General features: G+C 71.2%; 35 protein-coding genes and 1 pseudogene (1 of these 36 running past the window's edge). 16 read left to right on the forward strand and 20 right to left on the reverse strand.

Annotated features, from left to right (window positions below):
* On the forward strand, nucleotides 1-430 hold the 3' portion of the coding sequence (locus ACFWV8_RS05850) for an NADPH-dependent F420 reductase (protein WP_384198323.1). The gene continues 239 nt to the left of window position 1, outside the view; the window shows 430 of its 669 coding nt (coding positions 240-669); its start codon lies off the left edge, out of view; its stop codon occupies nucleotides 428-430.
* 23 nt (nucleotides 431-453) lie between these two features.
* Here ACFWV8_RS05850 and ACFWV8_RS05855 read toward each other — a convergent pair whose 3' ends face one another.
* On the reverse strand, nucleotides 454-1,791 hold the full coding sequence (locus ACFWV8_RS05855) for an aspartate aminotransferase family protein (RefSeq protein ID WP_384198325.1): 1,338 nt from the start codon (nucleotides 1,789-1,791) through the stop codon (nucleotides 454-456).
* A gap of 89 nt (nucleotides 1,792-1,880) precedes the next feature.
* On the opposite strand from ACFWV8_RS05855, the gene ACFWV8_RS05860 reads away from it, so the two are divergent.
* A complete protein-coding gene (locus ACFWV8_RS05860; RefSeq protein WP_384198327.1) occupies nucleotides 1,881-2,807 on the forward strand; it encodes a LysR substrate-binding domain-containing protein in 927 nt (308 codons plus the stop codon).
* 74 nt (nucleotides 2,808-2,881) lie between these two features.
* Here the strand turns inward: ACFWV8_RS05860 and ACFWV8_RS05865 are convergent, their stop codons facing one another.
* From ACFWV8_RS05865 to ACFWV8_RS05910, 10 genes and pseudogenes are all read right to left on the reverse strand, one after another.
* Complete coding sequence (locus tag ACFWV8_RS05865) at nucleotides 2,882-3,853, reverse strand: hypothetical protein (protein WP_384198328.1); 972 nt, start codon at nucleotides 3,851-3,853, stop codon at nucleotides 2,882-2,884.
* 361 nt (nucleotides 3,854-4,214) lie between these two features.
* A pseudogene (locus ACFWV8_RS05870) lies at nucleotides 4,215-4,651 on the reverse strand (SDR family NAD(P)-dependent oxidoreductase); the annotation flags it as partial.
* A gap of 86 nt (nucleotides 4,652-4,737) precedes the next feature.
* The gene (locus tag ACFWV8_RS05875; protein ID WP_384198330.1) at nucleotides 4,738-5,220 is read right to left on the reverse strand and encodes a GNAT family N-acetyltransferase; all 483 of its coding nucleotides are present in this window, start codon (nucleotides 5,218-5,220) and stop codon (nucleotides 4,738-4,740) included.
* Between the two features lie 34 nt (nucleotides 5,221-5,254).
* Complete coding sequence (locus tag ACFWV8_RS05880) at nucleotides 5,255-6,205, reverse strand: hydroxymethylglutaryl-CoA lyase (RefSeq protein WP_384198332.1); 951 nt, start codon at nucleotides 6,203-6,205, stop codon at nucleotides 5,255-5,257.
* Between the two features lie 40 nt (nucleotides 6,206-6,245).
* Entirely contained in the window at nucleotides 6,246-7,043 is a 798-nt protein-coding gene (locus ACFWV8_RS05885) for an enoyl-CoA hydratase/isomerase family protein (protein WP_384198333.1), read from the reverse strand.
* A 1-nt stretch (nucleotide 7,044) separates the two neighbouring features.
* Nucleotides 7,045-8,325 (reverse strand): CaiB/BaiF CoA transferase family protein, encoded by a 1,281-nt coding sequence (locus tag ACFWV8_RS05890; RefSeq protein WP_384198335.1) that lies wholly within the window; start codon nucleotides 8,323-8,325, stop codon nucleotides 7,045-7,047.
* A 55-nt stretch (nucleotides 8,326-8,380) separates the two neighbouring features.
* Nucleotides 8,381-10,534: a hydantoinase B/oxoprolinase family protein gene (locus tag ACFWV8_RS05895; RefSeq protein ID WP_384198337.1), complete on the reverse strand. Its 2,154-nt coding sequence runs from the start codon at nucleotides 10,532-10,534 to the stop codon at nucleotides 8,381-8,383.
* 28 nt (nucleotides 10,535-10,562) lie between these two features.
* Nucleotides 10,563-12,629 carry a hydantoinase/oxoprolinase family protein gene (locus tag ACFWV8_RS05900; protein ID WP_384198338.1) on the reverse strand — a complete coding sequence of 689 codons (2,067 nt, stop codon included), beginning with the start codon at nucleotides 12,627-12,629 and terminating at the stop codon, nucleotides 10,563-10,565.
* 45 nt (nucleotides 12,630-12,674) lie between these two features.
* Nucleotides 12,675-13,949 (reverse strand): hydroxymethylglutaryl-CoA reductase, degradative, encoded by a 1,275-nt coding sequence (locus tag ACFWV8_RS05905; protein ID WP_384198339.1) that lies wholly within the window; start codon nucleotides 13,947-13,949, stop codon nucleotides 12,675-12,677.
* A 107-nt stretch (nucleotides 13,950-14,056) separates the two neighbouring features.
* Nucleotides 14,057-14,572, reverse strand: coding sequence for an ATP-binding protein (locus ACFWV8_RS05910; RefSeq protein WP_384198341.1), 516 nt, complete (start codon nucleotides 14,570-14,572; stop codon nucleotides 14,057-14,059).
* A gap of 218 nt (nucleotides 14,573-14,790) precedes the next feature.
* Between ACFWV8_RS05910 and ACFWV8_RS05915 the strand changes: the two genes are divergently transcribed.
* From ACFWV8_RS05915 to ACFWV8_RS05945, 7 genes are all read left to right on the forward strand, one after another.
* Nucleotides 14,791-16,788, forward strand: a complete 1,998-nt coding sequence (locus ACFWV8_RS05915) for a helix-turn-helix domain-containing protein (protein WP_384198343.1) — start codon at nucleotides 14,791-14,793, stop codon at nucleotides 16,786-16,788.
* Between the two features lie 98 nt (nucleotides 16,789-16,886).
* A complete protein-coding gene (locus ACFWV8_RS05920) occupies nucleotides 16,887-17,285 on the forward strand; it encodes a molybdopterin-binding protein (protein WP_384198344.1) in 399 nt (132 codons plus the stop codon).
* 46 nt (nucleotides 17,286-17,331) lie between these two features.
* Entirely contained in the window at nucleotides 17,332-18,183 is an 852-nt protein-coding gene (gene modA, locus ACFWV8_RS05925; protein WP_384198346.1) for a molybdate ABC transporter substrate-binding protein, read from the forward strand.
* Nucleotides 18,184-18,245: 62 nt separating this feature from the next.
* Nucleotides 18,246-20,273 carry an ABC transporter permease gene (locus ACFWV8_RS05930; protein WP_384198387.1) on the forward strand — a complete coding sequence of 676 codons (2,028 nt, stop codon included), beginning with the start codon at nucleotides 18,246-18,248 and terminating at the stop codon, nucleotides 20,271-20,273.
* A 110-nt stretch (nucleotides 20,274-20,383) separates the two neighbouring features.
* The gene (locus ACFWV8_RS05935; RefSeq protein ID WP_384198347.1) at nucleotides 20,384-21,244 is read left to right on the forward strand and encodes a hypothetical protein; all 861 of its coding nucleotides are present in this window, start codon (nucleotides 20,384-20,386) and stop codon (nucleotides 21,242-21,244) included.
* Between the two features lie 473 nt (nucleotides 21,245-21,717).
* The gene (locus tag ACFWV8_RS05940; protein ID WP_384198349.1) at nucleotides 21,718-24,207 is read left to right on the forward strand and encodes a PQQ-dependent sugar dehydrogenase; all 2,490 of its coding nucleotides are present in this window, start codon (nucleotides 21,718-21,720) and stop codon (nucleotides 24,205-24,207) included.
* A complete protein-coding gene (locus ACFWV8_RS05945) occupies nucleotides 24,204-26,408 on the forward strand; it encodes a ThuA domain-containing protein (RefSeq protein ID WP_384198351.1) in 2,205 nt (734 codons plus the stop codon). Before ACFWV8_RS05940 ends, ACFWV8_RS05945 begins: the two co-directional genes overlap by 4 nt.
* 121 nt (nucleotides 26,409-26,529) lie before the next feature.
* Here ACFWV8_RS05945 and ACFWV8_RS05950 read toward each other — a convergent pair whose 3' ends face one another.
* From ACFWV8_RS05950 to ACFWV8_RS05960, 3 genes are all read right to left on the reverse strand, one after another.
* Entirely contained in the window at nucleotides 26,530-27,999 is a 1,470-nt protein-coding gene (locus tag ACFWV8_RS05950) for a GAF domain-containing protein (protein ID WP_384198389.1), read from the reverse strand.
* An 82-nt stretch (nucleotides 28,000-28,081) separates the two neighbouring features.
* A complete protein-coding gene (locus tag ACFWV8_RS05955) occupies nucleotides 28,082-29,125 on the reverse strand; it encodes a rod shape-determining protein (RefSeq protein WP_384198352.1) in 1,044 nt (347 codons plus the stop codon).
* A 187-nt stretch (nucleotides 29,126-29,312) separates the two neighbouring features.
* Nucleotides 29,313-29,906: a hypothetical protein gene (locus ACFWV8_RS05960; RefSeq protein ID WP_384198354.1), complete on the reverse strand. Its 594-nt coding sequence runs from the start codon at nucleotides 29,904-29,906 to the stop codon at nucleotides 29,313-29,315.
* Between the two features lie 121 nt (nucleotides 29,907-30,027).
* Here ACFWV8_RS05960 and ACFWV8_RS05965 point away from each other — a divergent pair, with 121 nt between their 5' ends.
* A complete protein-coding gene (locus ACFWV8_RS05965) occupies nucleotides 30,028-30,774 on the forward strand; it encodes a hypothetical protein (protein WP_384198356.1) in 747 nt (248 codons plus the stop codon).
* Nucleotides 30,775-30,789: 15 nt separating this feature from the next.
* Here the strand turns inward: ACFWV8_RS05965 and ACFWV8_RS05970 are convergent, their stop codons facing one another.
* Nucleotides 30,790-31,248, reverse strand: a complete 459-nt coding sequence (locus ACFWV8_RS05970; RefSeq protein WP_384198357.1) for a MarR family winged helix-turn-helix transcriptional regulator — start codon at nucleotides 31,246-31,248, stop codon at nucleotides 30,790-30,792.
* Between the two features lie 94 nt (nucleotides 31,249-31,342).
* On the opposite strand from ACFWV8_RS05970, the gene ACFWV8_RS05975 reads away from it, so the two are divergent.
* A complete protein-coding gene (locus ACFWV8_RS05975; protein WP_384198358.1) occupies nucleotides 31,343-32,359 on the forward strand; it encodes an NADP-dependent oxidoreductase in 1,017 nt (338 codons plus the stop codon).
* A gap of 79 nt (nucleotides 32,360-32,438) precedes the next feature.
* Nucleotides 32,439-32,867, forward strand: coding sequence for an organic hydroperoxide resistance protein (locus ACFWV8_RS05980; RefSeq protein WP_329388189.1), 429 nt, complete (start codon nucleotides 32,439-32,441; stop codon nucleotides 32,865-32,867).
* A gap of 106 nt (nucleotides 32,868-32,973) precedes the next feature.
* On the opposite strand, the gene ACFWV8_RS05985 is transcribed toward ACFWV8_RS05980, so the two are convergent.
* Entirely contained in the window at nucleotides 32,974-35,541 is a 2,568-nt protein-coding gene (locus ACFWV8_RS05985) for a M14 family zinc carboxypeptidase (protein ID WP_384198360.1), read from the reverse strand.
* 175 nt (nucleotides 35,542-35,716) lie between these two features.
* On the opposite strand from ACFWV8_RS05985, the gene ACFWV8_RS05990 reads away from it, so the two are divergent.
* The gene (locus ACFWV8_RS05990) at nucleotides 35,717-36,562 is read left to right on the forward strand and encodes an EI24 domain-containing protein (protein WP_384198362.1); all 846 of its coding nucleotides are present in this window, start codon (nucleotides 35,717-35,719) and stop codon (nucleotides 36,560-36,562) included.
* 51 nt (nucleotides 36,563-36,613) lie between these two features.
* Here ACFWV8_RS05990 and ACFWV8_RS05995 read toward each other — a convergent pair whose 3' ends face one another.
* Entirely contained in the window at nucleotides 36,614-37,825 is a 1,212-nt protein-coding gene (locus ACFWV8_RS05995) for a pyroglutamyl peptidase (protein ID WP_384198391.1), read from the reverse strand.
* A 168-nt stretch (nucleotides 37,826-37,993) separates the two neighbouring features.
* The gene (locus ACFWV8_RS06000; protein WP_384198364.1) at nucleotides 37,994-38,578 is read right to left on the reverse strand and encodes a TetR/AcrR family transcriptional regulator; all 585 of its coding nucleotides are present in this window, start codon (nucleotides 38,576-38,578) and stop codon (nucleotides 37,994-37,996) included.
* Nucleotides 38,579-38,738: 160 nt separating this feature from the next.
* Between ACFWV8_RS06000 and ACFWV8_RS06005 the strand changes: the two genes are divergently transcribed.
* The gene (locus ACFWV8_RS06005) at nucleotides 38,739-41,234 is read left to right on the forward strand and encodes a beta-glucosidase (RefSeq protein WP_384198366.1); all 2,496 of its coding nucleotides are present in this window, start codon (nucleotides 38,739-38,741) and stop codon (nucleotides 41,232-41,234) included.
* Between the two features lie 13 nt (nucleotides 41,235-41,247).
* Here the strand turns inward: ACFWV8_RS06005 and ACFWV8_RS06010 are convergent, their stop codons facing one another.
* Both ACFWV8_RS06010 and ACFWV8_RS06015 read right to left on the reverse strand, forming a co-directional pair.
* On the reverse strand, nucleotides 41,248-42,255 hold the full coding sequence (locus ACFWV8_RS06010; protein WP_384198393.1) for an aldose epimerase family protein: 1,008 nt from the start codon (nucleotides 42,253-42,255) through the stop codon (nucleotides 41,248-41,250).
* A 32-nt stretch (nucleotides 42,256-42,287) separates the two neighbouring features.
* Nucleotides 42,288-43,238, reverse strand: coding sequence for an SGNH/GDSL hydrolase family protein (locus ACFWV8_RS06015; RefSeq protein WP_384198368.1), 951 nt, complete (start codon nucleotides 43,236-43,238; stop codon nucleotides 42,288-42,290).
* 274 nt (nucleotides 43,239-43,512) lie between these two features.
* Between ACFWV8_RS06015 and ACFWV8_RS06020 the strand changes: the two genes are divergently transcribed.
* Nucleotides 43,513-44,007, forward strand: coding sequence for a DUF3145 domain-containing protein (locus ACFWV8_RS06020; protein ID WP_384198370.1), 495 nt, complete (start codon nucleotides 43,513-43,515; stop codon nucleotides 44,005-44,007).
* Between the two features lie 58 nt (nucleotides 44,008-44,065).
* Nucleotides 44,066-44,941 (forward strand): NAD(P)-dependent oxidoreductase, encoded by an 876-nt coding sequence (locus tag ACFWV8_RS06025; RefSeq protein ID WP_384198371.1) that lies wholly within the window; start codon nucleotides 44,066-44,068, stop codon nucleotides 44,939-44,941.
* Nucleotides 44,942-44,989: the final 48 nt, after the last annotated feature.

Below are 44,989 nucleotides of genomic sequence, written 5' to 3' on the forward strand. Positions count from 1 at the left end.
CCCAGTGCCGAAGCTGGAGGGAAAGCTGATCATCGACGCGATGAACCACTGGTGGGAGGTCGACGGTCCCCGCGACGCGATCCTCCCGCCGGATACCTCGTCGAGCGAAGTCGTTCAGCGGTTCCTGACAGGTACGCGCGTTGTGAAAGCCCTCAATCACATGGGCTACCACGACCTCGAAGACGAGGCTCGTCCCGCCGGCGGCCTCGGACGCAAGGCCATCGCGGTCGCTGGTGACTCGCCCGAGGATCTTGCCGTCGTGTCCGCGCTGATCGACTCTCTTGGATTCGACCCACTCGCCATCGGCGACCTCGCGGCGGGCGTCCGGCTTGAGCCCGGAACCCCCGCCTTCGGAGCCAATGTCGACGCGGACAAGCTTCGCGCGCTTACCGCTGCCCCTGCTCCGACAAGACTTCTTGAGCGTTCGTAAGACGTGACTCACGTGGAGGAGATTCACACCGCCGCGCTCACCTCGCCGATCGCCGTGTCCAGGATCGAGAGGCCGAGGGCCAGTTCGTCCTCGGTCGCCGTCAGCGGAGGCGCGATACGGAACACGCCCCCCATGCCGGGTAGCTGGACGATGTTCATGTGCAGGCCGAGTTCGAGGCAGCGGCGGGTGACCTGGGCGCCCAGTTCGTCCGAGCTCTGCCTGGTCTCGCGGTCGACGACGAGTTCCAGGCCGGCGAGCAGGCCACGGCCGCGGATGTCGCCGATGACCTCGTGGCGGGTGGCCAGGTCCTCCAGGCCGGTGCGCAGGAACGAGCCGAGGTCGCGGGCGCGCTCGGCCAGGCGGTCCTTGGCCAGGACGTCGAGGACGGTGTTGCCCACCGCGGCCACCAGTGGGTCGGAGACATGCGTGGTGAAGAAGAGGAAGCCGCGGTCGTAGGCCTCCTGCTCGATCTCTGCACTGGTGAGGACGGCCGCCAGGGGCAGCCCCGCGCCGAGGGTCTTGGAGAGCGTGAGGATGTCGGGGACGACCCCGTCGCGTTCGAAGGCGTACCAGGTGCCGGTGCGGCACAGGCCGGTCTGGGCCTCGTCGAGGATCAGGAGCATGCCGCGCTCGCGGCACTTGTGCCGGAGGGCGGCGAAGTAGCCGGGCGGAGGTTCGATGACGCCGCCGGAGCTGAGGATCGGCTCCACGAGGCATGCCGCGAGGCTTCCGGTGGACTGGGCATCGATGAGGTCGAAGGCGAAGTCCAGCTGGCGGCGCCAGTCGAGCTCACCGTCGGCCGTGGTGAAGTCGGGCCGGTAGGCGTTCGGCACGGGGATGGCGAAGTTGCCGGGGGCGGACGGGCCGTAGCCTTTGCGGCCCGCGCTGTAGGTGGCGGAGACGGCGCCCTGCGTCATGCCGTGCCAGGACCGGGCGAACGAGACGATCTCGTGCTTGCCCGTGACCAGCTTGGCCATCCGGATGGCGGCCTCGTTCGACTCGGCGCCGGTGGTCAGGAGCATCGCCTTCTCCAGCGGCGCGGGCAGCGTCTCGGCGAGGCGCCGGGCCAGTTCGACGACCGGGCGGCTGAGCATTCCGCTGTAGAGATGGTCGAGGGTGGCGACTTGGCGCTGGACGGTCTCCACGATCGCCGGGTGGGAGTGCCCGAGGATCGCGCTCATCTGTCCGGACGTGAAGTCGAGGATCTTCCGGCCGGACGCGGTGTATACGAAGCTTCCGGAGGCGCGCTCGATGATCTCGCTCGTGAAGTCTCCGCCGTAGCGGACGAGGTGGCGGTCCGCGTCGGCCCAGAACGTGGCCTCGGGGGCGGGAACGGCAGACGTAGGAAATTCAGCAGCCATGACCGTGACGCTAGGACGGGTTGGGCGCCACGTCCATCACACAATTCCGGCTGTGCTGTTCGGGAAATCCGCACAACAATGAAGCGGTGATGAACCCCTGGAGGCTGCGGCTGCTGACATCGCTGGACTCGCTGGGTACGGTCAGGGCGGTGGCCCAGGCCGCCCACCTGAGCCCGTCGAGCGTGTCTCAGCAACTCGCCGTACTTGAGACCGAGACCGGCACGCAGCTGCTCGAACGCACTGGGCGCCGGGTGCGGTTGACTTCGGCCGGGTTGATTCTGGCGCGGCGTGCGCGGGCGATCCTCGACCACATGGACAGCGTGGAGGAGGAACTGCGCGGGTTCGGGGAGGAGCCGTCGGGCCTGGTACGGGTCGGGGCGTTCCAGAGCGCGGTGCACACGATGGCCGTACCGGCGGTGACACGCCTGGCCCGCGCGTATCCCCATCTCGACGTCCAGCTACTGGAGTTGGAGCCGCACGAGAGCGTGCCGGCCCTGCGGGTCGGCGACGCGGACCTCGTGATCACGACCACGGATTTCGGCGAACTGCCGCTCGGCCCGGACCTCGACCTCGTACCGCTCACGACGGATCCCATCCTTCTGGTGCTGCCGCCCGAGCACCCGGCCGCCGGGCGCGGACCTGCCGACCTGGCCGCCTTCGCCGAAGAGTCGTGGGCCATCGACATCCCCCAGTCGTACATGGCCAATCTCGCGCTGCGGCTGTGCCGGCAGGCGCGGTTCGAGCCCCGGGTGGTGGGCCGGTTCAGCAACTACATGCTGACCCTGGAGCTTGTCGAAGCCGGGCACGCGGTCGCACTGCTGCCGGGGCTGGCTGTCGACGCCGGCCGCTACCGTGTCGCCACCCGCGAGCTGGCCAACCCCGTGACCCGTACGATCACGGCGGCGATCCGCAAGGGCGCGCCGCCTCGCGCGGCTGTGCACACGGTGCTGGACGCGCTGCTGCCGCCGGCGGCCAACGACGGTTGTTCCGCTGAAGGCCGCGCGGCAGAGTCGTGAAGCCCGTCCAGATGTGATCGTCGAGTGCGCCGGCGGCATCGTCCTGGTGGGCCATGTTCCAAAGGACGGGCACCTCAGGATCGCCGAGCAGCGCGATGGCCAGGTCCAGGAGGTGGCTGCCGGTGACCGAACGCTCGGGCACGGGTACGGAGGAGTGTCCGCAGCATCGCCGCTCCCGCCAGGACCGCGCAGAGGTGCAGCGTCACCGCTGCGGCGGGGTGTTCGGGCGGGAGGGTGTCCGGCGGGTCCGCCCAGGCCACGTAGAGCGAGGCGGGCGCCTTCCAGGCGCTCCATGCGAAGAGTGAGCCCGAGCCGATCCAGCCGAGTATCAGGGCCGGTCGGCGGGGGAGCCGGGCGGGGCGGGCGTGGGTGAGCGTTGTGGTGACGGCTGCTGCGGCGAGGGCCCAGCCACCCGAGAGAGCGGTCAGCACGTACCAGTCGGCGTTCCGCTCGGCCGGGTGCGCGATTCCCGCCGTACCGCCCAACGCCCAGTAGAGCCAGACCAGTCCGACCGCCCCGCCGAGCGCGGCGGCCCAGGGCGTGGCCGTGCGCGGGGCGTCGCCGAGGCGGCCGGTGAACGCGTCGGGCCAGCGGCGGCGGAGATACGCGGGGACCGCGAGAGCCAGGCCCAACCCCATGCCCAGAAAGCTGAGTTGGACCAGCGTGCCTTCCCAGGCCGGCATCTCCGGGTCATCGCCGCCGGCCCCCGAGCCGCCCGCGCTTCCCCGGAGCGCGCCGAACACCGCGAACGGCAGGATCGAGACGAGGAAGCCCGAGCCCACCCAGGCGCAGATCACGACCGGCGGCCCCGGGATCCGCATGCCCCACGGCCGCACCAGGGCCAGCGCCAGCGCGATGCCGATGGCGGCCATGCCGATGGTGACGGTGTTGAGGACCACCCACTCGGCCATCCCGAACCCGTCGCCCACCGGGAGCACCCCCGCGAGCGAGCCGACCACCCACGAGACCTTGATCAGCGCGTACGGCACCAGTGCCAGGGCAGCCCCGTACGCCGCTCTCCGTCCGGCCCGATCCCAGCGTTCCACCGGAGCTCCCCTTCCACCCGAATTCCCTTTGCACCCACGGGAATCCATCGTCGAAGGTCACCCGGACCGGCCACATCCCCCGCCGGCCCCATCCGTCTCCCCCGTCCGGCGGAGGCCGCCCTGCACGGCCCCACCCCGAATCAACTCGTGGTGCCCGAGGAGGGGTTGGCGGCGCTGCATAGCCCCGGTCCCGGTCCCGGTCTCGACGCGGATCTGACGATGGCCGTCTTCCGTACGGTCACCGCGTACGTGGACGGCTCGGTCGACGCCGAACTCGCCCTGCGGCAGATGAGGGAGGAGCGGGGGTGGACCAGCGGCCAGGACAGCCGGGCCGCGCCCGCTCCCCGGAACCGGGGCGCGCGGCGCGGGCCCCGGTCGCGTAACGGCCCGCCGTACTGCTGGTGTTGACGATGGAGCCGCCCCGGCCGGAGTCGAGCATCACCGGCAGTTGGTGCTTGAGGCAGTTCCAGGTGCCCCGGACATTCACGTCCATGGTGCGTTCGTAGACCTCGTCGGCCGTCTCGTGCAGGGACGATTCGAGCGTCGCGTAACCGGCGTTGTTGAAGGCGCAGTCCAGCCCTCCGAAGTGCGCCACCGCCGCCTCGACGACGCGGCGTACATCGTCGGAGACGGCCACATCGCCCGGTACGGCCAGTGCCCGGCCGCCCCGCTCGGTGATCTCCTCGGCCAGGGCGCTCAGTTTCTCCGTACGACGCGCCATCAGGACGACCGCGCCCCCTCGGCCGCGAACAGCCGCCCCGCCGCCGCGCCTATGCCGCTCGACGCACCCGTGATCATCGCGACGCGCCCCGCAAGCAGGCCCTGCCGGCCGTCGGCCCCCGTGTTGTGTTGGCTCATCCCGCGATCCTAGGCAGTGCGTTCGATCAGCGAAATGCCTTCACCATCACATGCTCCCTGGTCACGCCGTCGGGCAGCAGGTCACCGCGCTCTTCGGCGAGAACGAAGCCGTGGCGCGCGTACAGCGAGACGGCGGGTGAGTTGCCGGGAATCACCGCGAGCTTCAGCGCGGTCGCACCCGACCGCCGGGCCCAGGTCTCGACCGCCGCGATCAGTTGGTCGGAGACACCGAGACCGCGCGCCTCGGGACCGACCCACACCGACCTCAGCTCGCACACGCCGCCGTCCCCGGGCAGACCGCTCGCCATGCCGACGGTCCGCTCGTCCAGCGACGCGAGGACGTTGTAGGCGCCGGGAGTCTCCAGCCGCGCCCGCCACCGCTCCTCCCCGCCCCGGTGCCAGTCCCCGACGCGGGACTTGAAGGCGTGGGGCGCCTCGGTCAGGGCGGCGAGACGGGCGTCGCGCCAGAGGGGCCAGTCGTTCGGCGTGAGAACGTGAAGACGCACCATGCGCTCCAGTCTGCCGAGCCGGCTCAGCCACGGCCTACGTCAGGGCCGTGACGACGCGGGAAGGGCTCGGGCGGCCGAGGTGACCGGCCATCCAGCGGCTGGTGTCGGCGAGGGCGGCCAGATCGACTCCGGTGGGGATGCCGAGTCCCCGCAGCATCCACAGCAGGTCCTCCGTGGCCAGGTTGCCCGTGGCGCTCTTGGCGTAGGGGCAGCCGCCGATGCCGCCGGCGGAGCTGTCGAACTCGGTGATGCCCGCGGTGAGCGCGGCGTGCACATTGGCGAGCGCCTGCCCGTAGGTGTCGTGGAAGTGGAGGGCGATCAGCTCCGACGCGATGCCCGCACCCCCTACCGCGTCCAGGAGTTCGAGGACATGGCCGGGTGTGCCTGTACCGATGGTGTCCCCCAGTGACAGGGACGTGCAGCCCATGTCGAGCAGCCTCCGGGCGACCGATACGACCCGGCGGGGGTCCACATCGCCCTCCCAGGGGTCGCCGAAGCACATCGACACGTAGCCGCGTACCGGCAGGTCCGCGGAACGGGCCCGGCGCACGACGGGCTCGAACATCGCCAGCACCCCCTCCACGTCCCGCCCCAGGTTGTTCTTCGCGAAGGACTCGGTCGCACTGGCGAAGACGGCGATCTCCCGGGCACCGGCGGCCAGCGCCCGGTCCAGACCGCGGTCGTTGGGAACGAGCACGGGGAGGCGGACGCCGTCGAGGGTCCCCACGGCCGTGAGCAGCTCGTGCGCGTCGTCGAGCTGCGGTATCCAGCGGGGGGAGACGAAGCTGGTGGCCTCGATGGTGGTCAGCCCCGCGTCGGCGAGCCGCCGGACGAACTCGGTCTTGACGGCCGTGGGGACGCGGACGGATTCGGCCTGGAGGCCGTCGCGGGGGCCCACCTCGTAGACGCGGACCCGTTCGGGCATTCCTCGCTGGGGTGCGACGCGGGGCAGCGGGTTCGTGGACGATGTGTTCTTCGTTGTCATGGCGCGTCCGTCGGTGGAGGGCGGGGGAACGAAGGCTCCCTTACGTGGTGCGCTTGCCGGTGTTCCGGCGGGAGGGGAACTCGGGCCGCCGGCGCTCGGCGAACGCGGCCAGCCCCTCATGGGCGTCCGGGGCGGTGAACGCCCGCTGCCCGTACAGCGCCTCGGAGTGGAACGCCTGATCCTGCGGAAGGTCCCCGAGGCGGAGCACCGACTCCTTGATCGTCTCCAGGGCGGTGCCACTGCGGGCGGTGAGGCGGTGCGCCCGGTCCATCGCCGCGTCGAGCAACTGGTCGGCGGGCACCACGGCGTTGAGCAGGCCGTACCTCAGGGCGGTGGCCGCGGGGATCCGGTCGCCGAGCAGCATCAGCTCCATGGCCCAGACATAGGGGATCTGTCTGGTCAGCCGGGTCAGGGTGCCGCCCGCAGGAACGACTCCGACGCCGCTCTCGGGAAGCCCGAACTCGGCGGTGTCGGCGGCGATCCGCAGGTCCGTGGAGAGCATGATCTCGAACCCGCCACCGAGACAGAGCCCGTTGACCGCCGCGATCACCGGCTTGAACAAGGTGGTGTGCTTCTGGTGCGCCTTGTCCCACCGGGAGATGTCGAACCGCCCATCGGCGAGCGCGGGGATCGACTCGGTGAGATCGGCGCCGACGCAGAAGGCCCGGTCGCCGCTGCCGGTGAGGACCGCGACGGCGATCGAATCGTTGTCGCGGACCTCGTCGAAGGCCGCCCCCAGCTCCTCGTACATCGCCAGGGTCAGCGAGTTCAGCTTCTCCGGCCGGTCGAACCGGATGAGCGCGACAGGCCCGTCGCGGTCGAGCGTGACGCCGCCCATGTCAGACCACTCCCGCCTCGCGCAGGGCGCGGATACGTTCGTCGGAGAGGCCGGCGAAGGCCCTGAGCAACTGGTCGGTGTGCTGGCCGACCTGGGGAGCGAGTCCCCGGGGGTCGGCCGGGGTGACGTCCAGCTTGACCGGCGAGCCGACCATACGGAGCCGGCCGAAGTCGGGGTACTCGACGTCGACGACCATGTCACGGGCCTGGATCTGAGGATCCGCGATGACCTCCCCGATGTCCTTGATCGCGCTCAGCGGGACGAGATCGCCGGCGAGTTCTTCGAGTTCGGTCTTCGTCCGGTCGGCGAACCACCTGTGCAGCAGGGGCCGCACCCGGCGCTCGTAGACCTCGGGCGTGAACCGCTTGGCCATGGTGTCGATCTCCGGGTCGGCCGCGAGCCCCGGCTCGCCGAACATCTCGCAGGTCAGCCGCCAGAACTTGTCGGTGTAGCCGCCGAAGAAGACGAAGCCGTCCTTGCACGGGTAGAGCTCGTAGGGCTTGACGAACGGATGCTCGTTGCCCAGCGGAGTCGGCACCTTGCCCTCGACCGTGTGCGAGACGACCGCGTTCTCGGTCAGGCTGAGCACCGAGTCCTGCTGGGAGATGTCGACCAGCTGACCCTCACCGGTCTGCTCGACGTGCCGCAGCGCGGCGAGCGTGCCGATGACGGCGTAGAGCGTGGCCGACAGGTCGCCGATGATGGTGCCGACCCGGACCGGCGGGCGGTCGGGGAAACCGTTCATCGCCCACAGCCCGCCCGTGGCCTGCGCGCTGTTGTCGTACGCGGGCCTGCGCCGGTACGGGCCGGTCTGGCCGTAGCCGGAGATCGCCGTGTAGATCAGCCGCGGGTTGATCTTCCGCAGCTCCTGGTAGCCGACGCCCAGCTTGTCCATGGTGCCGCCGCGGAAGTTCTCGACCAGGACGTCCGCGTGGGTGGCCAGCTCGCGCAGCAGGTCCTTGCCCTCGGGCTGGGACAGGTCCAGCGTCATGCCGAGCTTGTTCCGGTTGTACTGCGCGAAGAACGCGCTGAACGCCTCGCCTTCCGGCGACGTCAGCAGCGGGGGGAACGCGCGGGCGTAGTCCGGGTCCTTCGGATTCTCGATCTTGATGACCGTCGCTCCGAGATCCGCGAGCAGCATCGAGCAGAACGGCCCCGCGACCACCCGGGTGATGTCGAGGACGACGACACCGCGCAGCGCCCCCCGCGAGGGACCGCCCGGCAGGACGGCGTCGAGGCCGGTCCCACCCCCGTCGGGGCCGGCACCACCGTTGAGCTCCATCACGCGACAACCTCCTTCTTCGAGTACCGCTGGGGCATGGGCCGGCGCGGGGGCATCAGCCGGCCACGGCGGCTTCGACCCGGATACGTGCGTCGAGCAGCGTGCCGCAGCGCGGGCTGTAGAACTCGTCGATGAGCACACGCTGCCCGCTCTCCCGGGGCCGTACCCGGACGCCGAACTCGCCCAGCCGATCGGCGGCGACCCGCGTGGTGACGACGGCGTCCTCCCGCCAGTCCTCCTTCGTGCTGACGCGAGCGCCGCTGGCCGGGCAGTACCAGCCGTCCGCGGTACGGCGGGGCGCGGACGCACCGGCGGGCGCGTCGGCGGCGACCGACGCGGCAGGTTCCCCGCCGATCCGGGTGGCGCGCATCGCCTTGCGCGTGTGCTCGGTCGCGTGGGTGTCCACGGCGCCGGCGGCGAGCACCACACCGTAGACGGCGGACGCCGTGTGGTCGGTGACGTACCCGTCCCGGACGTCCTTGGCGACGAGCAGCGGGTCACGCAGGAGGGGATCTCCGTACCCGCCGCCCCCGGCGATCCACTGGACGAAGACATCGCCGGCCGAGACCGGCACCGAGGACTGGTTGATGGCGAGCAGGTCCTGCTCGTCGGAGGTCAGGCTGTCGTCGGTGGGCACCGTGCCCGTGGCGAGCAGACCGTCGATGTTGGTCCCGCGCAGGATCCGGTGCCCGCTGCCCCCGCCGGGGAGCCCGCCGCCGTACCCGTCGGCGACCACCTGGGCGCTGGGGGCGAACACGGTCTGGGTGACCGATGACGCGCCGCGCAGGGTCCAGGCGAACTCCAGCCCCAGTCCGCCTCGGTGGGCCCCGTGTCCGGCGCTGGCGATGTTGAGCCGCTTCCACAGGTAGAGGACGGGATAGAGCATCTCGTTCATCTCGACGTCCGGGAGCATGTTGTTGACCTGCGTCATCATCCCGGCGCAGTCGAGGCCGTCGGCGTCCGGCTGGGCGCCCGCCCCCATCCCTCCGCCGTCCATGTTGAACAGCACGAAGTACTCGCCGTCGTCCGAGGTGCCGGCCGAGATTCCGCCGGTCCACGAGTCGGCCCACACGCCCTGGGCGCGGCCCCGGACGGTGTCGTCGGCGCTGCCCCGGCAGGCTTCGTTCATCAGTTTGGTGACCAGCCGGCTGACCCGGGCGCCGGTCGTCAGGTGCCCGTTGCTGATCGGCGCCGGAGGTGTCGGGTTGACGATGGAGCCGGGCTCGGCGACGACCTCGAAGGCGGTCATGACGCCCTCGTTGAACGGCACGTCCCAGGCGAGGATGGGGACGACCGCGGTGGCGACGCTCCCGACGAGCGCCCCGTAACTGCAGTTGACGAAGCCGTCGGTCTGCTCGCTGGATCCGGTGAAGTCGAAGGTGACCTGCTCGCCCCGCTTGGTCATGGTGCAGGCGACGCGGTACAGCTCGTCGACATGACCGTTGTGCTCGGTCCACTCCTCGGCCGTGTACGTACCGTCGGGGATCTTCGCGACGCGGTCACGGACCACCTGCTCCGCCAGTTCGAAGCTGAGGCGGGTGTACTCACGGAACTCGTCGATCCCGAACTCCCCGACGGTGGCGAGCAGCCGCTGGATCCCGGTGTTGTTGCTGGCCACCAGGGAGCGCACGTCGTTCCAGAACAGCGCGGGCACCCGCACGTTGTTGAGCAGGATGCGGCGCACCCACTCGACGGGCTCGCCCTTGTCGAAGATCTTCACCCCCGGCGGGAGGCGGAGCGCCTCGCTGTAACAGTCGAAGGCGTCGGGGGCGAAGCCGCCCGGCGTCATCCCGCCGACGTCGAGGAGATGGGCCTGGGACTGCGCCCAGCCGATGAGCTCGGAGCCGTGGAAGATCGGCGAGATCACGTTCGTGTCCGGCGGGTGGCTCGCGCCGGCGGTGTGCGGGTCGTTGGAGATGAAGGCGTCGCCGGGCGAGAGGGGCTCGCCCGCGATCTCCCTGACCAGGTTCTGGACGGCGACGCTGCCGGAGCCGATGTGGAACTGGACGTAGTCGGAGTAGGCGTAGATACGGCCGGTCGGGTCGAAGAGCGCGGTGTTGAAGTCGCCGGCCTCGGTGATCACCGGAGAGCCGGACGAACGGATCATCGCGATGCCCATCTCCTCGACGATGGAGTCCAGGCGCATACGGATGACTTCGAGCGTGACGGGGTCGTACCCGGCGGGGAGGCCGGTTGCGGATACGGTCATGAGGGTCTCCTGGAAGCAGCCGTGGCGATCAGACGGACGAGTCGAGCCGGACGAGGAAGTCCCCGGCACCGGTCAGTTCCACCGTGGCGCCCGTGGGGACGTAGACGGTGGTGTCGGGCTCCTCAAGCAGGCACGGTCCTTCCGCCCGGCCCAGTGCGGCGAAGCCGCGGTGCACGTCCACCTCGGTACGTGTCCCCGTCGCCGGTTCGACGATGCGGCGGCGCAGCAGTACGTGCTTCTCGTCGTCACCGACGGCCTGCTGGACCTGGCCGACCTCTTGGACGTCACTGCGGCCGATCGCCCGCACCCTGGAGTTGACCAGCAGGATGTCGGTCTCGGTCCAGGCGGTGCCGGCGCCGAACTCGCTCTGGTAGTCGGCGATGAACCGCGCGCGCAGTTCGTCCTTGTCGGCCTCGGTGAAGGTCCCGCCCTTGAGCCGCGTGGTGACCTCGAAGATCTGGCCGACGAACTTCATGTCGGCCTCGCGGTGGAGTTCGCGCCGGTCCTCGGGGATGCCCTCGGCCTCGAACCACGCCTGCGCGCGCTGCTCCAGGGCACGGAACTCGCCGTCGAGATCGGCGGCCGGCTGGTGCATCGTCCAGGGGCTGGTCCGCACGGCGGAGAAGACGGAATCGGCGTGCATGAGCCCGTAGGCCGAGAACACCGCGGCGTTGCGGGGGATGACGATCTCGGTCACGCCGATCTCGGCGGCGATGCTCGCGGCGAACAGGCCGCAGGCGCCGCCGAAACCGACGAGGGTGAACTCCCGCGGGTCATGGCCGCGGTTGACGGTGATCTTGCGCAGCGCGTTGGTCATCTGCGAGGTGGCGAGGCGGTACACGCCCTCGGCCGCGGCGTCCTCGGTCAGCCCGAGCGGCTCGCCGACGTGCTCGCGCAGCGCCTCGCGGGCCAGGTCCCCGTACAGCTCGACGGCGCCGCCGAGGTAGTAGTCGGGGTTGATGAGGCCGAGCACGAGCGCGGCGTCGGTGACCGTCGGGGTGGTCCCGCCCTTGCCGTAACAGGCGGGCCCGGGGGTGGAGCCCGCGCTGTGCGGGCCGACCCTGAGCAGTCCGCGACCGTCCACCCAGGCGGAGCTGCCGCCGCCGGCGCCGATCGTCTCGATGTCGACGACCGTCAGACTCGTCGGCAGTCCGCCGATCTCGGCCCGGGAGAGCAGCCGGAACTCGTCGTCCATGATCGCGGCGGCGTCCAGGCTGGTGCCGCCCATGTCGGCGGTCAGCACCCGGCGTTTGCCCAGCTGCTTCCCGAGCAGCCGGGCCCCTGTCACACCGCCGACCGGGCCGGAGTTGAACATGGAGATCGGCGCCTTGTTCGTCTCCTCGACCGACAGGAACCCGCCGTGGACCTGCATGATCTGCACCCGGGTACGCAGGCCCCGGGCGCCCAGTTCTTCGGCGAGATGGTCGAAGTGCGAGGCGACGAGCGGCTTGACCGCGGCGTCGAGGGCCGTGGTGACCATGCGCTCGTACTCCCGGTAGACCGGTGTCAGGCTGCTGGAGAGGGTGAACGGTACGTCCGGGTGGTTCTCCCGCAGGTATGCGCCGATGGCCTGCTCGTGGGCGGGATTGCGGAACGACCACAGCAGACAGACGGCGATGGCCTCGGCATCCGTGGCGAGCGCGGCCTCCACCGCGGCGGCGATCACGTCGTCGCGCAGGGGTACGAGGATCTCACCGTGCGCGTCGACGCGTTCGGCGACCTCGAAGACGCGCCCTCGCTCGACGATGTCGGGCGGCGACAGCATCTTGTGCGGGTCGCGCTCGTCGGTCCGCGCGGACCGGGCGATCCGCATAGTGTCGCGGAACCCCTGGGTCGTGAGCAGGGCCACCGTGGCGTACTTCTGCTCGTCCACGGCGTTGGTGACGATCGTGTTCCCGAGGACGAAGCGGTCCACGGCCGGGTAGAACTCCTCCTCGGACAGGCCCGCACGCTCCTGGAGCACGGCCAGCGCGCCCAGGATGCCGGTGGTGACGTCCTTGGTCGAGAAGGCCTTCCCGCGGACCGCGCGCCCGTCGAGGACCGCGACCGCGTCGGTGAACGTGCCACCGACGTCGATACCCACATGAAGTGCCATGTTTCAGTGTCTCCCTTGACAGTCGAACGTGCGGGCTGCGCGGAATCAGGCCTTGTCGCGCAGCTCGGCGAGGATCTTCTCCGCGTGGTCTCCCCGTACGGCGCGGTCGGTGATCAGCCGGGCGACCACGACAGGCAGTTCCTCGGGGGTGGCGCCGGCGGTAACGGCGACATTGCGGGCGTGCAGCGACATGTGGCCGCGCTGGATGCCCTCGGCGGCCAGGGCCCGTACGGCGGCGAGGTTCTGTGCCAGGCCGACAGCGGTGATGACCTCACCGAGCTCGCGGGCCGTCTCGACGCCGAGCAGGGCGACGGCGGCCCGCGCGACCGGGTGCACCTTGGTGGCCCCGCCGACGAGGCCGACCGCCATCGGCAGCTCCAGTACACCCGTCAGGTTGCCGTCGGAGTCCTTCTCGAAGTGCGACAGAGCTGTGTACCTGCCGTGCCGGTCGACGGCGTGGGAGTGGGATCCGGCCTCGACGGCGCGGGTGTCGTTGCCGGTGGCCAGGACCACGGCGACGACGCCGTTCATGATCCCCTTGTTGTGGGTGGCGGCGCGGTAGGGGTCCGCCTCGGCCAGCGCGGCGGCGTGCACGATGTCGTCGACCACCTCGGGCCCGCCGAGCGCTTCCGCGTCGAACACGGCACGCGCCCGGCACAGGCGCAGGTCGGCCTTGTTGCTGAGGATCCGCAGCAGCGCACGGCCCTGGGCGATCTCGCCGGCCCGTCCGGCGACCGCCTCGGCCATGGTGTTCACGGCGTTGGCGCCCATCGCGTCGCGTACGTCCACGATCAGGTGCAGCACCACATAGGTGGCGGCGGGAGCGTCGACCAGATGTACGTCCACATCCCGGACGCCGCCGCCGATACGGCTGAGCTGGGGGTCCTGCTTGTCGGCCAGCGCCATCAGCTCGTCACGGGCCTCGAACAGCCGCAGCCGGGCGGTGTGCGGATCGGCGACGTCGAGGATCTGGATCTGGGCCCGCATGAGCGGTTCCGTGGTCGAGGTGGTGAAACCGCCGTTGACGCGGGCGATGCGGGCGGCGTTGCTGGCCGCGGCGATCACCGACGGCTCCTCGGTGGCCATGGGGATCAGATAGTCGCGGCCGTTGACGGTGAAGTTGGTCGCCACGCCCAGTGGGACGCCGAAGACACCGATGGCGTTCTCGATCATGTGGTCGGCCTGCTCAAGAGTGAGGCCCTGCTCGGGATCGAGCACCTCCAGCCGCTCCGGCTCGACCGAGGTGCTCCGCGCGATACGGGCGCGGCGCTCGCCGATCGGCAAGTCCTTCATTCCGGACAGGCGACTGTTGACTGCCATGGGTCCTCCTGCTTCCAGTGATGGGCCTCATGGGAGGCGGACGAGCGACAGGCCGGGACGTGGCGGCACGTCCTCGGCGGGATGGGGCAAGAACGGGACGGCGGGGCCTAGACCGCCATAGCGGGCTGTAGGCGGGCGGTGGCCGCCGGGGATGGGGCGGGAACGCTGTCGGGAGGGGGCCGCGACATCCGCAGTTCGGCGCGCACGGCCGTGCCCCGCGCGGTCCGCTCCACCCGGCAGGCCGTGGAGTAGGCGTGGACCATATGGAGTCCCCGGCCGCACAGCCTCTCCTCGGATGTCCCGGTGGCACCGCTCTCGATCCGCCAGCTGCCGGTGTCCTTGACCTCGACGGTGGCCGTGTGATCGTCGACCGTCAGCAGCAGGGTCACCTCGGGGCTTCCGCTGTGCAGCACGGTATTGGTCACCAGCTCCGTGGCGATCACGCGCAGGGCGTCGATCGTCTCCTCGGGTGCCCCCCACTGTGTCGCCATGTCACGGGCGAAGGCTCGCAGAGCGGGAACCGCACGGGTTTCCGCGACCATGGAGCACACCGCGGACCGCTTGCCGAGCACGGTGTCGCCGTGCCGGGCGAAGAGGGAGCGGGGTGACTGTTCAATGATCATGGCGTGTCCTCCGGTGAGGAGTCCGTGGGGGAGGCCGGCGAGTGACATGGCGGCCAGGGAGCGGATCAGAGTCGGTCTTCGGTTCTGTGACGGGCGGATGTCGTCGGGATGTCTCCGCTGTCACACTTCCGACTCTAGGTACCGTCTCCGGCAGCGGACATATACGATGAGCACATAGAGCGGGGTATCTAGTGGATGATTCACACAGAGTAAGAGGGATGGACGCGCCCCGGGACACCGGACAGGCGCAGGAGGCCGACGTCTCCGTGCCCGCTGTCCTGGCCCTGCTCGACCTCGCCGCGAAGGGCCGCCCGGACGAGCGGGACGCCGTGACCGACCTGCTGCTCACCGAGCGGCTCGACACCACCACGGTCGCCCAGGTGGGCCGGCGGGTCCGCGAGCTCCAGGGCGGGATGGCCCGGTTGCGCCGGCGCGGACAGGAGCTGTCCGCGCTGTTCTCCAGCGCGCGGGAACTCGCCGAACTGCACGACGTGGATCTGCTGATCACCCGGCTGGTACGGCGCGCGCACGACCTCGCCGGAACCGACGTCACCTACTTGTCCGAGTTCGACGAGACCACCCGCGAGCTGAAGGTCCGTTCCACCGCCGGAGCGGTCGCCCCCTCCTTCCAGAAGCTGAGGGTGCCGCCCCATATCGGTCTGGCCGGCAAGATCGTCGAGTCCCGCGCCCCGCAGTGGACCTCGCGCTACGAACGGCTGCGCGACGTGCCGCACGTCGAGAGCATCGACAACGCGGTCCGCGCCGAGGGCCTCGTCTCCATCCTGGGCGTCCCGCTGATCGCCGGCGAAGAGATTCTGGGGGTGCTGTTCGCCGCCAACCGCGACGAGCACGAGTTCTCCCCGGAGGAGGTGGCGCTGTTGTCGGCCTTCGCCGACAACGTCGCGGTCGTCCTGCAATCGGCCCGGCTGCTCACCCGGACCCGCGACGCCGCCGCCGAGACACAGCACGCGTACGACGCGCTGGCCGCCCACGTCGAGGCGATGGAACGCGCCAGCCGGGTGCACGAGGAACTGACCACGGCGGTGCTGCGCGGAGGCGGAGCCGCCGATGTGGCGCGGACCCTGGGAGCGGCGCTGGAGAGGCCGGTGGTCATCCTCGACGAGTCCTACGGCGTCATCGCCTCGTCCGACGACCGGAGCACGGACTCGGTGATCGACCCGCCCCCCGTCCGGTCGGCGGTCTCGGACAGCCTGGCCTCCGGACGCTGCACCCTGCTGGAGCCGACGGCAGGCGGGTTCCACGCCGCGGTCGCCGTGCTCGCCGGAGAGATGATGCTCGGCGGCCTGCTCATCGGCGACGGCGGGGTGGAGCTCGGTGCGGTGGAGCAGCGCACCATCGAGCGCGCCGCGCAGATCACCGCGCTGCTCACCCTGAAACAGGACGCGGTCCTCTACGCCGAGGACCGGGTGCGCGGCGAACTCCTCGGCGACCTGGTCAGCCCCGACTTCAGGCGCCACTCCAGCCTGCCCGCCCGGCTGCACGCCCGCAGACTGCGCCCGGACGACCTGCGTACCGTCGTCATCGCGGTGGTGGCCCCGGAACAGCGCCGTGCGGCGCTGCGGGCCGCGCACACGGCGGCCGGGCAGTCCGGCCTCGCGGGTGAGGTGGACGGCGTCGTCACGCTCGTCGTACCGGACAGCGACCCGCAGCGTGCCGCGACCGCCGTACACGACCGGATCTGCGCCGGAACGGGTATCGGCAAACTGCTGGCGGTGGCCGCGCCTCCCGCCGAGACGCTCGACGAACTGAGCGCCCGTTTCTCCGCGGCCCGGGACTGCAGCCGGGTGCTCGCCGCCCTCGGGCTTGAGGCCGCCGCGGTCGCGGCCGACGCCTACCTGCCGTACACCACCCTGTTCGCCCACGACCCCACCAGCGTGAGGCAGTTCATCGAGCACACCATCGGCCCCGTCCTGCGCTGGGACGCCGAACGAGGGACGGACCTGCTCGCCACTCTCCACCGGTTCGTCGACTGCAACGCGAGCCCTTCCCGCGCGGCGCGGATGATGGGCGTGCACACCAACACGGTGCTGCAACGGCTGGACAGGGTCGCACAGTTGCTCGGCGGTGAGTGGCGGGAGCCGGATCCGTACTTCCGTATCTCGGTGGCGGTGCGCCTCCAGGCTCTCTCGGAGACCGTTCTCGCCCCCTCGTCGCAGAACCGGCAGCGGCCTCAGGGCGGCGACTCCGGGGCCTGAGGACGGAGCGGTCGCCGGGGGGTCTCGGCACCCGCATCTGCCATGGGTATCCAGCTCACACGTTGCAAATGCCAGGCAGGCGGCTTATCTTTCCGCGCATGCAGTCCTACACAATCGGCCAGGCCGCGCGCCTCCTCGGCGTCAGCGCCGACACCGCTCGACGGTGGGCTGACGCCGGCCGGGTCGCCACCCAGCGTGACGACGGCGGCCGGCGGCTCATCGACGGCCGCGATCTGGCCGCGTTCTCGGTCGAGATCGGCCAGGGCGGCGGCAACGGCGACGAGGAGGTGCCGTACACCTCGGCGCGTAACGCCTTTCCCGGCATCGTCACCGCCGTCAAACTCGGCGACGTCGCCGCCCAGGTGGAGATCCAGGCCGGGCCGCACCGGCTCGTCTCGCTCCTGACCAGGGAGGCCGTCGAGGAGTTGGGACTGGAGGTCGGGATGCGGGCCACCGCCCGCGTGAAGTCGACCAGCGTGCACATCGACCGCGTCTGACCCTTTCCGTCTTCGTGCTCAGCCTTCCAGGGAGTCCTGAACCCTCATGTCCTTCACCCTCAGAACGGCCGCCATACGCCGTACCGCCGCTGCCGCGCTCACCGCGGCCCTGCTCGCCACCCTGGCCGCGTGCAGCGACAGCGACAGCGGCAGTGGCAGTGGCAGTGACGACAGCGACGCCGGTGCCAAGCCCACCGAGTCGGCGACCGGCACCCCGGCGACCGGCACCACAGCGGGCGAACTGACCGTTCTCGCCGCCTCCTCGCTCACCGATGTCTTCGCGATGGCGGGTGCCGCGTACGAGAAGGCGAACCCCGGCACGAAGGTGACGTTCTCCTTCGCCGGCTCGCAGGAACTCGCCGCGCAGGTCGAACAGGGCGCCCCCGCCGACGCGTTGGTGACCGCAGACACCAAGACCATGGGCGGTCTGAAGGCCGACACCGGGACGCCGACCGTCATCGCCAAGAACCGTCTCGTCATCGCCACCGGGGAGGGCAACCCGGAGAAGATCGGGAGCCTGAAGGACCTCGCCGACCCCAAGCTCAAGGTCGTCCTCGCGGCGCCCGAGGTCCCGGTCGGCCGGTACAGCGAACAGGTGCTGGACGCGCAGAAGATCGACGTGAAGCCGGTCTCGCAGGAGCCGAACGTCCGCGCGGTCCTCAGCAAGGTCGAACTCGGCGAGGCCGACGCCGGGATCGTCTACCAGACGGATGCCGCCATCGCCACGGACAAGGTGGACGCGGTCGAGATCCCCGACGCGCAGAACGCCATCGCCGAATACCCGGCCGCCACGCTCAAGACGTCCGAACACGCGGAAGCCGCAGCCGCGTTCGTCGCCTGGCTCAGCACTCCCGACGCGCAGAGGCTTCTCCTGGACGCGGGCTTCCTGGTGCCGTAATCGCCAACTCGCCCGTGCCACAGGCCGGCAGGACCCGCAGGAGCCCGATGAGCCGCCTCAGCATGCCCCGCCGGGTCCCGGGCCGCCGCACGCGCACGCGCACCCGCACCCAGCCGCGTACGCCCGTCGCGCTCGCACTCCCCGCGCTGCTCGCGGTCGCCTTCCTGCTGCTGCCGCTCCTCGGGATCCTCGCCCGGACCTCGTGGGGCGACGTCGGTACGCATCTGACCAGCCCCGGAGTCGTGGAGGCGCTGGAGCTCTCCCTCCTCGTCTCCGGCTGGGCACTCGTACTCTCCCTGGTCCTCGGGGTGCCGCTCGCCTGGTTCCTGGCGCGCGTGGACTTCCCCGGCAAGGCGCTGGTGCGGTCCCTGGTCCTGCTGCCGATGGTGCTGCCGCCCACCGTCGGCGGCGTGGCGCTGCTCCTCGCGTTCGGGCGGCGCGGGCTGCTGGGCCCCTGGCTGGAGGACACGTTCGGCATCACCCTGCCGTTCCACACCTCCGGCGCGGTCCTGGCCGCGACATTCGTCGCGATGCCGTTCCTCGTCATCAGCCTGGAAGGCGCGCTGGGCGGACTGCGCCCCAGTTACGAGGAGACCGCGGCCTCCCTCGGAGCCTCGCCGGTACGGGTGTTCGCCACCGTCACCCTGCCGATGGTCGCCCCGGGGCTGCTCGCCGGGGCCGCGCTGACGTGGGCGCGGGCGCTCGGCGAGTTCGGCGCGACCATCACCTTCGCGGGGAATCTGCCGGGCACCACGCAGACGCTGCCGCTCCAGGTGTATCTGCTGCTCCAGAGTTCGCCGGAGGCGGCGACATCCGTCTCCCTGTTGCTGCTCGTCATCGCCATGGCCGTACTGATCGCCCTGCGCGGGCGGTGGACAGGCACGCCGCAGGACACCAACGACACCGCCAACAGGTCCCGGAAGCAGGCCACTTCGGCTGACGACGACACGGCATCGGAGCCGGAGCCGGAGCCGGAGCCGGAGGCGGGCGCGGGCGCTGAGGCCGTGGCCGTCGGCCTGGTGAAGGGTGGCGGCGAGCGGCTGACCGTCGACGAACGGTGGGCACTGCACGCCGACGTCACCGGTTTCACCCGCCTCACACTCGACGCCGAGCCCGGCACCACCATCGCCGTCGTCGGCCCCAACGGCGCCGGCAAGACCACCCTCCTGCGCGCCCTCCTCGGTCTGACCCCCCGCGCCCATGCCGAGCTGCGTCTCGGCGCGCTCGACGTCACCGCGCTCCCGCCGCACCGCAGGGGCGTCGCCTGGGTGCCCCAGGACGGCGCGCTCTTCCCGCACTTGAGCGCTCTGAGCAACACGGCATACGGGCTCCGCGCCCGCGGCGCCACCCGAGCCGAGGCCCGCCGGACCGCCCAACTGTGGCTCGACCGTCTCGGCGTGGGCCATCTCGCGCACCGCAGGCCCGCCCAGGTCTCCGGCGGGCAGGCCCAACGGGTCGCCCTGGCAAGGGCGTTGGCGACCAGCCCGCGCCTGCTGCTGCTCGACGAACCGCTGGCCGCGCTCGACCAGACGACCCGCGCGCGGGTACGGCACACCCTGCGCAGCCACCTCGAAGGCTTCGGCGGAGTCTGTCTGATGGTCACTCACGACCCGGTGGAGGCTGTGTCATTGGCCGACCGGGTGCTCGTCCTGGACGAGGGCCGTGTCGTCCAGGACGCACCGCCCGCCGACGTCGCCCGCCACCCCCGCTCACCGTGGGTCGCCCGGATGCTCGGCCGCAACGCCTGGCCCGGCACCGCGACCGCCGACGGGTTCGCGCCCACCGGCGGCGGCCTCCTGGTCGTCGCGGATCCGCTGCCCCCTGGGACGCGCGCGCTGGCGATCATCGCGCCCGAGGCCGTGTCCGTGCACCGGGACCGGCCGAGCGGCAGCCCCCGTAACGTCTGGCCCGGCACCGTACGCGAGATCACCTCCAGCGGCAGCCGGCTGCGCGTGCTGATCACCTCCGATGACGCCCCGGATCTGGTGGCCGAGATCACCCCGGGGGCCGCCGTCGAACTCGGCCTGGCCGACGGGGTGCCGGTCTGGACGAGTGTGAAGGCCACGGAGGCGACGGTCGTAGCTCTCTGACACCGCTTCCGCACCGTGCGGAGCCGTGCCGTGTCCTCCCGGCACCGGCCCGTCGGCCGCCCCGGGGCGCGGCGTAATCTGCGGGCACCCACGTCACTCTCAGGAGCACGATGTCCGCCGCCGTACCTCCCCGTGTCCTCTATGTCACCGACCTCGCCTACGAGGCCAGGGGCCGCCGCTACTGCGACGAGGACATCCTGCTCTCCTCCCGGCTGCGGCGGGACTTCAGCGTCGCCACGTGCCATCCGGCCGACGCCGCGCGCCTCATGGGTGAGTTCGACGGGGTCGTCGTACGCAACAGCGGGCCCGTGATCCACTACCGGAAGCAGTACGACGACTTCCGCGGCCGGGCACTGGCCGAGGGCGTGCGCGTCTACAACCCGCTGACCGGGCGGGGTGACATGGCGGGCAAGGGGTATCTGGTGGAGCTGAGCGCCGCCGGGCTGCCCGTCATACCCACCGTGGACCGGGCCGATGACCTGGGCAAGCTGCCGGACGCGGACGAGTACGTCGTCAAGCCGAAGGACGGGGCGGACTCCATCGGCATGCGGTTCGTACCGCGAGCCCGGCTCGCGGAACTCGGTGGCCTCGGAGAGCCCGGTGGCCCCGGCGGCGGTCTCGGGGATGTCCTCGTACAGCCGCGTATCCCCTTCTCGTACGAGGTCTCCTTCTACTTCGTCGACCACGACTTCCAGTACGCGCTCCACGCACCCGACCCGGACCGGCGGTGGGAGCTCGTGCCGTACGAGGCCAGGACCGTCGATCTCGACTTCGCGCGGAAGTTCATCGACTGGAACACCCTCGACCACGGCATCCAGCGCGTCGACGCGTGCCGGGCGCCCGACGGGGAGCTGCTGCTCGTGGAGCTGGAGGACCTCAACCCGTTCCTGTCGCTGGAGCTTCTGGACGAGACGACCCGCGACGCGTTCATCGCGCGCACGGTGGTCTCGCTGCGCGCGCTGCTGAGCTGAGGCGAGCCGACCGGGCGGCCCTCAGCCGCCACCTGCGGACCGCACCCAGCCGCCACCTGCGGACCGCGCCTGGCCCGGCGAGTTAATCCGGCGTTTCGCGTAACCTCCGCGAATTTGTTCAGTCACACAACACTGTCCGAAAGATGCGTAGTTGGCGGTGGTGCGCGCCGCGAGGTCGTCGGCGGAACGCGGCAGGCCAAAGCCGGTCTACGCGGGGCGAGTTCGGTCTCGCGCGCGCACGCGGGCCCCCGGTGGGATGGCCGAAGTCGATTTTGACACGACCTTGACAAATTAATTCGGCGTTGCCAGCATGCAACTCGCTCGGACTACCGACATGGCCTCCCGGCCGACGCACGGCACTCCGCACCGCATCCCCCCGAACCCCCCCCGCACCGCACCATCCGCCCAGCAGCAAAGCGCGACGGCGCGCGCCTTGCCTGACACACCCCACCTCTGGTCAGGAAGGAAATTTCATGTCACGACGCCCACCAGCGTGGTCCAGAATTTTCACGGCGCTCGCCCTCGTGCTGTCGGCCGGCCTCACCGCCGCCCCCGCGGCCGTCGCCCACCCCGGTCACCCGGGCCACGAGGCCGCCGACATCCCGGCTGCGGACTACCAGCAGGTGCAACTCGCCCTCGGTGGTTCGGAGTTGGGCGAGGCCATGTCGCTGGCCGTGCTGCCCGACCGCTCGGTCGTGCACACCTCGCGGGACGGCACGCTCCGTCTCACCGACGCCGCGGGCAACACCAAGACGGCGGGCAAGCTCGACGTCTACACGCACGACGAGGAAGGTCTCCAGGGAGTCGCGGCCGACCCGGACTTCCAGACCAACCGGTATCTGTATCTGTACTACTCGCCCAAGCTCAGCACCCCGGGCGGGGACGCCCCGGTGACGGGCAGCGCGGCCGACTTCGAGCCGTGGAAGGGGCATCTGAACCTCTCCCGCTTCACGCTCAAGGCCGACGGCACCCTCGACACCGCGAGCGAGAAGGTCGTGCTCGAAGTCCCCAACGACCGTGGCCAGTGCTGCCACGTCGGCGGTGACATCGACTTCGACGCGCAGGGCAACCTCTATCTGACCACGGGCGACGACACGAACCCGTTCGAGTCCGCCGGCTACTCGCCGATCGACGAACGCGCCAACCGCAACCCGCAGTTCGACGCCCAGCGCTCCTCGGGCAACACCAACGACCTGCGCGGCAAGGTGCTCCGTATCAAGCCCACGGCCGACGGCGGCTACACCGTCCCGGCCGGCAACCTCTTCGCCCCGGGCACGGCGCAGACGCGCCCCGAGATCTACGCGATGGGCTTCCGCAACCCGTTCCGGATGTCCGTCGACAAGGCCACCGGCATCGTCTACCTCGGCGACTACGGCCCCGACTCCGGCTCCACGAGCGCCGACCGCGGGCCCAGCGGCCAGGTCGAGTTCAACCGCATCACCGAGGCGGGCAACTTCGGCTGGCCGTACTGCACCGGCACCAACACCGCCACCGAGACCTACGGCGAGTGGGCGTTCCCGGACGGCCCCTCCGCGGGCAAGTACGACTGCGCGGGCGGCGCCACCAACAACTCCCTGCACAACACCGGCCAGAGCAAGCTCCCCCCGGCCAAGGCCGCGTGGATCCGCTACTCCGGTGACGCGGGCTCCCCGCCCGAGTTCGGCAGCGGCTCCGAGTCGCCCATGGGCGGTCCCGTCTACAACTACGACGCGGGCCTCGACTCCGACGTGAAGTTCCCCGAGTCGCTCGACGGCCGCTTCTTCGCCGGTGAGTACGGCCGCAAGTGGATCAAGGCCATCGAGGTCAAGGCCGACGGCGCCCCCGGCGTCATCGAGGCCTTCCCGTGGACCGGCACCCAGGTCATGGACCAGGCGTTCGGCCCCGACGGCGCGCTGTACGTGCTCGACTACGGCACCGGCTCCAACAACCAGGCCCTGTGGCGCATCGAGTACCTCGCGGGCAGCAACCGCAACCCGGTCGCCAAGGCCGCCGCCGACAAGACGTCCGGCCCGACCCCGCTCCAAGTCGCCTTCTCCTCCGCGGGAAGCGCCGACCCCGAGGGCGGAGCGCTCAGCTACGCCTGGGACTTCGGTGACGGTACGAAGTCCACCGACGCCAACCCGAGCCACACCTACACCGACGCCGGCACCTACCGGCCGACCCTCACCGTCACCGACCCGGAGGGCCTGACCGGATCCGCCAGCCTCGTCGTGACGGCCGGAAACAGCGCGCCCACCGTCACCCTGAACACGCCCGCCGACGGCGAGCTGTTCTCCTGGGGCGACAGCGTCCCGTTCACCGTCACGGCCAGTGACCCCGAGGACGGCGCGGTCGACTGCGCCAAGGTCAAGGTCACGTATCTGCTCGGCCACGACGAGCACCGGCACCAGATCACCTCGAAGAACGGCTGCTCCGGCACCATCGACGTTCCCGTCGACGGTGAGCACGACACAGCGGCCAACATCTACGGGGTCTTCGACGCCGAGTACACCGACGAGGGCGGCCTGACCACGCACAGCGACAGCATCCTCCAGCCCCGCCACCGGCAGGGCGAGCACTTCGGCGCCCAGTCCGGCATCGAGGTCGCGGCCCACGGCAACGCCGAGGGCGGTGCCACGGTCGGCTTCACGGACAACGGCGACTGGGTCTCCTTCAAGCCGTACGCGGTGGACAACGCGACCAGCATCTCGGCGCGCGTCGCGTCCGGCGGCGTCGGCGGCACGCTCGAAGTACGGGCGGGCTCCGCGACCGGCACGCTGCTCGGCTCGGTGACCGTCGCGCCGACCGGCGGCTGGGAGAACTTCGTGGACGTCACGGGCGACATCGCCAACGCCCCTGCCGGGACGACGGAGTTGTTCCTCGTCTTCAAGGGCGCGACGGGTCAGGGCAATCTCTTCGACCTGGACGCCTTCACCTTCTCCACCGGTGCGGCGGCCGAGGCGGACAGGGGAGCCGAGCGATGAGACGTCAGATCGCCCGGCGCATGCGGCACTTGTCGTGCGTGCTGGCCGTCGCGCTCGGGGCCGCGTTCCTCGCGCCCACCGGCGCCTCGGCGCAGGCCGCTGCCGACCCGTACGAGGTGCTCGTCTTCTCCAAGACGGCCGGTTTCAGGCACGATTCGATCCCGGTTGGTATCAGGACGATCCAAGACCTCGGTGCGGCCAACGAGTTCACCGTCACGGCGACCGAGGACAGCGGTGCCTTCACCACGGCCAACCTCGCGAACTACGAGGCGGTGGTCTTCCTCAGCACCACCGGCGATGTGCTCGACGACGCTCAGCAGACCGCGCTGAAGTCGTACGTCGACGGGGGCGGCGGCTATGTCGGTGTCCACGCCGCGGCCGACACCGAGTACGGCTGGCCGGAGTACGAGGGCCTGGTCGGCGCCTGGTTCAAGAGCCACCCGGCCATCCAGCAGGCCACCCTCAAGAACGAGGACCGGACCCACCCGGCGACCTCGCACCTGGACCCGACCTGGTCCAGAACCGACGAGTGGTACAACTACCGCACCAATCCGCGTGAGTCCGTCCATGTGCTCCAGAGCTTGGACGAATCCACGTACAGCGGTGGGGAGATGGGCGGCGACCACCCGATCACCTGGTGCGACGAACAGGCCGCGGGCCGCTCGTTCTACACCGGGCTCGGCCACACCCAGGAGTCGTACGCCGATCCCGCCTTCCGGCAGGTACTGCTCGGCGGCATCCAGTACGCGGCCGGCGCGGTCGAAGCCGACTGCTCGTCCGGCGGCGAGGACCCGGGGGACCCCGGCGACCCGGGCCCGGAGCCCACGCTCGTCGAGGGCGAGGCGTACACCTCGGGCTCGGGCGTGGAGCGCGCCAACCACGGTTCGGCCAGTGGCGGTCAGACCCTCGGTCATATCGAGAACGGTGACTGGGCCGGGTACTCCCAGGTCGACACCGCCGGTGCCACCACCTTCACCGCCGACGTCTCGTCGGCGGGCGCGGGCGGCACCGTCGAGATCCGGTCGGGCTCGGCCACCGGCACCCTGCTCGGGTCGGTCGACATCGCCCCGACCGGCAGCTGGGACACCTTCACCGAGGTGTCCACGACGCTGACCGCCACCGGGACGGGCGCGCTGTTCCTGCGCTTCACCGGGGGAGCGGGCGCGCTCTTCGACATCGACAGCTTCAGCCTGTCGGGCGCGGCCGATGACCCCAAGGCCGCGACCTCGTCGAACGTGCACCTCTTCTACTACCCCTGGTACGGCAACCCCGAGGTCAACGGCAGTTGGCGGCACTGGCAGCAGGGCGGCCAGAACCCGCCCGATGACATCGGCGCCGACCTCTACCCCAAGCTCGGCGCCTACGACTCCGGTGACTTCACCGGCTCCGTCGAACAGCACATGAAGTGGATCAAGCAGTCCGGCGCGAACGTCCTGGTCTACAGCTGGTGGGGCCAGGGCAGTTACGAGGACGGTCTCGTCGACGGTGTGATGGACGCGGCCCAGCGCCACGGCATCAAGGTCGCCTGGCATCTGGAGCCGTACGGCGGCCGTACCGGTGCGTCCACGGTGGACGACATCAACTACATCAACGAGCGGTACGGCGACCACCCGGCGTACTTCCGGGACGCGGAGCGCGACAACAGCAACGCGTTCTACGTCTTCCAGAGCCTCGACGTGCCCGACTGGTCGGCACTGGACCAGGTGACGGACAACAACATCGTCCTGGCCCAGACCACCGACACGTCGAAGATCGCGCACTTCAACGGCCTCTACACCTATGACGGCATCGCCGGGGCCACCGCTCCCGGCTGGAAGAACGCCGGGGACTACGCGCGGGCCAACGACCTGGTCTGGGCGCCGTCGGTGGCCCCCGGCTACATCGACGACCGCGCCGTACCCGGCAACACCACGCCCACCCTGGGCAGGGACAACGGCGCCGCGTACGACAGGCAGTGGAACAACGCGCTGGACCCGGCCATCGGCGGATCGCCCACCTGGGTCTCCGTCACCTCCTTCAACGAATGGCACGAGGGAAGCTCGATCGAACCCGCGTCGGGCAACCCGCCGGCCGGGCACGGCTACCAGACCTTCTCGGGCGCCTACGGTAAGACCGGGGCGGCTGCCGAGACGGCGTATCTCGACCGGACGCAGTACTGGGTGAACCAGTTCGAGGCCGCGCGAGCGGCCAGGCTGCGGTAAGAGCGGCCCGTGCCGGGTGAGGGTCAACCCCGGTCCGGGCGGTGAGGCAGCGGGCCCGGTACGGCGAACCCACCGTACCGGGCCCTCTGTTGTGGGTGTGAAGGCGTGCGCGGATACGGGGCTACCGCTCGGCCTCCCAGGTGACCGTCGTACCGCCCTCGCCGCCGTCCTCGCGCCGCCCGTCGTCCGCCACCACCAGACGCACCCCGGCCCGGCCGTCCGGCAGCCGCGCCGCCGCGTCGACGGTCACCTCGATCGATGTCACCCCCGGCCGCCGGTGCGCGGCGGCCAGCGCGCCGCGCAGCGTGGCCAGCAGCCCCGCGTGCAGCGGATCTCCCACAAGGGTGTCGACAGCCCCGTCGAAGTGCACGGACGGCTGGAAACCCAGCAGGACTGCCGCGCCCGCCGTCTCCCGCAGCACCTTGCCACGCAGGCCCGTCGGAGCGTCGGCGGGCGGCTGCTGAAGGGCGAAGATCGTGGTCCGCACCTCCTGGATCGTGGAGTCCAGTTCGTCCACGGCGTGGCCGAGCAGGCCGGACAGCTCCGCGTCGTCGGTGCGCCGGCGGGTCGACTCCAGCATCATCATGGTGGCGAACAGCCGCTGTACGACCAGGTCGTGGAGGTCGCGGGCGATCCGGTCGCGGTCCTCGTAGACCGCCAGCCGCTCGCGGTTGTGCTGCGCGTCGGCGAGCACCAGCGCGAGCGCGGCCTGGGAGGCGAACTGGGTGGCCAGCAGCCGCTCCACCGGGGTGTACGGGCGTCCGCCGCGCCTGCGCGGGAGAGCGAGGGTGCCGATCAGCCGGCCGCCGCTCTGGAGGGGCAGCATCATGCTGGGGCCGAAGCGGCTCCGTACGTGCGTGGTCATCCGGGGGTCGGTCGCCGAGTCGTCGATGTAGACCGGTTCGCCGCCGAGGAGTTGGGCCAGTACGGGCGCGCCGGGCGCGATGCTCGTCCCGACGATGTCGCCTGGGTCGTCCTGCGCGGAGGCGGCGACGATCTCCATGCCGCCCTCGCCGGTGGGCTGGAGCACCACACCGGCGGCGGCTCCCGCCAGGATCCGCGCGGACTTCGCGAGCGTCGTCAGCGCCTCCGCGGCGGACTCGCCGCCGAGCAGCGCGGTCGTGACGGCGGCGGCGCCCTCGATCCACCGGGCACGCTGGCGGGCGGACCCGTACAGGCGCGCGTTGCCGATCGCGATCCCGGCCTGCGAGGCGAGCACCCGCAGCAGGGCGAGGTCCTCCTCGGTGAAGGGACCGTGCTCCTTGCGGGCCAGACAGAGATGACCGAGTACGTCGTTGTGCACCCGGACGGGGACGCCGAGGCTCAGGGGGCTGCCGGGGTGGCCGAGCAGTCCGGTGTGGCCGGTGGGGAGCCGGGTGATGCGACGGCGCTCGTCCTCGCTGAGCCCGTAGGAGAACAGCTCGGCGATCCGGCTCCGTCCGCGCTCGGGCCCCCGGCCGTGCGCGGGGCCGGCGAGGGCGAGCGCCCCGTAACGTGCGCCGGTGAGATCGGCGGCGCTGTCGACGACATGCTGGAGGGTGGAGGCGAGTTCCCCCTCGCTCCCGACGTCGAGAACGGCGTCCAGCAGCATGGGCAGCCGGGGTGCGACCCGCCGCGATGGCTCCCGCCCGTCGCGGTCCTCTCCCTCCGGTCGTTCGTCGCCCGTCGTCACGTCACTCGGCGTGGGCCAGCGGGTCGAGGACCAGCGGCTGGATCTTGCCGTCCAGCATCGCGCCGAGACCGAGGATCGCGCAGACGTCCGGGCGCTCGGCGATGTGCACCGGCATGCCCGTCGCGTCGCGCACCATCTGGTCGAGCCCCGGCAGCAGCGCGCTGCCGCCGACCATCATGATCCCCGTGTCGGCGAGGTCGGCGACCAGGTCCGGCGGGCAGTCGCGCAGCACCTTGCCGATGCCGTCGAGCACGGCGGTCAGCGGTGTGTGGATGGCCTGCCGTACGGCGGCGGTGTCCACGAAGACCGACCGGGCGAGCCCCGTCGCCACGTCACGGCCGTGGATCTCGGTCGAGGTCGGCCCGTCCGGCGTGATGCCGTTGCCGCGCAGCGCCAGCTGGAGCGGGCGGACGGACTGGCTCGGGAGCATCAACTCGTGCTGGTGGCGCAGGTGCTGGATGACCGCGTGGTCGATGGCGTTGCCGCCGACCGGGACCCGCTGGGCCGTCACAATCGAACCGAGCGACAACACCGCGACCTGTGTCGTCGCGGCCCCGCACACCATGATCATGGTGGCGGTCGGCTTCTCCACGGGCAGCCCGCAGCCGACTGCGGCGGCGATGAGCGTGTCGACCAGCTCGACCCGGCGGGCGCCGAGACCGACCAGCGTCTCGATCGCCGCGCGCTGGGCGAGCGGGTCGCTGTCGTGCGGGGTGCACGCCGCAGCCCGCAGCCGGGGCTTGCGGCGAAGCTGGCGGCGGAGCTTCTCGCCGAGAAGGTTGCGGAGCATCCGCTGGGCCATCTCGATGTCCACGACGGTGCCGCCGCTCACGGGGCGGGTGACCCGGATGTAGTCCGGCGTACGGCCCGTCATCTGTTCGGCCAGGGCGCCGACGGCGATGAGCGCCCCGGTCCGGGTGTTCACTGCGGCGACACTCGGCTCGTCCACGACGAGCCCGGATCCCTTCACGAAGACCCGGGTCCTGGCGGCCCCGAGGTCGACGGCGACATGGCAACGGCGCAACTGCTCAAGGCTGACGGTCACGGCAGGTTCTTCTCCCGGGAGCGCTGAGGTGGATCACCGGCAGGCGGCCGGCCCTCTTCGCATCGTGGCCGCGGGAGGTGCGGTGCGCGCGCTGGGTTGCGCCGGTCGGGCGTACGGGAGGGGCCGCCGCACCGGTGACACCGGGCCCTGACACCCCACCAGGAAACGCGGGCCTCAGTGACCGTATCTACGGCGCCGGCGACCAGCGCTGGAGCAGGCCCCACGTGAACTCCGCCACGCACGGCCCCGTTCCGGGTACGTCGAACGCGAGCCCCCAGCGCGTCGGCGCCGTCCCCTCCAGCGGTCTGGCCGGCGCGAACGCGCGGGCGACCTCGTCGACCGTGCAGGACCAGGGGCGCAGATCCTCCGCCGTACGCGGCTCGGGCCCCGGCTCGCCCGGCGCCCTCACCAGCCACTCGTTCCACACACCTCCGCCCGGCGCCGCCGTCACCTCGAAGCGGAGAGTGGGCCAGAGCGGTACGGGCCACAGCAGCACCTCGCACGCCAGATCACCGATCTGCCGGGGAAACGTCGCCTCCGGCGCGCCCAGCACCGAGCGGTAGCGCGACAGCGTGCCGCGGGCGCGCGGGGAGCGGACCATCGCCTGCCAGCGGCGGTTGGCCTCCCTCATCTCGGCGAGCGACGCGCCCAGTTCACGCCGTGCGTCCTCGACCAGTCCGGGCTGGTGGTCGGCCATCCTGCGCAGCAGTACGAGCTGGAAGTCGCGCGGCCCGAACGGCCGGGAACGCCCGTCCGCTCCGGCTGATGTCGTGGCATTCATAGCGACATCGTGCCCCTTCGGGGCAGGTCGGGCGGCAAAATCACGGAACGGCCAACTCCGCACAAGATCTTTACAAGAGAGGTGCCCGAGTGAGGTTCCGTAGGATTATCTTCAGGGCGCCATGGACTACTGCCATCACTGCCGGCGGCACCTCAACGGCGCCCTGGCGTGCGCCGGGTGCGGTACGCCCGCCGAGGAGCTACGGCTCCACGATCCCGCCCCGCACGAGGCCGAGGTGGTCCTTGCCGCGCCCGACCACAGCGACGAGCCCGTCGTCGGCGCCCGTCGTCAGCGCGGCTCCCGCAAGCGCAAGATGTCCCGGCGTGAGCGCCGGCAGCTACGCGCGGAGCGTGGCGCCGGTGTCCACCGGCGCAGAGGCCGCACCGTGCTGGTCGTCGTCATGAGCCTGGTCCTCGCGGTCGGCGCGCTGAGTCTGGCCGAGCTGGCGCTGGAATCGTCCGGCGACGACGGTGACGCCACCTCCGTACAGGAGGACAGGGCCATCGAGGTCGACGGCGGCCCGCCGCCGTCCGGCCCGCCGAAACCCAAGGACCCGGGCCCGGTGGAGGGCACACCCTCCGGGTCCGCCGGCTCCGCGCGCCCCGGTGGCGGAAACGGTTCGCCGGACCCGTCGGGATCGGGCACCGGTACCGGTCCTTCGGACGGGGAGTCCCCGTCGGCGACGGATTCGCCCGATCCGAGCGACACGCCGGACGACCCGGGCAAGCCCACGGGCTCCACCAGCCCCACGGGCGGTTCGAGCACCCCGGGAAAGCCGGGTAAGCCGTCCACGCCACAGCCTTCCACCAGCACGACGCCGCCGGAGGAAGAAGAAGACGACTGCGTCCTGTGGATCATCTGCGTCTGACGCGTCCGACGTCTCTCACGCGTCCCGTGGAGCCCACGCGTCCGACGCGTCGTCGCCCAGCATCCGCCGCAGCAGATCGCGCAGCACTGTCCGCTCCTCCACCGAAAGGTCCGCCAGCGGCTCGCGCGCGAAGTTGAGGCCGTCCCGCAGCTCCCGCGCCGTCCGCCGCCCCTTCTCGGTGGGCGCGGCCAGCTTCACCCGCCGGTCCGAGGGGTCGGGGCGCCGCTCCACGAGGCCGCGCGTCTCCAGCCGGTCCACGATTCCCGTGACGTTCGACGGCTCGCACTTCAGCTTCTGCGCGATCCGGCGCATTGGCATGGGCCGGAGGGAGAGCAGCCCCAGCACGCGCGCCTGCGCGCCCGTGAGCGAGTGCTCGGCGGCGGCGTGCTCGTACTCGTCGTAGTACCGGGCCACCACCGTGCCGATGAGTTCGACGACTTCGAGGGTCAAGGGGTCTGTGTGCTCAGTGGCCATAGTCACCATCGTACCCGTTTGCTTGACAACATGAAATATTGACGAGCATGATTGTTTCAGGAAGTGAAGCTTTAATCGAGGAGGCACCGCATCCATGACCGCTCTTCCCGCGTCCGGCCGCGAATGGCATCTCGTCGCCCGCCCGCACGGCTGGCCGAAGTCCACGGACTTCGCCCTGCGTGAGGCCCCGGTGACGGAGCCGGACGAGGGCGGCGTCCTCGTCCGCAACAAGCACTTCTCGGTCGATCCCTACATGCGAGGGCGGATGAACGACGTGAAGTCGTACACCCCGCCGTACGAGCTCGACCACCCCATGGACGGTGCGGCCGTCGGCGAGGTCATCGCCTCCCGCGCCGAGGGCCTCGCGGTCGGCGACCATGTGGTGCACCGGCTCGGCTGGCGGGAGTACGCGCGCGTGCCGGCCACGTACGCCACCAAGGTCGACGGGTCGCTCGCGCCGCTGAGCGCCTTCCTCGGTGTCCTCGGCATGACGGGCCTCACGGCCTACGCGGGGCTCTTCGAGACCGCCTCCTTCAAGGAGGGCGACGCCGTGTTCGTCTCCGGCGCCGCGGGCGCCGTCGGCAGCCAGGTGGGCCAGCTGGCCCGGATCAAGGGCGCGTCGCGCGTCATAGGCTCGGCGGGATCCGACGACAAGGTCAAGCTTCTTACGGAGGAGTACGGCTTCGACGCCGCCTTCAACTACAAGAACGGCTCCATCAGAGAGCAGCTCAAGCAAGCCGCGCCCGACGGCATCGACGTCTACTTCGAGAATGTCGGGGGAGAGCACCTCGAAGCGGCGCTCTCCTCGTTCAACGTGCACGGCCGCGCCACCATCTGCGGAATGATCTCGCAGTACAACAGCACCGAGGCGACCCCCGCGCCGCGCAACCTCGCCCTGGTCATCGGCAAGCGGCTGCGCCTCCAGGGCATGCTCGTCAACGATCACCGCGCGCTCATGCCGCGGTTCGTCGAGGAAGTCTCCGGCTGGCTGGCGTCCGGCGAGCTCAAGTACCGCGAAACGACCGTCGAGGGCATCGAGAACGGCTTCGACGCCTTCCTCGGGCTCCTGCGCGGCGAGAACACCGGAAAGATGATCGTCACACTCAACTGACCCTTACCCGCTAGGCTCTCAGCAGGCCGTCGTGGTCCGTGGGCGCGAGCCGCGGCGCACAGAGAAGAAGGAACCCCCAATGACCATCCAGCAGATAGCCCCTCTCTACACCGCCGTCGCCACCGCGGAGAACGGCCGTGACGGCCGCGTCTCCACAGACGACGGGAAGCTCGACGTCGTCGTCAACCCGCCCAAGGAGATGGGCGGCAGCGGCGCCGGTACGAACCCGGAGCAGCTCTTCGCCGCCGGCTACAGCGCGTGCTTCCAGGGCGCGCTCGGCGTCGTCGCCCGCCGGGAGAAGGCCGACATCTCCGGCTCGACCGTGACCGCCAAGGTCAGCATCGGCAAGACCGACGGCGGCGGCTTCGGACTCGCGGTCGAACTGACCGCCTCCATCCCCAACGTGGACGCCGCCACCGCGCGGGACCTCCTGGAGAAGGCGCACCAGGTGTGCCCGTACTCCAACGCCACGCGCGGCAACATCGAGGTCGAGCTGTCCGTCGTCTGACCGACGGCACGACCGCCCCATCCGTGACGAAGGGCCGCACCCCGGGAGAGGGGTGCGGCCCTTCGCGTGCGGGCGACGCCGTACGTACGCGGCCCGAACGCGCCTCCTACGGAAGGCGGTTCAGCAGCGCCCTGCCCACCTGGGCGAACGCGCCCTTCGGGTGGTCACGGAAGAGCGGCTCGGTGCCGAAGAGCGTGACCGGTGTACCCGCCGCCGATGTACCGCTCACGATCGCCGCCTGTCCCGCCGCGGCCTGCGGACCGCCGGCGCCCGACTCGTCCGCGCGCCAGTGGCCCGAGACGAGCGGGTTGCCGCCGCCGTACGACTGTTCCGTACGCACGCCCTTGCCGAGCCCGGTGAACCAGATCGGCGAGTAGACGAACGAGTGGGGCTGGGTGCCGCCGGTGACCGGTCCCGGCGTGTTGACCACCCGCACCACGCCGTTGGCGCTCCCGTTGCCCCGTACCGGTGTGGCCGTCAGCAGCGCGGCCTCCGCGTTGAACGCCGCGCCGCCGGAGCCGAGCGCCACCACGGGCGCGCCTCCGGCGAGGAACTCGGCCAGCGCCGCGCGGGCGCTGTCGTTCAGCCCCGCGTGGCTCAGCCCCGTCGACACGTACAGCGCGTCGGCCTTCGACCAGTCGAAGCCCGCGTTCGCCGTCGCCGTCGATACGGGCAGCACCTCGAAGCCCATCTCGCGCAGCGCGAACAGCTCGCCCGAGTTCACGGCCGCCGCGACCGTCGTACGGCGCAGCGCCGCGACGCCCTTGTCCTTCGTGGCCGTGAAGACGACGCCGTACCGGTCGGCCAGGATCTCCGCCTTCCGGCGGGCCGACGACGGCACGATCGCCGCGCCGTCCGCCGTTCTGCGCACCTTCACACCCTGCGCGAGCAGGGAGTTGACGGCGGCGAACTCCTTCGGGTCGTCCAGCCGCAGCTTCAGGTCGCCGCCGCGGGCCACCGAGCCGACCGGGGACGCCGCGGTCACGGCCCGTCCGGCGAAGTCCAGTCGGCCGCGCTGGACCTTGGTGACGCTCGCGCCCCACAGCAGCCCGAGGCTCCAGCCCGAGATGTCGTACATCGACGACACGTCGGCGCTGATGTCGCGGCCCTCGCTCAGGATGACGTTGGCGATACCGCGTTTGGCCTGCTTCATGTCGACCACGTAGGAGCCGGCCGGGTAGGTGCGGCCCGCCAACTTGAAGCTCTTACGGGCCTGTTCGACTCTCACGTCGTTGGCGACGAGGTGGTCGACGAGCCGAGCGGCGGCCGGTGCCGACCGCTGGCCGCCGCCCGCCGGGATCACGTACGCGCGCGGGAAGTCGGTCGTGTAGATGTCCTCAGGACCGATGCCGGGCACACCGGGCACCGTCTCCTCGGAGATGACCCGCTGCTTCTCGCCCGCGACGCCGCGCCGGAACGTCTCGATCTGGTCGGCGATCAGCGTCGCGCGGTTCTCCCGCGTGAAGTCGAGCGTCGAGCGCATCGCGGCGCCCGCGACAGCGGTGTTGATCCCGGACCTGCGGCGCAGCTCATCGACGGGGAGGTTGTTGTAGTCGTTGTTGTTGACCCGCATCGGGATCTCGACGGTGTGCGAGGCGACCGCGCCCTGGAACGCCATGTACTGCGGCGTGAAGATCGGCGGCCAGTCGTCCCAGCCCTCCTCCTGGTCCCGGAAGGGGATGACGGGCGGCTGGACGCCGTCCTTCCCGGCCGTGTAGCCGAGGTCGTTGACCGCTTTCTCCATACCGAGGGCGTTGGCGTAGGAGTTCTTGAGGAACAGGTCGTACTCGTAGTTCTCGCCGTGCGGCGGTGTCGTCGGCTCGATGAGCGTGCCGTTGACGTACCCGTGCAGGTCGAGCATGACCGCGGGCTGCTTGTCGACGGCTATCTGCCGGATCGCGCGCGCCTCGGGCTGCGAGGCGGTGATGAAGTCACGGTTGAGGTCCAAGCCGTTGCCGTTGGCGCGGGTCCCGGCTATCCGGCCGTCGGGGTTGGCCGTGACGTTGAGATGGATCCGGCTGGTGGCGAGCAGCTTCCTCGTGTCGCCGTCCTTGGCCTTCGCCAGCTCCTCGATGAGCTTCAGGGCCGCGTCCGTGCCCTCCCACTCATTGCCGTGGATGTTGTTGTTGATGAAGACGGGGGTCTTGTAACTCTCCTTGATACGGCGGTCCTTGGCGGCCGACGCGGGGGAGCTCTCGATGCGCTCGCGCATCCGCTCCTGCTCGGCCGCCTCCTTCGCGCTCTCCGGTGCCGTAACCGTGACGAGGTACAGGTCGTGCCCGGCGGCCGACCGGCCGGCGACCTCGACGCTCACCCGATTGCCCATCTCCTGGAGGGAGTTGAGGCGCGGGGCGAGCGAGTGGTACGGCGCCAGACCCAGCTTGATGGCCTTGTCGGCCGGGTTCTCGGGCACCGTGTCGAGGACGGTACGGCGCGGGTAGCCGCCCTCCTTGCGCAGCCCGGGGGAGGTCGTGCCCACCGACGAGAGCGCGGCGGCACCCGCCGACGGCAGCGCGGACGATGCCACGCGGCTGTCCGTGGCGCCGCCGTCCCGCACCGGGTGCGACGACGGGTCGCCGCCCGCGCCGGGGGCGGCGGTCGCGGGAAGGGGCGAGAGCATCAGTGCCGCGGTGGCGGTGGCGGTGGCGAGCAGGACGGGTCTGGGCATCCCCATGCGGATGTACCTCCGGGTCGTGCGGCGGCGATCGTTCGATTCAATAGGCAGGTCATACCGGTTGAACGTGTCAACAACAAGAGGTACTCGCAGCCTCGTTGGTCCCGGGCGCCTCATGGAATCGAACGGGAACCACCGCGAAACAGCCCCGGAACAAGGCCGATAGGGTGGCCTTATGCGTGATCTCGGTGTGGGCTTCGGGTACTTGGTGAAGGGCCAGCGCTGGGTCGGCTCGCACGGCAGATGGCTCGGCTTCGGGCTGCTGCCCGGCCTGGTGACCCTCGTGCTGTACGCGGCGGCGCTTGGGGGCCTGTTCTACGGCGCCGACGATCTGACGACATGGGCGACGCCCTTCGCCGACGACTGGTCATCGCCGTGGCAGGGGCTGTTCCGCGGTTTCCTCACCGTGCTGTTCATCGCGCTCGCGCTGTTCCTCGCCGTGATCACCTTCACGGCCGTGACACTGCTGGTCGGGCAGCCCTTCTACGAATCGCTCTCCGAGGCCGTGGACCGGTCGGAGGGCGGTGACGTACCCGAGTCGGGTCTGCCGCTCTGGCGCGAACTGTGGATCTCCGCGCGGGACAGCCTGCGGATTCTGGCGCGGGTGGTGCTGTACGGGGTCGTGCTCTTCGCCCTCGGGTTCATCCCCGTCATCGGCCAGACGGTCGTCCCCGTACTGGGGTTCTGCGTCTCCGGTTTCTTCCTCTGCGAGGAGCTCACCGCGGTCGCGATGCAGCGGCGAGGCATCGAACTGAAGCAACGGCTCACGCTGTTGCGGGGCCGCCGGCTGCTCACGCTGGGCTTCGGCGTCCCGCTGACGCTCGCCTTCCTGGTCCCGTTCGTCGCGGTGTTCCTGATGCCGGGCGCGGTGGCGGGAGCGACGCTGATGGCCCGCGAGCTGACGGGCGAGGACGCCGAGGGCGGGCGGCCGGGTCCCGGTGCCCCGGCGGCGGCGCCGAGCCTCAACACGCCCCCGCCGCAGCCCGGTTCACGGCCTGCGGACGCCCCGCGCGAGTGGTGAAGGACCGGCTCACCGGAGCTGATGAGCCGGCCCTGCTGGGCGACCCGAGTCCTACGACTCCTCCACCGCCACGCGCACGATCGTCCGCAACTGCGCCGTGATGTCCAGCCTGTTCTGTACGAAGACCGGATCGGACACCGTCCCGGTGGCCGGGTTGGTGTTGCCGGGGCCGAATTCGAGGACCGGCGTGTGGACATGGCCGCCCGGGATCTCAAGCCCGAGCCGGTCGCGCAGCAGCGTCGCCCGGTAGGCGATCTCGTTCGACAGATAGTCCCCGCCGCCACCGGCACGGGCCGCCGAGCCGGGCGTCGGCCCGTCCGGCCGTACGACAGGGACGGTGCCGCCCGCCGGGATCTCGGTCACCGAGGTGTTGTCGTACACCGGGAAGCGCCCCGTTCCGGCCGCCACGATGCCCGCGTAGGGAAGCGTGGTCCGCGTCCACTGCGGCTGCGTCGCCGGGTCCTTCACCGGTACGAGCCCGGTCTCGGACAGGTTCTCGTTGTCCCCGAAGCCGCCCCGCCAGGCGCCGTTGTACCGCTCCACGTCGATACGCCCCACCCGCCCCTGACTGACCGTCATGAACAGGTCGGCGCGCGGCAGCACCCGGCGCAGGGCGCGTTCGACCATGCCGTCGGCGAAGTCGCCCCAGCGGACCGGGAACACGGCGGTCTCGACACGCGCGGGCCCGTCGGCCGTACGGATCACCGTGCCGTCCAGCGCGAGCGCGACCGCGCCGGACGGGTTGCTGATCCGGATGTCCCTGTCCAGCGTGAACGGGTCGAAGCCCGTCACCACGATCCGCTTGACACCCTTCGCCCGGTCGGCGGCGCCGAAGTCCATCGAGTCCTGGCCGCGCGACGCCCTCTCCAGCCGCTCCAGGAGCCGTACACCCGCGGCCTCCGAGAGCCCCGACTCCGCGTGCCACGCGCGCAGTTCACGGGTCATGCCCAGCCGCGCCCAGTACAGCGGCCGGTCGTCGTCCCGGCTCAGTTCACCGCCTGCCGGGCCCCGCCCCTGTGCCCGGTCCACCGCTCGCTGCCAGAGCCGTTCGCCATGCCGTACGGCGGCGCGCTCGGCCTGTGCGTACGAGCCGGCGCCGCGCAGGGACTTCGCGAACTCCGGCGCGACCTCGTCGAAGCCGCTGTCGTCGAGTATCTGGCGCGGTACGGCCCCGTCGAGACGCCGCTCCTCGACGGTGACCGCCGGAGCGGCGGCGGCCGGCCCGGCGGCCATGGCACCTGACGGAGTCGCCACGGCGACCAGAGCGGCCGACGCGAGCAGGACACCCCCCAGGGGATGCCGGACACGCGGCCGGCCCGCCGTGTTGCTGTTGGTGCGCACGAGTCTCACGGGAGTCCTTCCATCGGGTGGCGGAAGTATCACCTCCGCACCCCGCCGATGGCTACGGCACCTCAACACCCTTGCTTACTCTCACCGTTCGGGTCCGTCCCCGCCACCCCGCAGCAGCGTCACGAACGCCCGGAAAGCCTCCGGCATGTCCACCTCCTCCGGCGCGAGCAGCCACTGGTACTGGAGCCCGTCCATCACGGCCACCAGCAAGGGCGCCGTCTGTTCCGGGGTGAGGCCGCTCGGCAGCCGGTCGCCGAACTCGTCGCGCAGCACGCCCGCCATATTGCCCCGCACCTGGACATAGCGGCGGGTGAAGAACTCCCCGGCCGGATGACCCTCCGTCACACTCTCGCCGAGCAGCGCCGAGAAGGTCTGCACGATGCCGGGCCGCATCGCGTTGTAGTCGACCATCGACGTCAGCAGCTCCAGCCGCCAGCCGTCCGCGCCCCGGCTGCCGCCCCCGGTGTCCCACTGGTCGCGCTCGTCCATGACGGCGAGGAGCAGCGCGTCCTTCGTGGGGAAGTAGTGGAGCAGCCCCTGCTGGGTGAGGCCCACGCGCTCCGCCACCGCGCCCAACGTCGCGCCCCGGTAGCCGCGTTCGGCGATCACCTCGATGGTGGCGCGGAGAATCTCCGCCCGCCGCTCCGTGCTTCTGGCCCTCGCCATCCCACCGGTCCTTATCTCTCGCACCTGTCCGCTCACCGGCCGTCGTCTCCGGACCGTACACGAGTAACAAACCGATAACGAAGCCTACCTGCCTACAGAATTGCGGGTCACCATGTAACCCGTCCGCACGAACGCAGGGCACTGACGAGGAGGTACCGCCGTGACCGGCGCACCCATCACCCCGGCCGACCAGGCACGCGAAGCCGCCGTCGAGGCGGCGCTCGGCAAGCTGGCTCCGGACGACAAGGCGCGGCTGCTCGCGGGGCAGGACAACTGGTCGCTTCCCGCGCTCCCGGAGATCGGGCTGGCCTCCCTCGTCATGTCCGACGGCCCGATCGGTGTCCGGGGCGTGCGCTGGACCGCCGACGACCCGTCGGTCGCCCTCCCGTCGCCCACCGCGCTCGCCGCCACCTGGGATCCCGAACTGGCCCGCAGGGCAGGCCGGTTGCTCGCCCAGGAGGCCCGCCGCAAGGGAGTGCACGTCCTCCTCGCGCCGACCGTCAATCTGCACAGGTCCCCGCTGGGCGGACGCCACTTCGAGGCGTACAGCGAAGACCCGTACCTCACCGGCGAGATCGGCACCGGCTATGTCCTGGGCGTCCAGGACGGCGGCGTCGGCACGACCGTCAAGCACTTCGTCGCCAACGACGCCGAGACCGACCGCTTCACCGTCGACAACGTCGTCGCACCGCGCCCGCTGCGCGAGCTCTACCTCGCCCCGTTCGAGGCCATCGTCAAGAACGCCCACCCCTGGGGCATCATGGCCGCCTACAACAGGGTCAACGGGGACTCGATGACCGAGCACCGCCATCTCCAGAAGGAAATCCTGCGCGGCGAGTGGGGATTCGACGGCTACATCGTCTCCGACTGGCTCGCCGCCCGCTCCACCACCGGCGCGATCCTCGGCGGCCTCGATGTCGCGATGCCGGGCCCCAAGACCGTCTACGGCCCCGCGCTCGCCGCCGCCATCCGGGCCGGCGAGGTCGAGGAGTCCCTCGTCGACGACGCCGTACGCAACGTGCTGAGGCTCGCCGCCCGCGTCGGCGCCCTCGACGACGCGCCCGCCGTCGTCCCCGCGTCCGCACTGCCCGCGCCCCTCGACGGTAACGCGCTGGCCCGCGAGGTCGCGCGCCGCTCCTTCGTCCTCGTACGCAACGAGGTACGTGACGGACACCCCGCCCTGCCGCTGGACCCGGAGAGGACCCGCACCGTGGCCCTCAGCGGCGCCGCCGCCCGCGACGCCCGGATCCTCGGCGGCGGCTCGGCCCATGTCTTCCCGCCGCACACCGTCTCGCCGCTCGACGGCCTGACCGCGGCCCTGCCCGAAGGCGCCCTCAGCTATCGCGTCGGCGCCGACCCCAGCGACCAACTCGCCGTCGCCGACAAGGGATTCACGCTGCGAGCGGTCTGCCGTGCCGCCGACGGACGCGAGCTCGGCACCACCGACCTCCCCTCCGGCATGGTCCAGTGGGTCGGCGTCGACCTGCCCGACGGCGTGACGTACGACGAACTGCACACCGTCGAGTTCACCGGCACCTTCACCCCGCGCGAGAGCGGCGACCACACCTTCGGCACCCGCGGCATCGGCCCCCTCGTCCTGACCGTCGAGGGGGAGAAGGTCTGGGCGGGCGAGGAAGGGCTCGGCGACAGCACCGACCCGTTCAACGCGTTCTTCGGCGAACGCCTGGAACGGGCGCGAGTCACCCTCATCGAGGGCCAGACCGTCGACGTCTCGCTCCATCTGACCGTGCCCCGGCTGCCCGGAGCCCCGATGGACGCCGTCGCCTTCTCGCTGCTCCACCTCGGCCCGCGGCGCGACCCCGAGGACCTGATCGCCGAGGCCGTCGAGGCGGCCAGGGAGGCGGACACCGCCGTCGTCGTGGTCGCCACCACCACCGCCGTCGAGTCCGAGGGCTTCGACCGTACGAGCCTGGAGCTGCCCGGCCACCAGAACGCGCTCGTCGCGGCCGTCGCCGCAGTCAACCCCAACACCGTCGTGGTGGTGAACACCGGCTCACCGGTCGAGATGCCGTGGCGCGAGGACGTGGCCGCCGTACTGCTCAGCTGGTTCCCCGGCCAGGAGGGCGGCGCCGCGCTCGCCGACGTCCTCACCGGCGCCGATGAGCCCGGCGGCCGGCTCACCACCACCTGGCCGGTCGCCATCGCCGATGTCCCCGTCACGGACACCACTCCGGACGCGGGGGGCCAACTGCACTACACCGAGGGCGTGTTCATCGGTTACCGCGCCTGGGAACGGGCCGGCGCCACCCCCGCGTACCCCTTCGGCCACGGCCTCGGCTACACCGACTGGGAGTACGAGACGCTGGACGCCACCACCGAGCGGGCCACCGTACGGCTGCGCAACACCGGCGAACGGCCCGGCCGCGAGACCGTCCAGATCTATCTCGCGCCCCTCCCAAGCGACGCGCCGGACGCACCGCACGCGCCCGAGCGCCCGGCGCGCTGGCTGGCCGGATTCGCCTCGGCCGAGGCGGGCCCCGGCGAGAGCGTCGAGGTGACGGTCCCGCTCAGGGCCCGCGCCTTCGAGATATGGGACGAGGCGGCGAACGGCTGGACGGCGGTCCCCGGCGCGTACGAGATCCAGGCGGGCCGCTCGCTCACCGACCGCAGGCTGACCGCCAGGGTCCACCGCTGACGGACATTCGCCCTCAGGTGCCGGACGGGCCCGCGGCCCGTCCGGCCGAGAACCCGTACGTCGTCGCCGAGGTGAACACCTCGCCCGGCCGCAGCACCGTGCTGGGGAAGTCGGGCCGGTTCGGCGAGTCGGGGAAGTGCTGGGTCTCCAGCGCGATGCCCTCGCCGGGCCGGAAAGGCCCCGCGTCGAAGTGGTCACCGGTGTAGAGCTGCATGCCCGGTTCGGTCGTCGTCACCGTCAAGACCCGGCCCGACGCGGGGTCGTACAGCTCCGCCGCGACCGAGGTCCCCGAACTCCCCTGATCCAGCACGAAGTTGTGGTCGTACGCCGACCCCACCTTGCGCGGCTCACGGAAGTCGAAACGGGTCCCGGCGACCGGCGCGGGCGGACCCGTCGGCACCGAGTCGCCGTCCAGCGGCGTGATATGGCCGGCCGCGATCCGCAGCACATGACCACCGGCGCCGCCACTGCCCGCGCCGCTCAGATTCCAGTAGGAGTGATTCGTAAGATTGACCACCGTCGGCGCGTCCGTCACCGCCCGGTAGTCGATCCGCAGCGCCCCGTCCGCGGCCAGCGCGTACGTCGCTGCGAGCTCCAGCCGGCCGGGGAAGCCCTCCTCGCCGTCCGGGCTCACCAGCGACAGCCGTACGCCGTGCCCGTCCGCCGCCGGCTCCGCGTCCCACACGCGCTTGTCGAAGCCGCGCTCACCGCCGTGCAGACAGTTGGGGCCGTTGTTGCGCGGCAGCCGGTACGTCCGCCCGTCGAGCGTGAACGTCCCGCCCGCGATGCGGTTCGCGTACCGGCCGATGAGCGCGCCGAAGTACGGCGAAGGGCAGTCGACGTAGCCCGCGACATCATCGAACCCGAGCACCACGTTGGCGAGAGCACCCTCGCTGTCCGGCACCTCGACGGACTGGAGGATCCCGCCGTAGGTGAGCACCTTCACCCGTACACCGGCCCGCTCCAGAACCCAGCGGTGGACCGGTGTCCCGTCGGGTGCCGCACCGACGCGCTCGGTCATGGTCATGGTCATGTCGTCCACGATCGCCGACCCTACGCCGGGGGGTCGGCCGCGACGACGTTGCGGTAGGCGATGTCCGCCAGCTTGCCCTGCCCGTTCTTGCTCGGATGGAACCAGTCCCACGCGCTCAACTGGTCACCCGTGAACCGGTAGTCGAAGACCGCCCCGCCGTCGTAACGGCACCGCAGATCCTTCGCGCACACGTCCCTGAGCACCTTGTTGTACGCCACGACCCGCGCCTGCACCGTCGACCGCCGCTTCTGCGCCGCGGCGTCCATGTCCTGCGAGTCGCCCAGCATCGACGAGCAGATCCCCAGCTTCCAGATCTGCCGGCCCAGCGGATTCTCCCGGCCCTCGGACCAGAGCCGCTTGAGGTCGGGCACGCTCGCCACGTACACCTGCGTCTTGGGCGCCTTCGCGCGCAGCCGGCGCATCGAGTCCTCGAACGACGCGCGGAACTCGTCCACCGGCGTCATCAGCGCCGCCTCGTCCTTGCACGCGTCGTTGGCGCCCATCATGACCGTTACCAGCTCCGGCCTGTGCACGGCCGCCTTCGCCATCTGCTGGGCCAGATCGCCGACGGTGGCGCCCGTGCGCGCGTAGTTCCAGCTGTTCTCCGCGACGGCCGGCTTGCCGAGCAGCCGCAGCGCGAGGCTGCGCACCTGGTCGTCCGAGCCGGTCGACCAGGACACCTCGGGGCAGTCGCTCAGCACGCCGCAGGCGTCGAAACCGCGGGTGATGGAGTCGCCGACGGCCGCGATCGAGGTCGGACTGCGGTCCCAGACCGGCTTCGGCGGGGGTTGGCTTGTCTTCGCCTTCGTCCAGTCCGGATCGGCGCCGTCCGAGGACGTGCACCCCGAAAGCGCGACAACGCCGACCAGCAGCCCGGCACAGGAGGCGGCGGCGCTCGCGTACGGTTTCCGGCGACGGGGGCTGTGGCCGCCCAGGCGTCGCCCGGCACGGCCCTGAGGGCTCTCCTGCATGCTGTGAACCCTCCGCGTGGGCGTCGTCATGCGTACGGCGGCGTCCTGGCGAGTGAAAGCTTCGCGTATATCGCGCCTGGGACCGACAGTACGGCACCCCGGTGCCCCCCGCGCAAGGTAGCTTTCAGGCGTCGAACCAAAGTCAACGGCGCCCCCCACGGCTCCGGTAAGTTACATCCCGTCACATGCTGCCCGTTTTGCGGGGTTTCACTCTCGATGCTGTTTACTGAGGCCGCTGGGCAAGGCGAACCTCGTCCCCACACTGGAGGTCACGGTGACCACACGTGGTGTTCTGTACGTGCACTCCGCGCCACGCGCGATGTGCCCCCACGTCGAATGGGCGGTGGCGGGCGTCCTCGGCGCCCGCGTCCAGCTCGACTGGATCCGGCAGCCCGCATCGCCCGGTACCTGGCGGTCCGAGTTCTCCTGGCGGGGCGAGGCCGGCACCGCGTCCAAGCTCGCCTCCGCGCTGCGCGGCTGGCGGATGCTGCGCTTCGAGGTGACCGCCGAACCCAGCCCCACGGCCGAGGGCGAGCGCTACAGCGCCACCCCCGAACTCGGCATCTTCCACGCCGTCACCGGGATGCACGGCGACATCCTGGTCCCCGAGGACCGGCTGCGCGCCGCGCTCGCCCGGTCGCTGAGCGGTGAGACAGAGCTGGAGGCCGAGGTCGCGAAGCTGCTCGGCAAGCCGTGGGACGACGAGCTGGAGCCCTTCCGGTACGCGGGCGAGGGTGCCCCCGTGCGCTGGCTGCACCAGGTCGTCTGAGCCGGACCGTACGGGGGACGGTTACCGGCCCTGCGCCGCCGCCTTCTACGGTGGGCGCATGGCTGATCAACTCGAAGTGGCAGTGCTCGGCACGGGCATCATGGGCGCGGCGATGGCCCGTAATCTCTGCCGGACCGGACACGCGGTCCGGGTCTGGAACCGCACCCGTGCGAAGGCGGAGCCCCTCGCGGCCGACGGCGCGCGGATCGCGGACACTCCGGCGGACGCCGTACGCGGCGCGGACGTCGTCCTCACGATCCTGTACGACGGCGCCGCCGCCCTGGAGACGATGGCGGAGGCGGCCCCGGGGCTGCGGCCCGGCACGGTCTGGCTCCAGTCGACGACGGCGGGCCTCGACGGGCTCGTCCCCCTCGCCGAACTGGCCGCGGCCCACGGACTGGTCTTCTTCGACTCGCCCGTGCTGGGCACCAGGGGCCCCGCCGAGCAGGGGAAGCTCGTCGTCCTCGCCGCGGGCCCCGAGGACGCCCGGGACGGCGTCACGTCCGTTCTGGACGCCGTCGGGGGCCGCACCATCTGGGTCGGCGACGACGGCGCGTCCGGGGCGGCGACCCGGCTCAAGCTCGTCTGCAACAGCTGGGCCCTGGCCCTCACTCACGCGACGGCGGAGGCACTGGCCCTGGCGAAGGGGCTCGGCGTCGACCCGCGGGACTTCCTGGCCGCCACGGAGGGCGGCGCGCTCGACTCCGGTTACCTCCGCGCCAAGTCGTCGGCGATCCTCGACGGCGACTACACCCCGAGCTTCGGTCTCAGCACGGCCGTCAAGGACGCCCGGCTCGTCGTGGAGGCGGCGGAGGCGGCAGACGTACGTCTGGACGTCGCCGAGGCGGGCTGGCACCGCTTCACCCGGGCGGAGGCCCAGGGCCACGGCGACGAGGACATGGCGGCGACGTACTTCGCGAGCTTCGGGGACTGAGTGACCCGGGGACGACACGCCGGAGGCCCGGCTCCCGTCCTCCACGGG

The organism is Streptomyces sp. NPDC058665 (assembly GCF_042714995.1).
Lineage (GTDB): Bacteria > Actinomycetota > Actinomycetes > Streptomycetales > Streptomycetaceae > Streptomyces.

Coding starts and splice junctions, on each gene's coding strand:
- ACFWV8_RS05880 (WP_384198332.1), bottom strand. CDS start 6,205: ATGACAACGAAGAACACATCGTCCACGAACCCGCTGCCCCGCGTCGCA.
- ACFWV8_RS05915 (WP_384198343.1), top strand. CDS start 14,791: ATGGACGCGCCCCGGGACACCGGACAGGCGCAGGAGGCCGACGTCTCC.
- ACFWV8_RS06025 (WP_384198371.1), top strand. CDS start 44,066: ATGGCTGATCAACTCGAAGTGGCAGTGCTCGGCACGGGCATCATGGGC.
- ACFWV8_RS05965 (WP_384198356.1), top strand. CDS start 30,028: ATGGACTACTGCCATCACTGCCGGCGGCACCTCAACGGCGCCCTGGCG.
- ACFWV8_RS06015 (WP_384198368.1), bottom strand. CDS start 43,238: ATGCAGGAGAGCCCTCAGGGCCGTGCCGGGCGACGCCTGGGCGGCCAC.
- ACFWV8_RS05930 (WP_384198387.1), top strand. CDS start 18,246: ATGCCCCGCCGGGTCCCGGGCCGCCGCACGCGCACGCGCACCCGCACC.
- ACFWV8_RS05900 (WP_384198338.1), bottom strand. CDS start 12,629: ATGGCACTTCATGTGGGTATCGACGTCGGTGGCACGTTCACCGACGCG.
- modA (WP_384198346.1), top strand. CDS start 17,332: ATGTCCTTCACCCTCAGAACGGCCGCCATACGCCGTACCGCCGCTGCC.
- ACFWV8_RS06000 (WP_384198364.1), bottom strand. CDS start 38,578: ATGGCGAGGGCCAGAAGCACGGAGCGGCGGGCGGAGATTCTCCGCGCC.
- ACFWV8_RS05875 (WP_384198330.1), bottom strand. CDS start 5,220: ATGGTGCGTCTTCACGTTCTCACGCCGAACGACTGGCCCCTCTGGCGC.
- ACFWV8_RS05950 (WP_384198389.1), bottom strand. CDS start 27,999: ATGCTGCTGGACGCCGTTCTCGACGTCGGGAGCGAGGGGGAACTCGCC.
- ACFWV8_RS05910 (WP_384198341.1), bottom strand. CDS start 14,572: ATGATCATTGAACAGTCACCCCGCTCCCTCTTCGCCCGGCACGGCGAC.
- ACFWV8_RS05980 (WP_329388189.1), top strand. CDS start 32,439: ATGACCATCCAGCAGATAGCCCCTCTCTACACCGCCGTCGCCACCGCG.
- ACFWV8_RS05960 (WP_384198354.1), bottom strand. CDS start 29,906: ATGAATGCCACGACATCAGCCGGAGCGGACGGGCGTTCCCGGCCGTTC.
- ACFWV8_RS05975 (WP_384198358.1), top strand. CDS start 31,343: ATGACCGCTCTTCCCGCGTCCGGCCGCGAATGGCATCTCGTCGCCCGC.
- ACFWV8_RS05920 (WP_384198344.1), top strand. CDS start 16,887: ATGCAGTCCTACACAATCGGCCAGGCCGCGCGCCTCCTCGGCGTCAGC.
- ACFWV8_RS05935 (WP_384198347.1), top strand. CDS start 20,384: ATGTCCGCCGCCGTACCTCCCCGTGTCCTCTATGTCACCGACCTCGCC.
- ACFWV8_RS05945 (WP_384198351.1), top strand. CDS start 24,204: ATGAGACGTCAGATCGCCCGGCGCATGCGGCACTTGTCGTGCGTGCTG.
- ACFWV8_RS05940 (WP_384198349.1), top strand. CDS start 21,718: ATGTCACGACGCCCACCAGCGTGGTCCAGAATTTTCACGGCGCTCGCC.
- ACFWV8_RS05860 (WP_384198327.1), top strand. CDS start 1,881: ATGAACCCCTGGAGGCTGCGGCTGCTGACATCGCTGGACTCGCTGGGT.
- ACFWV8_RS05855 (WP_384198325.1), bottom strand. CDS start 1,791: ATGGCTGCTGAATTTCCTACGTCTGCCGTTCCCGCCCCCGAGGCCACG.
- ACFWV8_RS05890 (WP_384198335.1), bottom strand. CDS start 8,325: ATGGAGCTCAACGGTGGTGCCGGCCCCGACGGGGGTGGGACCGGCCTC.
- ACFWV8_RS05885 (WP_384198333.1), bottom strand. CDS start 7,043: ATGGGCGGCGTCACGCTCGACCGCGACGGGCCTGTCGCGCTCATCCGG.
- ACFWV8_RS05985 (WP_384198360.1), bottom strand. CDS start 35,541: ATGGGGATGCCCAGACCCGTCCTGCTCGCCACCGCCACCGCCACCGCG.
- ACFWV8_RS05895 (WP_384198337.1), bottom strand. CDS start 10,534: ATGACCGTATCCGCAACCGGCCTCCCCGCCGGGTACGACCCCGTCACG.
- ACFWV8_RS06010 (WP_384198393.1), bottom strand. CDS start 42,255: ATGACCGAGCGCGTCGGTGCGGCACCCGACGGGACACCGGTCCACCGC.
- ACFWV8_RS05905 (WP_384198339.1), bottom strand. CDS start 13,949: ATGGCAGTCAACAGTCGCCTGTCCGGAATGAAGGACTTGCCGATCGGC.
- ACFWV8_RS05970 (WP_384198357.1), bottom strand. CDS start 31,248: ATGGCCACTGAGCACACAGACCCCTTGACCCTCGAAGTCGTCGAACTC.
- ACFWV8_RS05990 (WP_384198362.1), top strand. CDS start 35,717: ATGCGTGATCTCGGTGTGGGCTTCGGGTACTTGGTGAAGGGCCAGCGC.